Genomic DNA, 53,781 nt, shown 5'->3' with positions numbered 1-53,781 from the left:
GAGCTCGGAGAGCGTGGGCCGCCACATGAAGCGCGGTGCCATCGTGGTGTACGAATCGACCGTCTACCCCGGCGCCACCGAGGAGGTGTGCGTGCCCATCCTGGAGCGGCTGTCGGGCCTGAAGTGGAAGACCGACTTCTTCGTCGGCTACAGCCCCGAGCGCATCAACCCCGGCGACAAGGAGCGCACGCTCACCAAGATCACCAAGGTGGTGTCGGGCGACACGCCCGAGACGCTGGCCACCGTGAGCCAGGTGTACGGCAGCATCATCACCGCCGGCGTGTACGAGGCCAGCAGCATCAAGGTGGCCGAGGCGGCGAAGGTGATCGAGAACACCCAGCGCGACCTGAACATCGCGCTGATGAACGAGCTGTCGATCATCTTCCACATGATCGGCATCGACACCCTGGAGGTGCTCAAGGCCGCCGGCACCAAGTGGAACTTCCTGCCCTTCCGCCCCGGGCTGGTGGGCGGGCACTGCATCGGCGTCGACCCGTACTACCTGACCCACAAGGCCGAGATGCTGGGCTACCGGCCGGAGGTGATCCTGGCCGGGCGCCGCATCAATGACAGCATGGGCAAGTACATCGCCGAGCAGACGGTCAAGCAGATGATCGCGGCCGACCTGCCGGTCAAGGGCGCCGACGTCGTGGTGCTGGGCCTCACCTTCAAGGAAAACTGCCCCGACCTGCGCAACAGCAAGGTGATCGACGTCATCCGCGAGCTGCAGAGCTTCGGCGTGAAGGTGCATGTGCACGACCCCATCGCCTCGTCGGAGGAGGCGCAGCACGAATACGGCGTGACGCCGGTGCCCTGGAACCAGCTGCCGCCGGCGCATGCGGTGGTGGCGGCGGTGGCGCACCGGCAGTACCTGGACATGGATGCCAAGGCGCTGTGCGAGCGCCTGCATCCGGGCGGCCTGATGGTGGACGTCAAGGCCTGCTTCGACGAAGCGGCCCTGCGCGCCGAAGGCATGCGGGTGTGGCGCCTGTGAGCGCCTACCTTGCGCTGCAGGCCGAGCTGCAGGCCGCCCCGCGCACCTGGCTGGTGACCGGCGCGGCGGGCTTCATCGGCAGCCACCTGGTGGAGACGCTGCTGTCGCTGGACCAGACGGTGGTGGGCCTGGACAACTTCGCCACCGGCCACCGCCACAACCTGGTGGCCGCCACCGCAGGCCAGACGGCCGCGCGCCAGGCGCGTTTGCGCTTCATCGAAGGCGACATCCGCGATGCCGCCACCTGCCGCAGCGCCTGCGAGGGCGTGCAGCATGTGCTGCACCAGGCGGCGCTGGGTTCGGTGCCGCGATCGCTGGCCGACCCGATCACCACCAACGCGGCCAACATCGACGGCTTCCTGAACATGCTGGTGGCCGCGCGCGACGCCGGCGTGCAGCGCTTCGTCTATGCAGCCAGCAGCTCCACCTACGGCGACCACCCCGGCCTGCCCAAGGTGGAGGACCGCATCGGCAAGCCGCTGTCGCCCTATGCCGTCACCAAGTACGTGAACGAGCTGTATGCCGAGGTGTTCGGCCGCTGCTACGGCACGGCGTCCATCGGGCTGCGCTACTTCAACGTGTTCGGCCCGCGGCAGGACCCCAACGGCGCCTATGCCGCGGTGATTCCGAAGTGGGCGGCGCAGATGCTGCGCGGCGAGGCCATCCGCATCAACGGCGACGGCGAGACCAGCCGCGACTTCTGCTACATCGCCAACACCGTCCAGGCCAACCTGCTGGCCGCCACGGTGCAGGCGCCCGAGGCGCTGAACCAGGTCTACAACGTGGCGGTGGGCGACCAGACCTCGCTCAACCAGCTGTATGCCGAGCTGGCCTCCGCGCTGGCGGCGCAACGCCCCGGCCTGCAGGTGGCGCCGGCGGTGTACGGCGACTTCCGCGCCGGCGACGTGCGCCACTCGCGCGCCGACATCGGCAGGGCCGCCACGCTGCTGGGCTACGCGCCCACGCACCGCTTTGGCGAAGGGCTGCAGGAAGCGGCCCACTGGTACGCGGCGCAGACGCCGGCCTGACGGTCAGCGCGCCGCCAGGCGCTGCTGCAGGAAGTCGCCCAGCGCGCGCACCCGGGCGCTGAGGTGGCTGCCACTGGCCAGTGCCAGCACCAGCGGATACGGCGCCGACCGCAGCTGCGGCAGCACCTGCACCAGCCGGCCGGCGGCCAGGTCGTCGGCCACGTCCAGCAGCGACTTCATCGCGATGCCCTGCCCGGCCAGCGCCCATTCCCGGGTGACCAGCCCGCTGTCTGCCGTGCGCCGCACCCGCGGCCGCAGGCTCACCGGCCGGCCGCCGTCCAGCATCGCCCACACATGCCCCGGCCGGTTGGCCAGCCGCAGCGAGATGCCGTCGTGCTGGGCGATGTCCTCGGCCATGTGCGGCGTGCCGGCGCGCGCCAGGTAGTCGGGCGAGGCCACCAGCACCCGATGGTTGTCGGCCAGCCGGCGCACGATCAGGCCGGGCTGCTGCGGCTCGCCGTAGCGCAAGGCGGCGTCCACCGGCTCGCGCGACAGGTCGCTCACCCGGTCGCCCACCTGCAGGTCGAGCTGCAGCGCGGGATGCAGCGCCAGGAAATCGTCGAGCAGCGGGCGCAGCACCCGCGTGCCCAGGTCGGAGGGCATGCCCAGCCGCAGCAGGCCGCGCACCTGGGCCAGCGGCTCGCGCAGCTGCGCCACGCCGTCGCCCAGCAGGGCCAGCGCCTCCTGCGCACGCTGCAGGAAGGCGGCGCCTTCGGGCGTGGGCCGCAGCGCCCGGCTGTTGCGGGTGAACAGGGCGGCGCCCAGCTGCGCCTCCAGCCGGCGGATGGCCGCGGTGGCGGTGGCCGGCAGCCAGTCGCGCTCACGCGCGGCGGCCGCCACGCTGCCCAGCTCCGCGGCGCGCAAGGCCAGTTGCAGGGCGGGCAGCTCCAGGCTGTCCGCAGTGACGGTGACCATTGGATCGACAAACCTCGTTTGTGGCTGCCGCAGTGTGGCACGGCTGGTTTGCCGTCGCCCGGCGCGGCACAGTCACGCCATCGTGTCCAAGGAGTACCGCATGAAAGCCGTTGCCTACCGCCAGAGCCTGCCCATCGCCGATGCGCAGTCGTTGATCGACATCGACCTGCCCGAACCCGAGCTGCGTGCCAACGACCTGCTGGTGGAAGTGAAGGCCGTGTCGGTGAACCCGGTGGACACCAAGGTGCGCCGCAACGTGGCGCCGCCCGAGGGCCAGGCCAAGGTGCTGGGCTGGGACGCCGCCGGCATCGTGAAGGCGGTGGGCAGCGCGGTGTCGCGCTTCCGGGTGGGCGACCGTGTCTGGTATGCCGGCGCCATCGACCGTGCCGGCAGCAACAGCGCGCTGCAGGCGGTGGACGAGCGCATCGTCGGGCCGATGCCGGCCACGCTCGGCTTTGCCGAGGCCGCCGCGCTGCCGCTGACCAGCATCACCGCCTGGGAACTGCTTTTCGACCGCCTGGGCGTTGCGCGCGAGGGCGGCGAGGGCCAGTCGCTGCTGATCGTCGGCGGCGCGGGCGGTGTGGGCTCGGTGCTGACGCAGATCGCCCGCCGGCTGACCAAGTTGACGGTGATCGCCACCGCCTCGCGCCCCGAGACGCAGGCCTGGGCCGCGGACATGGGCGCGCACCATGTGATCGACCACCGCCAGCCGCTGGCCGACGAACTGCGCCGCATCGGCCACGCGCAGGTGGACCTGGTGGCCAGCCTGACGGCCACCGAGCAGCACTACGCGGCGCTGGTGGAAGCGCTGGTGCCGCAAGGCAAGCTGGCGTTGATCGACGACCCGGCCTCGCCGCTGGACATCACGGCGCTCAAGCGCAAGAGCCTGTCGCTGCACTGGGAGCTGATGTTCACCCGCTCCCTGTTCCAGACGCCCGACATGGCCGAGCAGCACAAGCTGCTGGGCGAGGTGGCGCGCCTGGTGGACGCCGGCGTGCTGCGCAGCACCCTGACCAAACGCTTCGGCCCGCTGAACGCGGACAACCTGCGCCGCGCCCACGCCTGGGTGGAGAGCGGCCGCGCCATCGGCAAGGGCGTGCTGGAAGGCTTCTGAGCGCCCGGCTCAGTCCTTCCAGAAGCGGGGCGTGGCGGCCAGCTGCTGCAGCGCCTTGCGGCAGCGCCGCGCGGTGATCGGCTCGCGGCCCTGCAGCCAGCCCACCGCGAACCACGCGGTGGCCTCGCCGGCTTCGGCCGCCTCGCGGTACAGCGCGAGCGCCACCGCGTTGTCGTTATGCTCGCCCAGCGCGTCCTGGGCCGGCTCCAGTTGGCGCAGGTAGCGCTTGACGGCCTTGGCGTCGAAGGCCGGTGCCGCGAACTCCGCCAGGTAGCGCAGCCGCTTCAGCCGCTTGCGGGTGCGGTGCTGGTCCTCGGTGGCCAGGGCCTCGAAACCGTCGGCATCACGCGCCACCTGGCGGTGCAGCCGCTGCAGCCGGTGGCGGGCCAGCGCACGGGCCTTGCCCGCCTCGGCCGCCTGCAGGCCATCGGCACGCAGGCCCTGCACCGTGAGTTCCAGCAGCGCCAGCTGCAAGGCGCTGTCGCGCGCCACGGCCTGTGGCGTGAGCACGCCCTGCGGCCGCGTGTCGATGCGGATGGCGGGCGCGCCGGCCGCCTGCAGCGCGGCGCCGGTGGCCGAGACCACGGTGTCGCGGTCGCGCCAGCGCCCCAGTTCGGAGAATGCCTCCCGCAGCGCCGCCGGCGCCTCCATGCCCGCCAGCTCGCGCAGCACCGTGCGCAGCCGGCGCAGGCCCACGCGCAGCTGGTGCACATGCTCGGCCGCGCCTTCGCCCTGCGCCACGGCATCCGCGTTCGGGACGATCTGCGAGAGGCAACCGACCACGCTGTCGTGCAGCCAGTCGGTGGCCTGCTCGGGCACCGCGATGCGGTGTGCCGCGGCCTTGACCACCGGCCACAGCGGCTCGCCGCGCGCCAGGCGCTCGCCGCGCTCGGCCTTGGTGGCATGGCTGAGCCACAGGCCATGCGTCGGCAGCCATTCGCTGGCCAGCACCCGCAGCGCGGAGGCGTCGCCCTCCAGCAGTTCCAGCTCCAGCTCGCACACCGGCAGGCGCCGCTCGCCGGCCAGGATGTGGCCTTCGTCCAGCGCGGCCTCGATGCGCCCGCCGGCCACGTTGAGCTGCAGGCTGCGGCGCCACAGGTCGGTGCCGTACACCGGCTGCAGGCTGGCGGCGGGCGCTCCCGCGGCCTGCAGCACCTCCTGCAGCGCGTCGCCGGCGGGCGTGCCGTCGTGGCGCGACAGGTCCAGTGGCGGCACGGCGGCGCCGTCGGCCGGCTCGGGCGCCAGCACGGTGGCGTTGTGCTCCAGCCGGTGGGCCACCATGCGGCCCTGCGCCTTCAGCGTCTGCACCCAGCGGTCGCCCTCGCGGCGCAGCCGCAGCGCGATGCGGTGCTGCGCCAGCAAGCGCGCAGGCGTGTCGAAGTAGTGGGCCTGCAGGTGCTCGCGCCGGCTGCCTTCGCCGGTGAAGCGTGCGGCCAGCGCGGGCAGGGCTTCGGGGTCGAAGCCGAACTTCAGTTCGATCTCATGGCTGCTCATGCGGGCACTCTAGCCGCCGCAGCCCGACCTGGGCGCGCTCAGTAGATCTCGGGCACGATCATTTCCGCCGGCACCGGCTGGCGGATGTAGTCGGCATGGCGCACCCGGGCGGGCAGCTGCACCGGTTCGTGCGGCACCTCGTGGTAGTCGAACTGCGACAGCAGGTGCGCGATGCAGTTGAGCCGGGCGCGCTTCTTGTCCACCGCCTGCACCACCCACCAAGGCGCCTCGGGGATGTGGGTGCGCTCGATCATCGCTTCCTTGGCGCGGGTGTAGTCCTCCCACCGGCGGCGCGATTCCAGGTCCATCGGGCTCAGCTTCCACTGCTTGAGCGGGTCATGGATGCGGGTGAGGAAGCGGGCGTGCTGCTCGTCGTCGGTGATCGAGAACCAGTACTTGATCAACCGGATGCCGGAGCGCGCCAGCATCTTCTCGAACTCGGGCACGGTGCGGAAGAACTCCTCCACCTCGTCGTCGGTGCAAAAGCCCATCACCCGCTCGACGCCGGCGCGGTTGTACCAGCTGCGGTCGAACAGCACGATCTCGCCGGCCGCCGGCAGGTGGCTCACGTAGCGCTGGAAGTACCACTGCGTGCGCTCGCGGTCGTTGGGCGCCGGCAGCGCGGCCACGCGGGCCACCCGCGGGTTCAGCCGCTGGGTGATGCGCTTGATGACGCCGCCCTTGCCGGCCGCGTCCCGGCCCTCGAACAGGATCACCACCTTCTGGCGGGTGCCCACCACCCAGTCCTGCAGCTTCACCAGCTCGCCCTGCAGCCGGAACAGCTCGCGGAAGTACTGCCGGCGGCGGGCGCGGGCCGCCTCGTCCGGTGCATCGTCGCCGTCGTCGATGGCCATTTCCAGCTCTTCGTCGTAGCTGTCGATCAGGTCCAGGTGCATGCGCTGCAGCTGCTGCAGCGAGGTGTCGTCAGTACGTTCGTTCATGGCGGCGGGGTTGGCGGGCGGAACCCGGCACGCTGCCCGTCGGTCGTGACAGGACGATGACGGCGCACGCCCGGGCCATGGGCGAATCGCGCTGGAACGGAATCCCACGAAGCAGCGGCACACCAGCACAAACCGCACGCAATGCGGTGATGAGGTGAATCTTGACAGCGTCCGGCGTCACCCTGCGCCGGAGCACACGCGCGGGGCAACCGCCCGGGCGCACCAGAGCGTTGCAAAATCGCACCATCCGGACGCCGGCTCCCCAAGGGTATCGATGCTGCGCAGCAACAACCTCGCTAGATTCGGCGTGATTTCGTTCACATGCCCGAGGCCCGTTTGCCGTTTTCGCCTACCCGTTTGCTGCGCCGCCTGAGTGCGCTGGCCGCTTTGCTGGTGGCCACCGCCGCCCATGCCCAGGCTTCCCTGCCCTGGACGCCCGACCCCTTCGAGCGCCATGCCCTGCAGCGCCTGGTCGACGAAGCCGGCCTGTCGCTGACCACCAGCCACTGGCCGCTGCCGCGGGCCGCGGTGCAGCAGGCGCTGGCCGCCCTGCCGGCCGCGCTGCCACCGGCGCTGGACCAGGCCCGCGCCAGCGTGCAGGCCGGGCTGTCCCGGGCCACGCGGGCGCAGGCCTCGCTCACCGTGCGCAGCCACGATGAAGCCCTGCCCGGCTTCGGCGACGACGGCGCGCCCGGCAGCCAGGCCACGCTGCGCTCGCCTGCCTACGAAGGCACGCACTTCGCGGCGCAGTTCGGCGTGCGTGCGGGCCGCGCCACCGCGCCCTGGAACCACGGCACCGACGTGCGGCTGGACGAGACCGCCGTGGTGGCCCAGGCGCTGGGCTGGCAGCTGCAGGCCTGGTCCCGCCAGGCCTGGTGGGGCCCGGGCTGGCAGGACAGCCTGGTGCTGGGCCACAACGCGCCGCCGATGCTGGGCCTGGGCTTCCAGCGGGCATCGGCCTCGCGCTCGGAATCGCCCTGGCTCGCCTGGGCCGGGCCGTGGAACTTCGAGTTCTTCATCGCGCAGACGGACGACACGCGCCAGCCGAAGAACCCGTTCCTGATCGGCCACCGGCTGACGCTGCGGCCGCTGCCTTCGCTGGAGATCGGGCTCACCCGCACCGCGCAGTGGGGCGGCGAAGGGCGCGACCAGTCGCTGCGCAGCTTCCTGCGCATGCTGGGCGGCCGCGGCACCAATGCGGGCGACGAGGACTACACCGGCGCCGACCCCGGCAACGGCATGGCCGGCATCGACCTGCGCGCCGGCTGCCCGGCCGGCTGGCGCTGCGCCGGCTATGTGCAGCTGATCGGCGAGGACGAGGCCAACTACATGCCCTCCAAGTTCCTGGGCGTGTACGGCCTGGAGCACTGGTCGGCCGACGGACGCCACCGCTGGTTTGCGGAGGTGGCCGAGACCGGCTGCCGCATGCCGGTGGGCCAGGACGCCGACAAGGGCTGCGCCTACCGCAACTACGCCTATGGCGACGGCTACACCCACGGCGGCCGCTGGATCGGTGCCGGCGCGGGCCCCGACAGCCGCCTGCTCACGCTGGGCTGGCTGGACGCCGAGCGCCGCACCGCGCTGCGGCTGCATGCCGGCCGGGTGGGCGCGCGCATCGGCGTGCTGGGCCGCACCGACGACCCCCGCCATTCGGGCCATCTGTTTGGCCTGACCGGCAGCGCGCAGTGGCGCTGGGGCGCGGCCACCATCGCGCCCGAGCTGGGCTGGCTGCGCGTGGCGGCCGACGACGGCACCCGCCACCAGGCGCGCATCGGCGCCACGATCACGCTGCCGCTGGACAGCCTGCTGCGGCCCTGAGCCGCGCACTGAGGGCGGCTAACCCCCGAACAGGCGCTTCAGCCAGGCCCAGAATCCGCCCTTCTTCACCGGCGCGGCGGCGGCGGCCGGCTCGGCCACGGCCGCCGCGGGTTCCGGCGCCGGCGCATAGCGCTCGGCCAGCTTGGCGTTGAAGGTCTCGAAGAACTCGGTCGCCATCTTCTGCGCGGCCATGTCCACCAGCCGCGAGCCGATCTGCGCGATCTTGCCGCCCACGGTGGCATTGGCGGTGTAGTGCAGCACCGTGCTGTGCGGGCCCGCCGGCTCCAGCCGCACCGCGGCCGTGCCCTTGGCGTGGCCGGCGGCGCCACCCTGGCCTTCGAACTGGATGTTGTAGGCATTGGGCGGGTCCAGGTCGGCCAGCTTGAGCTTGCCCTTGAACTTGGCCTTCACCGGACCGATGGCCGCGGTGACCAGCACCTCGTACTGGTTCTCGCCGGTGGGCGTGATGCTCTCGCAGCCGGGCATCGCGGCCTGCAGCAGGCTGATGTCGTTCAGCGCCTCCCAGGCCTGCACCTGGCTGACGGGCAGCGTCTGCTGGTTGGTGAGTTGCATGCTCGTGTACTCCCGTTCGTTGTTGTCAGTGGGGCCGTGCCGGCGTGTCGCTCGCCAGCAGGCGGGTGAGTTGTTCCAGGCTCTCGAGGTTGTGCGCGGGCACGAAGCGGTCCACGTGCGGAAGCATCGTGCGGATGCCCGCCGCCTTCGGCTCGAAGCCCTGCCAGCGCAGCAGCGGATTGAGCCACACCAGCCGGCGGCAGCTCTTGTGCAGCCGTTCCATCTCGAAGCGCAGCGCCTCGGTGTGGCCGTGCTCCAGCCCGTCGGTGACCAGCAGCACGGTGGCGCGGCCGCCCAGCGTGCGCCGCGCCCACCGCTGGTTGAACTCGTGCAGGCAGGCGCTGATGCGGGTGCCGCCCGACCAGTCCTGCACCGCGCGCACCACCTGGGCCACGGCAAAGTCGGGGTCGCGCTGGCGCAGCAGGTGGGTGGTGCGCGTGAGCCGGGTGCCGAAGACGAAGCTCTCCACCCGCACGTCGGCCCGGCCCAGCGTGTGGGTGAAGTGCAGCAGCATGCGCGAGTAGCGGCTCATCGAGCCCGAGATGTCGGCCAGCACCACCAGCGGTGCCGGGCGCTGCCGCGGGGCGCGCCACTGCGGTTTGAGCAGCTCGCCGCCATGGCGCGCCATGTCGCGCATGGTGGCGCGCCAGTCGGCGCGGCCGGGATGCGCGGCGGGCTTGGTGCGGCGGGTGGTGATGGGCTCGAACAGCGGCTTGAGCCGGCGCAGCGCGTGCTTGGCCTGCAGCCATTCGTCCGCGCTCATGGTGTCGAAATCGGCCCGCTGCAGCAGCTCGCGCTCGCTGAAGGTGAGCGTGGCCTCGATCTCGATGCGCTCCGGCGGCGGCGGGGCTTGCGGCCGCGGTGGCGCGCCGACCGAGAAGGCCTCGCCCAGCCTGCGGTTCTCGGGCGGGGGCGGCGGGGCGTTGGCGTCGTTGGCCTGCACCTGCGGCAGCAGCATCTGCATCATGCGGCCGGCCAGGTCGGGGTCGCGCCAGTACAGGTCGAAAGCCTGGTCGAACATCGCGCGGTGTTCGTGGCGGTCGAGCAGGCAGGCAGCCAGCGTGGCACGAAAGTCGGCGCGCGACTGCAGCCCCGCCACCTGCAGCGCCTGCAGCGCGAGCTGGATGCGGTCGGTGCCCACCGGCACGCCGGCGGTGCGCAGCACGCGCCCGAAGTGCATCACGTTCTCGGCCAGGCGGTGCATCGGGGAGGCGGGGCGTCAGCCGTGCGCAGCGTTGTCGCGCAACTGCTGCAGCAGGCGCGCCACCTCGCCGCCCTGCACCTTGGCGATGTCGTCCTGGTACTTGAGCAGCACGCCCAGCGTGGTGTTGACGGTCTGCGGGTCCAGCACCACCGCGTCGAGCGCCATCAGCGCGCGCGTCCACTCGATGGTCTCGGCAATGCCGGGCAGCTTGTAGAGCTCGACCGCGCGCAGTTGCTGCACGAAGGCCACGATCTCGGCGGCCAGCTTCTCCGGCGCGCCCGGCACGCGCTGGGCCAGGATCTGCGCCTCGCGCGCGGCATCGGGGAAGTCGACCCAGTGGTACAGGCAGCGGCGCTTGACCGCATCGTGGATCTCGCGCGTCCGGTTGCTGGTGAGCACCACGATCGGCGGATGCGCGGCCTGCACCACGCCCAGTTCGGGAATCGTAATCTGGAAGTCGGACAGCACCTCCAGCAGGAAGGCCTCGAACGGCTCGTCGGCCCGGTCCAGCTCGTCGATCAGCAGCACCGGCGGCACCGGCTGGTCGGGTGAGATGGCCTGCAGCAGCGCACGGCGGATCAGGAAGCGCTCGCTGAACAGGTCGCGGCCCAGCGCCTCGCGGGTGGCCTGCCCCGGCGCGGCCTGCTCGGCCAGGCGGATCTCCATCATCTGCCGCGGGTAGTTCCACTCGTAGGCGGCGCCGGCCAGGTCCAGGCCTTCGTAGCACTGCAGGCGGATCAGCGGGCGGCCCAGCATGCGGGCCAGCGTCTTGGCGATTTCCGTCTTGCCGGTGCCGGGCTCGCCCTCCAGGAACAAGGGCCGCTCCAGCTTGAGCGCCAGGAACACCGTGGTGGCCAGCGTGCGCTCGGCCACGTAGTCGTGCTGCAGCAGTTGGGTCAGCGTGTCGTCGATGCTGGCGGGCAGGGAGGTGGAGGTCAAAGCGGAAGGCCTGGTTCAAAAATGCGGAACGCCGCAACAGTGTGCGGCGTTGGGCGAGGTGCTGCGGCGGCCGCCGCTCAACTCCCTGCGACGGCGCGGCCGGCCAGCACCGGAATCAGCGCCGCGCGGTAGGCGGCCGAGCCGTGCAGGTCGGTGTTCAGGCCATCGGCGCTGACCTTCACGCCCTCGCAGGCGGCGGCGGTGAAGTTGGCGGCCAGCGCGTCTTCCAGCGCCTTGACGCGGAACACGCAGGCGCCCGCGCCGGTGACGGCCACCCGGGTGCCGGCCGGACCGCGGCTGACGAACACGCCCACCAGCGAAAAGCGCGATGCCGGATTGCGCATCTTTTCCCAGCCGGCTTGTTGCGGCACGGGGAAGCTGACGGCGGTGATGACCTCGCCTTCGGCCAGCGCGGTCTCGTACAGGCCCTTGAAGAAGCTGTCGGCCGGGATCTGGCGCTGGTTGGTGTGGATGGTGGCGCCCAGGCCCAGTACCGCGGCCGGGTAACAGGCGGCCGGATCGTTGTTGGCCAGGCTGCCGCCGATGGTGCCGCGGTTGCGCACTTGGCGGTCGCCGATCAGCCCGGCCAGCTTGGCCAGCGCCGGGATGGCCTGCTGCACCTCGGCCGAGGCGGCCACCGCGGCATGGGTGGTCATCGCGCCGATGGTCACCTGGCCATTGGCCACGGTGATGCCCGTCAGCTCGCCGATGCTGCTCAGGTCGACCAGCGCGGAAGGTGCGGCCAGGCCCAGCTTCATCGACGCCAGCAGCGACTGGCCGCCGGCCAGCAGCTTGGCGTCGCCGCCACCGGCCGCTCGGATCGCATCGGCCACCGATGCGGGCTTGGAGTATTCGAAGGCTTGCATGTGTTGTGCTTCCTGGTTCAGGCGTTCATCGCCTTCCACACCGTGAACGACGTGGCCGGCATCGGCATGTCGCGCACGCCGACGGCATTGCAGATGGCGTTGATGATCGCAGGCGGCGAACCGATGGCGCCGGCCTCGCCGCAGCCCTTCACGCCCAGCGGGTTGTGGGTGCAGGGCGTGCCCTGCACCGTCTCCACCTGGAAGTGCGGGAAGTTGTCGGCACGCGGCATCGCATAGTCCATGTAGCTGCCGGACAAGAGCTGGCCGCTGTCGTCGTCGTACACGCCGTGCTCCAGCAGCGCCTGGCCGATGCCCTGCGCCAGCCCGCCGTGCACCTGGCCTTCCACGATCATCGGGTTGATGACGTTGCCGAAGTCGTCGCAGGCGGTGAAGCGGTCGACCCGCGTCTCGCCGGTCTTGGGGTCCACCTCCACCTCGCAGATGTAGGTGCCGGCCGGGTAGGTGAAGTTGCTGGGGTCGTAGAACGCGTTTTCGTTCAGGCCGGGCTCCAGCTTGTCGTGCGGGAAGTTGTGCGGCACGTAGGCCGTGAGCGCCACCTGCGCGAAGGGCACGCTCTTGTCGGTGCCGGCCACCTTGAACACGCCGTCCTCGAACTCGACGTCGGTGTCGGCCGCCTCCATCAGGTGGGCCGCGATCTTTTTGCCCTTGGCCACCACCTTGTCGATGGCCTTGACGATGGCGGTGCCGCCCACCGCCAGCGAGCGGCTGCCGTAGGTGCCCATGCCGAACAGCACCTTGCCGGTGTCGCCGTGCTCGATGCTCACGTCGTCCAGCGGGATGCCGAGCTTGTCGGCCACCACCTGCGCGAAGGTGGTCTCGTGGCCCTGGCCGTGGCTGTGGCTGCCGGTGAAGATGGTGACCTTGCCGGTGGGGTGCACCCGCACCTCGCCGGCCTCGAACAGGCCGGCGCGTGCGCCCAGCGCGCCCGCCACGCTGGACGGCGCGATGCCGCAAGCCTCGATGTAGGCCGAGTAGCCGATGCCGCGCTTCAGGCCCTTGGCCTCGCTCTCGGCCTTGCGGGCGGCAAAGCCCGCCACGTCGGCCAGCTCGATGGCGCGGGCCATCGTGGCTTCGTAGTCGCCGGTGTCGTAGGTCAGGCCCACCGGCGTGGCATACGGAAACTCGCGCACGAAGTTGCGGCGGCGGATCTCGGCGGGGTCGATGCCCAGGTCGTGCGCGGCGGTCTCGACGATGCGCTCCACCACGTAGGTGGCCTCGGGCCGGCCGGCGCCACGGTAGGCGTCCACCGGCGCGGTGTTGGTGAACATCGCCTGCACTTCGCAGTGGATCTTGGGCGTGGCGTACTGGCCGGCCAGCAGCGTGGCGTACAGGATGGTGGGCACCGCAGACGAGAAGGTGCTCAGGTAGGCACCCAGGTTGGCCTGCGTCCTGACCCGCAGCGCGAGGAACTTGCCCTGCTGGTCGGTGGCCAGCTCCACCGTGGTGAGGTGGTCGCGGCCGTGCGCATCGGACAGGAAGGCCTCGCTGCGGTCGGCCGTCCACTTGATCGGCCGGCCCAGCTGCTTGCTGGCCCACACCAGCGCCGTCTCCTCTCCGTACAGGAAGATCTTGGAGCCGAAGCCGCCGCCCACGTCGGGCGCCACCACGCGCATCTTGTGCTCGGGGATGCCCAGCACGAAGGCGCACATCAGCAGCCGCTCCACGTGCGGGTTCTGGTTGGCGACGTACAGCGTGTAGTTGTCGTCCGAGGGGTTGTAGCTGGCATTGGCCGCGCGCGGCTCGATCGCGTTGGGCACCAGCCGGTTGTTGCGGAAGGTGAGCTTGCTGATGTGCGGTGCCGAGGCCATGGCCGCGTCGGTGCCGGCCTGGTCGCCGATGGCCCACAGGTAACACTGGTTGTCCGGTGATTCGGCATGCAGCGCACCGCCGGCCGCAGCCACCTGCGCGGCCTTGGCCACGTCCACCACCGCGGGCAGTTCCTCGTAGTCCACCTCCACCAGCGCGGCCGCTTCCTTGGCCTGCTGCAGCGTCTCGGCCACCACCAGGGCCACGCGGTCGCCCACGTAGCGCACCTTGTCCAGCGCCAGGATCGGGTGCTTGGGCTCCTTCATCGGCGTGGTGTCGGTGCTGTTGATCAGCCAGCCGCAGGGCAGGCCGCCCACGTCCTTGAAGTGCTCGCCGGTGTACACGCCCAGCACCCCGGGCGCGGCCTGGGCGGCTGCCGTGTCCACCCGCGTGAGCTTCGCGTGCGCATACGGCGAGCGCACGAAGATGCCGTAGGTCTGGCGCGGCAGCGTGATGTCGTCGGTGTACTGGCCGCGGCCGGTGAGAAAGCGCGCGTCCTCGCGGCGCGGCACCGATTGGCCGATGAAACCTTGCCTGGCGTTCATGTGCGTCGCTCCTGCCTCAGGCGCCCATGCCGGCAGCACCCTGCTGCACGGCCTTGACGATGTTCTGGTAGCCCGTGCAGCGGCACAGGTTGCCTTCGAGGTGATGGCGGATCTCCGCCTCGGTGCCGTGTGCGTGGTGCTGCACCAGGTCGATGGCGCTCATCACCATGCCGGGGGTGCAGAAGCCGCACTGCAGCCCGTGACAGGCCTTGAAGGCGGCCTGCATGGGATGCAGCTCGCCGTTCGCGGGCGCGATGCCCTCGATGGTGGTGAGCTCCGCGCCTTCGGCCTGCACCGCGAGCATCGAGCAGCTCTTGATCGCACGGCCGTTCAGGTGCACGGTGCAGGCGCCGCACTGCGCGGTGTCGCAGCCCACGTGGGTGCCGGTCAGCCGCAAATCCTCGCGGATGAATTCGACCAGCAGCGTGCTGGGTTCGACTTCCTTCGTCACGGCCGCGCCGTTGACCTGCAGCGTGATCTTGGTACCCATCGGTTGTCTCCTAGGAATGCCTGAACGCCGCGATCCAAAGCCCAAACCACGGCCGCCGCCGCATGCTAGGGCAGGCCATCCGGCCTTGCACCGACGGGAAAACCCGCGGCCTTGCCCGTGCAAGGCCACCGCCTTGGCGCTATCGTCAGTGCATGGACAACGTCGATCTCAACATCCTGCGGCAATTGGCCATCTGGCAGTCCGAAGGCCGCCGCGTGGTGCTGGGCACCATCACCCGCACCTGGGGCTCGGCGCCGCGTCCGGTGGGCTCGGTGGTCGCGGTGCGCGACGACGGCCAGATCGCCGGCAGCGTGAGCGGCGGCTGCATCGAGGACGACCTGATCGCCCGCGTTCGTGACGGTGCGTTGACGCTCGCCGCACCCGAGGTGGTGCGCTACGGCGTGGGCGCCGAGGAGGCCACGCGCTTCGGCCTGCCCTGCGGCGGCACGCTGGAACTGGTGCTGGAGCCGGTGGGCCCGCATTCGCGCATCGACGAACTGCTGGCGGTGCTGCAGCACGGCGACCGCATCCGCCGCGTGCTGACGCTGGCCGACGGCCATGTGGAGCTGCTGCCGCCGGCCGAAGGCGACGTGCTGCAGCTCACCGACACCACGCTCACCACCACGCACGGCCCGAGCTGGCGGCTGCTGCTGATCGGCGCCGGCCAGATGACGCACTACCTGGCCACGATGGCGCAGGCGCTGGACTACCAGGTGCTGATCTGCGACCCGCGCGAGGAATACGCCACCGGCTGGGACGTGCCTGGCGCGCGCCTGCTGCGCGGCATGCCCGACGACGTGGTGGCCGAGCTGAGGCCTGACGGCCACACCGCCATCGTCGCGCTGACGCACGACCCCAAGCTGGACGACCTGGCGCTGATGGAAGCACTGGCCAGCCCGGCCTTCTATGTGGGCGCCATCGGCTCCCGCGTGAATCAGGCCAAGCGCAAGGCGCGGCTGAAGGAGCACTTCGGCCTGACCGACGCGCAGCTCGACCGGCTGCACGGGCCGGTGGGCATCAAGAACGGCGCGCGCACGCCGCCGGAGATCGCCGTGGCCATCCTGGCGGAGCTGACCGCCTCGCGCTACGGCTACGTGATCCCGCCCCCGCTGTCGGCCGGCGACGGCGGCGTCGCGCCCGAGGCCGGCTGCGTCGTCTGACGCTCAGCGGCCCTGCGCGATGCAGTTGGTGGGAATGCGGCCGTCCACCGCCCAGGTGATGTCGCGGCCCTTGCCGCGCAGCTCGTTCGGGCCGCTGGCGTAGCGCATGCCGGAGCCGGCGGGCTGCTGCGCCAGCTGCAGCTGCTGGCCGTCGGGCAGCGTCACCTGCGCCGATCCATCGGCATAGCGCACCGTCAGCCGCAGGCCGTCCTCGCAGTCGTACACCACCGGCGGCCCGGCGGGGCGCTGCTGCAGGAAGGCGGGCACGGCGCAGCCGGCCAGTGAAAGGGCGCACAAGCCCTGCAGCCCGCAACGGGCGGCGTGCAGAAGTCTTCTCGTCATTCAAGCTCCGTGTTGCTGGAGGGGCACTGTACGTGCCGTGCCGGCAGGGGCAGGCCACGTGCCAGGGCCTCAAGCCGGGCGCCCGCCCGGCCGAAGAACAGGCGTCGGCCGCGCCCACGGCGCGCCGCTGCAGTACCTCCAGACCCGCCGAGGTGCTCGTGAAGATCCACACCCTGCTGACCCCAGCCCGCGCGCTGGCCTGCTGCCTGTTCGTCCTGGCCGTGCTGCTGCTGCAGTTGCGCGGCACCGGCGGCACCGAGGCACCTGCCGGCCAGGGCGCTACCCCGCCCTCCAAGCGGGTGACCCTGCTGTCGTCCTTCTCCTTGCAGGACAGCGCCCGCTACCAGGAAGCCTTCGCGGCGATGGAGCGCAGCACCGGCATCGAGGTGGTGATCCGCGCGGCCGGCGGCGATTTCGCCGACCACGTGTTCGTGGCCACGCCCGGCTTCGAGGCACCGGACATCGCGGTGTTCGCCCAGCCCGGCCTGTTCCGCGAGATGGTGGCCGGCGGCTTCATCCACCCGCTGCCGCCCGACCTGGCGCAGACGGTGGTGCGCGACTTCCCGCCCTTCCTGGACCCGCTGCTGCGCCGTGGCGACCAGCACTACGGCCTGTGGGCCCGCGTGGCCATCAAGAGCCTGGTGTGGTACCGCCGCGCGCTCTTCGAGCAGCATGGCCTGGCGGTGCCGCGCAGCGACGCGGAGCTGGCCGCGCTGGAGCAGCAGATGATCCGCAAGGGCCTGGTGCCCTGGTGCATCGGCGTGGCCGCCCGTGGCGCCACCGGCTGGGTGGGCACCGACTGGGTGGAGGAATTCATGCTGCGCGACGCCGGCCCGGCCGCCTACGACCGCTGGGTGGCGCAGGAGCTGCCCTTCACTGCCGGCCCGGTGCGCCGGGCCTTCGCGCGATGGGATCGCATGGTGCGCACGCCGGGCATGACGCTGGGCGGCCCGGAAGGCGTGCTGCACACCTTCGTGGAGGAGGCGGCCCGCAAGTTCGCCGGCCAGCCGGCGCCCTGCATGATGATGCGCAACTCCGAATGGGTGACCTCCGAGTTCCCCGACTCGGTGCACATCGGCCCTGGCGAGCAGATCGACTTCTTCATCCTGCCCGGCCGCAGCGAATCGCATGTGGAACTGCTGGTGGCCGGCGACGTGGCCGCGCCGCTGAATGCGCGGCCGGAGACGATGGAGGTGCTGCGCTACATGGCCTCGGCCGACTTCGGCCGCCGCCGCGCGGCCGCCGGCGCCTACCTCTCCGGCCACAAGGACGTGGAGCCCGCCAGCTACGTGGAACCGCTGGCCGCGCGGCTGTCGGCCGTGTGGCACGAAGCCACGGTCATGCGCATGGACGCCTCGGACCTGATGCCCGCGGTGCTGGGCACCGCCGCCTTCTGGACGGGCATGGTCGACCACCTGAAGGGCGCCTCGGTCAACGACGTCACCGCCGGCATCGACCGCACCTGGCGCCAGTGGCGGGCCCAGCAGGCCGCGCCCGCGGCGGCCGCGCCGGCCAGCGCCGCGGCCTCGCGCTGATTCCGGAGACCTGCCCATGCGATCCAGCCGCGACGCCGCCTTCCTCCATCCGCCGCACGGCTCGGTCATCGGCCGCTTGTGGCGCGGCCTGCGCTCCGGCGAGCTGCTGCTGCGCGACCGGCTGGCCATCTTCTCGGTGCTGGCCGGTGCCATCGTGCTGTCGCTGCTGGCGGTCATCGTCACCGAGCAGGCGCGCAGCCTGGCCCTGCACGACCGCTCGGTGCAGGGCCTGCACTTCGGCCGGCATGCGGACCGGCTGCTGTTCGCGCTGGCGCGCGAGCGCGAGCTGGCGCAGGCTGCCGCTGCGGGCGAGGCCAACCTGGAGCGCCGGCAGGCCAGCACCCGGCGCGAGGTGGACCTGGCGGTGCAGGGCCTGCAGGCCTTCGTGCAGCAATCCGAAGCGGTGCGCCAGGCCATCGGCGACGACCCCGCGATGACCCACTTGCCGGACTACCTGCGACGGCTGCGCGCGCGGGTGGACCAGGCGGTGATGAAGGAGGAAACCGCCGGCCACCTCTACACCCAGCCGGTGCGGCAGCTGTTCCGCCTGGCCGCCTTCGTGGAAGAGCGCTGCATCGCGCCGGCGCTGGGCTCGCGCACCAACAGCCTGCTGTCGGTGGCGATGCTGCTGGAGGAGTTCTCGCGCCAGGCCTCGGCGCTGCGGCGCATCGAGCGCGCCAGCCAGGGCGGCGCGCTGACGCAGGACCGCGGCATCGTCGCGCCGCTGCTGGATTCCTCGCACCGCAGCGACCACATGCTGTCGGTGCTGATGGCGCACAGCGATGCCGACATCGCCGGCCATGCGCGCAGCCTGGCCAACAGCCGCGCCCATCGCTCCATCCGCGAGTTCACCGACAAGCTGGCGCTGGGCGCGTGGTCGGCCAGCTTCAAGCCCCGCTGGGGCGCGCTGATGGAGGACGCCGACAAGATGGTGGACATCACCCAGGAATCGCGCCAGCAGGCGGCCATGTCCTTCGTGCAGATCGCCGAACGGCAGGCCGCGGACACGCGGCGCCGGCTCACCGTCGTTTCGGCGCTGGGCGCGCTGCTGGTGGGCTTCATGTCGGCGGCGATGTGGCTGCTGTACCGCTCCATTGCCGGGCCGCTGCGGCTGATCGCCGGTGCCGCGCAGGCCACGGTGGACGGCAACCTGAGCACCAGCGTGGCCTACCACCGGCGCGACGAGGTGGGCCACATGGCGCATGGCCTGCAGGTGCTGATCGACACCATCGCCCTGTTCAACAGCGAGATGCTGCGCACCCGCGAGAGCGTGGCCCGCGGCGAACTGGCGGTGCGTGCCGACGGCTCGCGCTTCCGCGGGGAGTGGCGTTCGCTGATCGAGCGCTTCAACGACACGCTGGGCGAATTCGCCGCGATGCACAAGCTGTTCCAGCACCAGGCCTTCCACCACCCCGACAGCGGCCTGCTCAACCGCATGGGCCTGGCCCACCGGGTGGAGGCGCAGGCGCCGGCCGCCACGCCGTGCAACGTGTTCCTGCTGCTGCTGGTGCGGCTGGAGGACCTGACCATCACGCTGGGTGCGGACTTCAGCGCGGGCCTGCTGCGCACGTTGGCTGGCCGGCTGGTGGCGCGCTTCGGCGAGCGCTACGTCATCGCGCAGGTGAGCATGCGCGAATTCGCGCTGGTGAGCTTCGAGGCCTGCTCCGCCGAGGCGCTGGAGGTGCAGGCCGGCGAGATCGCGCGGGCGGTGGAAGAGCCCCTGCCCTATGGCGACGCCATGCTGTCCACGCCCGGCCGCGTGGGCGTGGCCATCGGCACCACCGGCGAGCTGCGTGCGCTGCTCACCAATGCCACCATCGCCTCGCGCCGGGCCTGCCTGCACGTGCGGCCGGGCTACGTGGTGCACGACGAGGCCTACCGCCGCCAGCGGGAAAAGGCCCGCCGCATCGAGCTGGCGCTGCCGCAGGCCATCGAGCGGCGCGAGCCCTACATGGTCTACCAGCCGGTGGCCGACGGCCACAGCGGCGAGGTGCTGGCCTTCGAGGCGCTGATGCGCTGGCGCACCGCGGGCGGCGAATTCATCTCGCCGGCCGACTTCATCGCCATCGCCGAGGAGACCGGCCACATCCTGGCGCTGGGCGAGATGGCGCTGCGCGCGGCCTGCAGCACCTTCGTGCGCAGCGACGTGGCCAAGGCCTTCCCGCAGGCGCAGGTGTCGGTCAACCTCTCGCCACGCCAGCTGATGGAAAGCGACCTGGTGAGCACGGTGCGGCAGGTGCTGGCCACCACCGGCCTGCCGGCGCAGCGGCTGGCGCTGGAGATCACCGAGTCCGCCTTCATGGAAGACCCCGACGTGTGCATCGAGCGCATCACCGCGCTGCGGGCGATGGGCGTGGCGATCTACCTGGACGACTTCGGCACCGGCTATTCGTCGCTGAGCTACCTCACCCGCATTCCCATCGACGTGCTGAAGATCGACCAGAGCTTCGTGCGCGGGCGCACCGAGCACACCGTCAACAAGCGCATCGTCAGCGCGATGGTGCAGCTCACGCGCAGCATGGGCATCACGCCGCTGGCCGAAGGCGTGGAGACCGACCGCGAGCGCCAGTGGCTGCTGGAGATGGGCTGCGTGCGCCACCAGGGCTACCTGTACGCACGCCCCGCGCCCATCGAGGACCACCTGGCCGCCCACCAGGCACGGCGGGCGACCGACAGCGGCGCGCGGCTCGTCTAGGCCAGCTTGAAGGGCAGCTCGCGCAGCCGCTGGCCGGTGAGCGCGGCCACCGCATTGGCCAGGGCCGGCGCCAGCGCCGGGAAGCCGGGCTCGCCCATGCCGGTGGGCGCCTCGGTGCTGGGCACGATGTGCACCTCCACCTGCGGCATCTGGTTCATGCGCGCCACGGTGTAGTCGCCGAAGTTGCTCTGCTCCACCACGCCGTCCTTCAGCGTGATGGCCGCGCCGGGCAGCGTGGTGCCCAGCGCCATGAGCACCGCGCCCTGCACCTGCGCCTCCACCGTCAGCGGATTGACCGCGAAGTTGCAATGCACGCCGGCCACGGCCCGGTGCAGCACCGGCTGGCCATCGGCCACCGACGCCTCCACCACATAGGCCACCACCGACGAGAAGGACTCGTGCACCGCCACGCCCCAGGCACGGCCGGCGGGCAGCTTGCGCTGGCCGTAGCCGGAGCGCGCCACCGCCAGGTCGAGCGCGGCACGGATGCGCGGATGGCGGTCGCCCAGCAGCGTGCGGCGGTAGGCCACCGGGTCCTGGCCTGCGGCCGCGGCCAGTTCGTCCACCAGCGTTTCCATCACGTAGGCGGTGTGGGTGTGGCCCACCGAGCGCCACCACAGCACCGGCACGTTCACCTTGGGATGGTGCACGTCCAGCGCGATGGGGAAGCCATAGGGCGTGTCCACCACGCCTTCGGTGGACACCGCGTCGATGCCGTTCTTCACCATGAAGGACTCGAACGGCGTGCCGGTGAGGATGGACTGGCCGACGATGGTGTGCTGCCAGGCCAGCACCTTGCCCTGCGCGTCCAGCCCGATCTCGGCGCGGTGCACATGCATCGGCCGGTAGTAGCCGCCGCGGATGTCGTCCTCGCGGCTCCACATCAGCTGCAGCGGGCCCTGCCCGCCGGCGGCGCGCCAGGCCTTGGCCACCTGCGCGGCTTCCACCACGTATTCCGACGAAGGCACCGCGCGCCGGCCGAAGCCGCCACCGGCCATCGCGGTGTTCAGCGTCACCTTGTCGGGCGGCAGGCCCAGGGTGGCGGCCACGGCGGCGTGATCCAGCGTCTGGAACTGGGAGCCCACGGTCACGGTGCAGGCATCGCCGCGGAAGTCGATCACGCAGTTGAGCGGCTCCATCGGCGCATGCGCCAGGTACGGGAAGCGGTACTCGGCGCTGATGCGGCGCGGCGCGCCGGCCAGGGCCGAGGTGTCGGCCACGCGGGCCTTCAGGCCGGGCTGCCTGGCCATCTCGCTGTAGCGCTGCAGCAGCGCGTCGGTGCTCACCTTCTCCACGCCGTCGGTGTTCCAGCTCAAGCCGAGCGCGTCGCGGCCCATCTTGGCCGGCCAGTAGCCGTCGGCCACCACCGCCACGCCGGTGGCGCCGCGGTCCAGCGGAATGCGCAGCACCTTGGACACGCCCTTGACGGCCAGCGCCTTGGCATCGTCCACCGAGGCCAGCTTCGCGCCGAACACCGGCGGCCGCGCGATCAGCACCACCCGGGCCTGCGCCGGCCGCAGGTCGATGCCGAACGACTGCCGGCCACTGGACTTGGCCGGTGCATCGAGCCGGCGCGTCGGCTGGCCCAGCAGCTTGAAGTCGGCCGGCTGCTTGAGCGTGACGCTGGCCGGCACCGGCTGCTTCATGGCCGCCTCGGCCAGCTCGCCGAAGGTGGCGCGGCGGCTGCCGGCGCTCACCACGCCGTCGGCCACGCGCACCTGCGAGGCCGGCACGTTCCAGCGCTGGGCCGCGGCGTTGACGAACATCGCACGGGCCCGGGCGCCCAGCTCCCGGTACTGCAGCCACGAGCTCTTGATGGAGTTGGAGCCGCCGACCATCTGGATGCCGAAACCGGCGTCCTTGTAGGCCTCGGCGGCCGGCGCCAGCTCGGCCCGCACCAGTCGCCAGTCGGCATCCATCTCCTCGGCCACCAGCATGGGCAGCGCGGTGTGCACGCCCTGGCCGAAGTCCAGGCGGTTGACCATCACGGTCACCGCGCCGTCTGCGGCCACTCGCACGAAGGCGCCGGGCTGCTGGCTGGGCTTGAGTTCGCCGGCCATCGCGGCGGCCACCGCGGCACCTTGCGGCGTGGCGGGCGGCGTGCCCTGGGCGGCGCCCGCCAGCGGATACAGGCCAAGCGCGAAGCCGCTGCCGGCGGCCATCTTCAGGAAACTGCGACGCGGCAGCGCGGCGGGCAGGCGATCCGTGGTGTGTGCGGTCATGGTCGCTCCTTCAGGCCAGCGTCTTGGCGGCATCGTGGATGGCGGCGCGGATGCGCGCATAGGTGCCGCAGCGGCACACGTTGCCGGACATGGCGGCATCGATGTCGGCGTCGGTCGGCTTCCTGTTCTGCTTGAGCAGCGCGGTGGCGCTCATGATCTGGCCGCTCTGGCAATAGCCGCACTGGGCCACGTCGTGCTTCACCCAGGCGGCCTGCACGGCACGGCCCACCGGGTCGGTGCCCACCGCCTCGATGGTGGTGATGCGCTGACCGGAGGCCACCGCGCTGATCGGCGTGACGCAGGAGCGCACCGCCTGGCCATCGATGTGCACCGTGCAGGCGCCGCACAGGGCCGCGCCGCAGCCGAACTTGGTGCCGGTGAGCTGCAGGTTGTCGCGCAGCGCCCAGAGGATGGGCGTCGAGGGATCGGCCTCCACCGCCTGGCTGCGGCCATTGATGTTCAGGGTGGTCATGGACGGGCCTCCGGAATGAAGCGAAGGAGTGTGCCCAGCCCGACTCGAAAGGCATACACAATAAAAGTGCATGGCCTTTTAAGCAGTACTTGGCAATGAACCCCGACATCCTGGCCGCCATGACGGCCTTCGCCCGCACCGCGGAGCTGCGCAGCATCACTGGCGCAGCCCACCTGCTGGGCGTGACGCCAGCCGCGGTGTCTCAGACCATCCGCAAGCTGGAGGCCCGCCTGGGCGTGCGGCTGTTCGAGCGCACCACCCGCAGCGTGAACCTCACCGAAGCCGGCCGCGCCTACTGGGAGCGCGTGTCGCCGCTGCTCACCGGCATGGCGCAGGCCACCGAGGACCTGCAGATGCAGGCCAGCGTGCCCGGCGGCCTGCTGCGCATCACGCTGCCGATGGTGGCCGGCCAGCTGCTGATCGAGCCGCTGCTGGGCGACTTCGCGCGGCTGCATCCGCACATCACGCTGGAGCTGGCCTACCAGGATGCGCTGGTGGACATCGTCAAGGAAGGCTTCGACGCCGGCATCCGCCTCGGCGAATCGCTGCAGCGCGACATGATCGCGGTGCCGCTCACGCGCGAATTCCGGCTGCGTACCTACGCCTCACCCGACTACCTGGCCCGCCGCGGCACGCCGCAGGTGCCGGCCGACCTGCTGCAGCACAACTGCATCAACTACCGGCTGGCTTCCACCGGTGCGCCCTACCGCTGGGAGTTCCTGGAGCGCCGGCGCATCGTCGCGCTGTCGGTCAGCGGCAGCCTGATCGTCAATCACTGGATGACGATGCTGGAGGCCGCGGCGCAGGGCGTGGGCGTGTGCCATGTGCTGCCCGAGGCAGCCGCGCGCTGGGTGGCCGAGGGCCGGCTGGTCGAGGTGCTGCAGAAGTTCAGCCCATCGTTCGACGGCCTGTACATCTACCACCCGCGGCGGGAGCAGCTGCCGGTGAAGACCCGGCTGTTCATCGACTTCCTGAAGGCGCGGCTGGCGGCCTAACGCGCGCCGATCGCCAGGTCGATGCCGCACAGCGCGGCGGCCATGCCCAGGCCGATGGCCACGCCCCAGGCGCGCAGTGCCTGCCGGCGCACCGGCCCGGCCGGCAGGGGCCGCCGGTGCAGCTGCAGGCACAGTGCCGAGGCGGTGCCCGATGCCACCAGCAGCAGCGCCATCAGCAGGCCGGCAACGCCGCCGATGCCCACCTGCAGCATCAAGCCGGCCACCGCGCCCAGCCCGGCGCCGATGGCGAAGGGCGTGGCCGCAGGATGCTTGGCGAGGTGCAGGGCAAGGCGGTTCATGGCGACGGCGGGCGGAAGCGGTGGCTGCGCGATTGTTCCAGCGCCGTGCGCGGGCCCAACAGCTCAACAGCGCCGTAAACACCGGCTAACCTTGCGCCCCGCCCGGGCCCCGGGCGCCGGAGCCATCACGATGATCCATCTGCACTACTACCCCGGCAATGCCAGCATGGCGCCGCACATCCTGCTGGAAGAACTGGGCGTGCCCTTCGAACTGGTGCGCGTGGACCGCGAGCACGCGGCGCACAAGTCGCCCGAGTACCTGAAGCTCAACCCCAACGGCCTGATCCCGGTGCTGCAGGACGGCGACCTGGTGCTGTACGAGACCGCCGCCATCCTGCTGCACCTGGCCGACACGCACCCCGATGCGGTTCTGGCGCCCGGCGTCGGCACGCCGGAGCGGGCCGAGTTCTACAAGTGGCTGGTGTGGATGACCAACACGCTGCAGGCCATGCTGATCCACTACTTCTACCCCGACCGCATGGCCGACGATGCAGCCGGCGCCGCGGCGGTGAAGGCCCATGCGGAGGCCGCCATCGGCCGCATGCTGGACCAGCTGGACACGCACCTCGGCTCGCACGAGGGCCCATGGCTGCTGGGCACGGACTACAGCGCCGCCGATGCACTGGCCTTCGTGCTGTGCCGCTGGACGCGCGGCTTCGGCCGCCCCGCGCGCAGCCTGCCGCACATCGGACCCTACCTGCAGCGCATGCTGGCCCGGCCGGCGGTGCAGAAGGTGTTCGCCACCGAGCAGCCGGCCATGCCACACGTCTAGACGAGCTACAGCGACCTGGTGCGCGCCAGCCGCTCGATGCGCACCTTGATCAGCAGCTCGCGCTCGCCGATGCGACGCCTGAGCGTGGCGGCTTCCGCGCTGTCGGCCGGCAGGCGGGCCAGCTCGTCGCGCCAGGCCTGCAGCTCCTGCATCAGGCCCACCTCCGCGGGCACGTGGCCGGCGTTCTTCAGCAGCTTGAAGGCCATGCGCAGCTCCTGCGGCACGTGGGCGCCACCGTCGTCGGGCAGCGGCTTGCCCCAGGCGGGGCTGGCGCGCATCTCGTCCTGGCCGGCACGCAGCTGTTCGCCGATGCGGTCGTCCAGGCTGCGCAGCTCGGCCTCGCGCTCGGCCTGCGTGGGCGGCGGCGCCCGCCGTTTCACGCCAGCCTCCGTGCGGCCCGTTCCGACAGGCCCAGGCGCGAGGCCCAGTGCCGCGTCATCGGCGTGGCCGGCTTGGCCAGCAGCCGCTCATGCAGCACCGCGCGGCCGATGGCGCGGGCCTCGCTGCTCTCGCCGCCGGGTGCATCGGCGGCCGCGGCGAGCAGGCTCAGGTCCACCAGGTCGCGCTGCGCATGGCTGCCGCCGAAACGTGCCGCCACCTCACGCACACCGTACAGCGACACCGCCGCGCCGGCCGCATCGCCGCGCACATGGGCCAGCAGCGCCCGCATCAGCGGCAGGCCCACCTCGCGTGCCATGCCGTGGTTGCTGCGGCGTGCGTCCTCCGCGGCCAGCGCCCGTTCGGCGCAGCGCGCCAGCCAGGCCTCCGCGCGGCCGATCTCGCCAGCGCCCAGCAGCACCATCACCGCATGCACGTCGTTGAAGGCATAGTGGCCGGCGGCCTGCTCGGCCATCGGCCAGCCGTCGGCCAGAGCACGCCAGCGCGGCCCCACGTCGGCGCCCAGCAGCTGCAGCCGCCACAGCAGCGAAGCCGCGTCCAGCCGCTGCAGCGTGATCTGCAGCGCATCGCCCGACAGGTGCGCATCCACCAGCCGCAGCGCGCCGGCCAGGTCCAGCGCCTCCAGCCTGAAGAGCGCCGCATGCCACCACAGGTGGCCGGCAAAGCCGTTGCCCTCCGCCCATTGCGGCTGGTGCTGGCGCAGCCAGGCGGCGCCGTCGTCCAGCCGGCCCTGCATCTCCATCACGTGCGCCACCGCATGCACGGCCCACGGCGTTCGAGGGTCCAGCGCGAGGGCGCGGCGGCCGGCCTCCTCGGCCTGCGGGTACAGGTGGCACTCCTCCAGGCCGAAGGCATGCAGCGCCAGCACCTGCGGGTACAGCGTGTCGGCCTCGTCCCATTCGGGCAGCGCGCGGGCCACGCGCTGGCGAAGGTTCAGGGCGTCGCCGCGGTAGAAGTCCCAGAGGTGGGCCCACTGCAGCGCCAGCGCGTCGCGCGGATGGGCCACCAGCAGTTCGTCCCAGGCCTTGCAGGCAGCCTGCCAGCGGCCTTCCAGCGTCATGCGCACGGCAGCGGCATGGGCCCGCTCGCGCGGCGGTGCATCGGCCTCGAGCGGCGCGGCGTCGTCCAGCACCTGGGCGGCCTCGGCCACCATCGCCGGCTCGGTCAGGCTCAACAGGTAGCCCGCCTTCATCAGCCGCGGCAGCAGCCACTGCGGGTCGTGCGCGATGGCGGTGTCCAGGTCGGCCACCGGCGCGTCGTAGAAGCTCATCATGCGCCACAGCGCCTGCTGCGCCGCGGCCAGTGCCGGCTGCGACGACGTACCGGTCAACAGCCCTCGATCGTCGTGCAGCGCCATGGTCAAGGCCCCGGTGGATGCGGCCAGGGCCGCTGTTCGCCGCGCAACTGCTCATACAGGCGCGCGGCGCGCAGCACGCCCAGGTCGTCGTGGCGGCGGCCGGCGATCTGCAGGCCGATGGGCAGCCCGCCGGCGGTGTAGCCGCAATTGATGGACACCGCCGGCTGCTCGCTCATGTTGTAGGGCAGCGTGAAGGCGATGTGCTCGAAGGGCCGCGCCGAGTCGTCCAGCGGGCTGGCCTGCCGGGCCGGAAAGGCGGGCATCGGGCTCACCGGCGACAGCACGAAGTCGTACGGCTGGCAGGCGGCCACGGCCGCATCGCGCAGCGCGCCCATCTGGCTGTAGCCGTTGAAGACCTCGGCGCCGCTCAGGCCGGCGCCGCCTTCCACCCAGGCGCGGATGTAGGGCAGCACCTTCTGCTGGCGCGCGGGCGGCAGCGCGCTGTAGTCCAGCCAGGAGCGCATGCGCCAGAAGCGGTCGAGCCCGTCGACCATCGCGCGGGTGGAGATCGGGCCGATCGGCTCGACGATGGCGCCGGCCCGCTCGAAGGCCTGCGCCGCGGCCACCACCGCTGCGGCCACCTCGGGCTGCACCGCATCGCCCCAGCCGGCGTCCATCAACAGGCCGATGCGCTTGCCTTGTATAGACAAGTCGAGCGCATGCCAGTCGATGGCCTGGGCAGGCAGGCTCATCGCGTCGCGCCAGTCGGGGCGGGCCAGCGCGGCCATCATCAGCGCGGCGTCTTCCACCGTGCGGGTCATCGGGCCGGCCACCCGGCCGGCATACGGCGGATTGATCGGCACCCGGCCCAGGCTGGGCTTGAAGCCCACCACGCCGCACCAGCCGGCTGGCAGCCGGATGGAGCCGCCGATGTCGGTGCCGATGTGCAGCGGCCCATAACCCGCCGCGGCGGCCGCGCCGGCGCCGGCCGACGAACCGCCCGGGTTCTTCGACAGGTCCCATGGGTTGCGCGTCAACGGATGGAAGCTGGACAGCCCCGAGGACAACATGCCCCAGTCGGGCATGGTCGTCTTGCCCAGGAACACGCAGCCGGCTTCGCGCAGCCGCGCGGCCGGCGGTGCGTCGTCGGCCGCGGGCTTCAGCTCGGTGGCGGCGCTGCCCATCGGCTGCGGCACGCCACGGGTGGCGATGTTTTCCTTGATGGTGCAGGGCACGCCGTCCAGGGGTGACAGCGGCTGGCCGGCCTGCCAGCGCCGTTCGCTTTCACGCGCCATCTGCAGCGCCACCTCGGGGTCGTGGGCGTACAGCGCCTTGAGCTGCGGCTCCCATCGCGCGACGTGGTCCAGCACCGCCTGCGTCGCTTCCACCGGCGAAGCCTGGCCGCTGCGGTACAGCGCCGCCAGCGCGGCGGCGGACAGTTCATGCAGCGCCGTCATTGCCACCGCCAGGTCGACAGGTCGTTGGCGAAGATGGGCGAGTGGGGCCACACGCCCTTCAGCGCCTTCTTGGAGATGGCCACGTTCTGCGGATTGAAGATGTACGCGTTCACCGCATCGGTGGCGAGCTGGCGCTGCAGGTCGCCGAACAGTTTCTGCCGCTCCTTCGCGTTGGTGGTGGACGCATGCTTGCTGGCCAGGTCGCGGAAGGCGGCGCTGTCGTAGCCCCAGTAGTACTGCGGATTGGTGTACTGCAGGTAGTCCAGCGGCTCGACGTGGTTGATGATGCTCAGGTCGAAGTTGCCCTTGAAGGTGCCGCCCAGCCACTGGGCCCACTCCACGTTCTCGATCCTGGCCACCACGCCCACCTTGGCCAGCATCGCGGCCACCACCTCGCCGCCCTTGCGTGCGTAGGGCGGCGGCGGCAGCGTCAAGGTCACGTTCAGCGGCGTGGCCACGCCGGCTTCCTTCAGCAGCGCCTTGGCCTTCTCGGGGTCGAACGGGTACTGGCCGGTCAGGTCGACGTAACCCGCATCGGTGGGCGCGAAGTGGCTGCCGATGGGCACGCCGTAGCCTTCCAGCACGCCGTCGATGAAGGCCTTGCGGTCGATGGCATGCATCAGCGCGCGGCGCACGCGCACGTCGTCGAAGGGCTTCTTGCGGTTGTTGATCGCGAGGATGCCCTTGCCCGCAGTGCTGCCCAGCACCACCGCGAAGCGCGGGTCGGCCTGCATCTGCTTGACGGCCTGGTTGCCGATGCCGCGCGGGAAGGTATCCACGTCGCCCGCCAGCAGCGCGGCCACCTGCGCGGCCGGGTCGCTGATGATGCGGAAGGTGGCGCGCTTGATCGGCGCGGCCTTGGCGTCGCGGTAGCCCTCCCAGCGCGACAGGATGATGGCGCTGCCCTTGCGCCAGTCGTCGAACCGGTAGGGCCCGGTGCCGATGGGCTTGGTGGCGGTGCCGGCCGCGCTCTTGGGGTCGAGGATCACCGCGGTGTTCTCGCCCATGCGGAACGGGAAGTTGCCGTCGGGCTTGGCCAGCGTGAGGATGACGGTGGCCGCATCCGGCGTGCTGATCGAGCTGATGTTGTCGAAGACCGTCTTCTTGGCCTTGTTGGTGGAGCCCTCGGCCTTGGCGCGCTCGAAGCTGAACTTCACGTCGCTGCTGTCGAAGGCCTCGCCGTCATGGAACTTCACGCCCTGCCTGAGCTTGAAGGTGTAGCTCTTGCCGTCCGGGTCCATGCTCCACGACTCGGCCAGCAGCGGCGTCACCGTGCCGTCGGCGTTGATCTTGGTCAGGCCTTCCAGCACGTTGTAGTGCACCACCTCGCCGATGGCGGCGGCCGCGGCCGTGGTGGGGTCCAGGCCGGGCGCGGGCTCCAGCACCAGGCCGATGGTGACCGCGGCCTTGCCCGCCTGCGCCATCGACACCTGGGGCGCGGCCAGCATGGTGGCGGCCGCGGCCAGTGCCAGTACATGGCGCCGGTGTACTCCTGTCATGTCGCTGTTCCTTCCGGGGATCGAAACACGCCGGCGGTGGCCGGCCACACGGGCCCCATGCTGCCACAGCGCCGCGAACCGCGACTTCCTGGGCACTTGGCGCAGGTGCGCGCTCAGGCCACGGAGGCCAGCAGCTGCTGCGTGTACGGATGGCTGGGCCGCGTGAACAGCAGGTCGGGCGGGCCCTGCTCCACGATGCGGCCCTGCTGCAGCACGATGACCTCGTCGCACACCAGGTCCACCACCGCCAGGTCGTGGCTGATGAACAGGTAGGCCATGCCGTACTGCTGCTGCAGGTCCTGCATCAGGTTGAGCACCTGGGCCTGCACCGAGACGTCCAGCGCACTCACCGGCTCGTCGGCCACGATCAGCCGCGGCCGCGTGACCAGCGCCCGCGCGATGGCGATGCGCTGCCGCTGGCCGCCGCTGAACTCGTGCGGGTACTTGTGCAGGTCGGCCGCGCGCAGGCCCACCGCGTCGAGCACCTCGGTGCTGCGCTGCAGGCGTTCGGCGCGAGTCACCTCGGGCATGGCTTCCAGCGGCTCGCCCACGATGCGGGCGATGGTGTGGCGTGGGTCGAGCGAACCGTAGGGGTCCTGGAAGACCATCTGGAAGTGGCGTCGTTGCCGCTGCAGTTCGGCCGGCGGCAGGGCATGCAGATCCTGCCCTTCCAGCAGGACCTGGCCGCTGCTGGGCACATCCAGCGCCATCACCAGCCGGGCCAGCGTGCTCTTGCCGCAACCGCTCTCGCCCACGATGCCCAGCGTGCGGCCGGCTTCCAGCGTGAAGCTCACGTCGCTCAAGGCCTGCAGCACCGGCGGCGGCTGCAGCAGCCGCTCACGCGGCAGCCGGTACTGGCGCGACAGGTGGCGCACGTCCAGCAGCGTCATGCGTTCACCTCGTGCAGCCGGATGCAGCGCGCGTCATGGCCGGGCGCCACCGCCAACCGCGGCGGCAGCGCCTGCCGGCAGTCGTCGATGGCCCAGGCGCAGCGGTCGTTGAAGGGGCAGCCCGGCGGCAGCAGGTGCAGCTCGGGCACGCGGCCCGGCAGCGCCGGCAGGCGCAGCGTGCGGCGCTCGGCGCCGTTGCGCAGGCCCAGCCGCGGCCGCGCCTCGAACAGGCCGCGGGTGTAGGGGTGCGCGCGGTGAAGGAACAGCGCCTCGGCCGGGCCCTGCTCCACCACCGTGCCGCCGTACATCACCATCAGGCGCTGCACGCTGGCGGCCATCACGCCGAGGTCGTGGCTGATGAGCAGCAGGCCCATGCCATCCTCGGCCACCAGGCCGGCGATCAGCGACAGCACCTCGCGCTGGATGGTGGCGTCGAGCGCGGTGGTGGGTTCATCGGCGATCAGCAGCTGCGGCCCGCAGGCCAGCGCGATGGCGATGACCACCCGCTGCCGCTGCCCGCCCGAGAGCTGGTGCGGATAGGCATCCAGCCGGCGCGCCGCCTGCGGCAGCTGCACCCGCTCCATCAGCCGCAGCGCCTCGGCCCGCGCGGCGGCCGCGCCCAGGCCCTTGTGCAGCCGCAGCGGCTCCGCGATCTGGCGGCCGATGGTGTGCAGCGGGTTCAGCGCCGTCATCGGCTCCTGGAACACCATGCCGATGCGCGCACCGCGCACGCGGCACAGCGCGGCGTCGTCCAGCGTGGCCAGGTCCTGCCCTTCCAGCAGCACCTGGCCCTGCACGCGGGCACGCTCGGGCAGCAGGCCCATCAAGGCCAGCGCGGTGATGGACTTGCCGCTGCCCGATTCCCCGATCAGCCCCAGCGTTTCACCGCGCGCCAGCGTGAAGCTCACGTCACGCACCGCATCCACCGGCCCATGCGCCGTGGCCAGCGTGATGCGCAGGTCGCGCACGTCCAGCAGCGGCGGCGGCGTGGATGCGGTCATGCGCCCAGCAGGTCCACGTAGGCACCGCTCAGCCACTGCTGCGGGCCGATGCCCAGCTGCTGCAGCAGGCGCTGGGCGATGGCCTCGCCCTCGGCCTCGGTCTGCTCGTCGCGCAGCACCACCTCCAGCTCCAGGAAGTGGCCCAGGCCTTCCACCACGTCGAGGTGGATGCGGGTGGCGCCGGCCATCAGCAGCAGGCGCTGCTTCCTCACGCGGCCGGCGGTACCCCAGGCGCGGGCCAGCGCATCGCGCAGCAGCGCGGGCTGGTCGGTGGGCACCACCAGGTAGTCCGACAGCTTGGGGCCCTCGGCATCCGGCCGGTGGTAGTGGATCAATTCGCCCCGCTGCTCATCGAACTGCCGCAGCTTCAGGCGGCCGTGGGTGCAGGTGAAGAAGGTGTCGTCCTGCCGGATGACCACCGGCTCGGGCGCGTCCGCCAGTGCGGCGGCCACCGGCAGCAGCGCCTGCACGCTGTCGATGCGGGCCTTGATCTCGATGTTGCGTGCCATGTCGTCGGTGACGGTTCAGCGGCTGCGCGCCAGCCGCGGATCGAGCAGATCGCGCAGGCCGTCGCCCAGCAGGTTCAGGCCCAGCACCGCGAGCGCGATGGCCGCGCCGGGGTACACGGCCAGCATCGGCGCCTGGAACATCTGCGTCTGCGCCTCGTTGAGCATGCGGCCCCAGCTGGGCTGCGGCGGCTGGGTGCCCAGGCCCAGGTAGCTCAGCGCCGCCTCGGCCAGGATGGCGATGGCGAACTGCACCGTGGCCTGCACGATCAGCACGCTGGCGATGTTGGGCAGCACATGGTGCAGCGTGATGCGCCAGCGGCCCTTGCCGGCCGCCCGCGCGGCCAGCACGTAGTCGCGGGTCCACACGCTGCGCGCAGCGCCGCGGGTGATGCGCGCGAACACCGGGATGTTGAACAGGCCGATGGCCACGATGCTGGTGAGCAGCCCCGGCCCGTAGATGGCCGTGAGCATGATGGCCGACAGCAGCGCCGGGAAGGCAAAGCTGAAGTCGGCGAAGCGCATCACCGCTTCATCGATCCACCCCGGGCGGGCGGCAGCCAGCGCCCCCAGCAGCGTGCCCACCAGCAGGCCGATGCCCACCGCCACCACGCCCACCACGATGCTGTTCTGCGAGCCCACCCACAGCTGCGAGGCGATGTCGCGCCCCAGGCTGTCGGTGCCCAGCCAGTGCGCGGCGCTGGGCGGCGCCAGCTTGTTGGGGATGTCGATGTCGGCCGGTGGATACGGCGACCACCACAGCGAGCCGACGGCGCACAGCACCAGCAGCAGCGCCAGCACGCCGCCGGCCAGGAAGCTGGGGTGGCGCAGTGCGCGGGATGCAAAGCCGCCGCTCATGCCGGCGCCCTCAGCCGCGGATCGACCAGCGCATACAGCAGGTCGACCACGAAGTTGACCAGCACCACCGCCGCGGCCAGCAGCATCACCACGTCGCGCACCAGCGGCAGGTCGCGGTTGGCGATGGCCTGGAACACCAGCCGGCCGATGCCGGGCAGCACGAACACGTTCTCCACCACGATGGTGCCGGTGAGCAGGTTGGCGAACTGCAGGCCCATCACGGTCAGCACTGGGATCATCGCGTTGCGCAGCACGTGGCGCCACAGCACGGCGCGCCGGCTCAGGCCCTTGGCGCGCGCGGTGCGCACGTAGTCCTCACCCAGCGCTTCCAGCACCGCCGAGCGGGTGACGCGCGCCAGGATCGCGGCCTGCACCGCGGCCAGCGCGATGGCCGGCAGCAGCAGCGCGGCCAGGCCGGGACCCAGGCCGCCGCCGTCTTCCTCACGCCAGCCGGGGAAGCCGCCCGCGCCGACCCACTGCAGCTTCACCGCGAAAAGCAGGATCAGCAGGATCGCGAGCCAGAAATTGGGAATCGACAGCCCGAGCTGGCTGACGGCCATCACGCCGACGTCGCCCAGCCGGCGGTGGCGGGAGGCGGCATACACGCCCACGCCCAGCGCCACCACGGTGGTGATGGCCATCGCGATGACGGCCAGCGGCAGGCTCACGGCCAGCCGTTCGGCGATGAGTTCGGACGAGGGGGTGTCGTAGAAGTGGCTGATGCCGGTGCGGCCCTGCAGCAGGCCGAGCGCCCAGTGCGCATAGCGGGTGGCGGCGGGCTGGTTGAGCCCGAGGCGGCTTTCCAGCGCGGCCAGCGCCTCCGGCGTGGCGGTGGCGCCCAGCATGAGCTGCGCGGCATTGCCCGGCAACAGCTCCAGTACCGCAAAGACGGCCATCGACGCCAGCAGCAGCGTCAAGGCCAGCACCGCTAGGCAGCGGGCCAGGAACAGCGTCATGCATGCCCCCTTGCGGTGGGCCTGCGGATGCTATCGATCGAAGCGGTGCGGTACGGCAGGTGCAATCAGGAACCGGGCATCTCGGGTGATGGACCCGATGATGCCCGAAGCCCGATCAGTTGCCGGTGTGGCGGTCGGCAGCGGCGAACAGGTCGGCCGCAAAGCCCGGATCGTGGCGCGCGACGCCACGGGCGTAGCGGCGCACTTCCTCGGCTTCCACCGACTTGGTGGCGGCCAGCTTGGCGGCGCGGCGACGGTCGGCGATGTTGGTGAACGTGCTGACGATCAGGCCCACCAGCTTGGCGCCACGCGGCGTGGCTTGGTAGCGGGGGATGAAGACATTGCTGGTCGTGCTCATGGTGTTTCCTTCAAGTCGCGCTGCCGGATGGGCAGCGGCGGGTGGAATAAGGGGTGATCGGCGGCTCAGCCGGCGCGCTTGTTCTTGCGCGCGAACGAGGCGAGCTCGGGGAACTGGCTGGCGTGAAGTGCGGCAAACTGGGCCAGCTCGGCTTCGGCGCGGCGCTGGCCAGCGCCTTCAAGCGCCTTCCAGACACCCGCACCGGCCTTGCGCAGCCATGCACCGACGGGTGCCTTGGCCGGGGCGGCGGGCTTCAGGGGCAGGGTGGCAGTGGTGTGGGACATAGCGGCTCCTTTAGGGCTCATGTCTGTGGGATGTACGTAGTATCGGGTTTACCCTAGCCTTTCTAAAGCGAATTCGCTGCACATGAGATATTCATGGCGTTCATGACATGCCGGCCAGCGTCAACTTCCGCCACCTCGACCTGAACCTGCTGCGGGTGTTCGACGCCGTGATGCACGAGCGCAACCTCACCCGTGCGGCGGAGAACCTGTCGTTGTCGCAATCGGCGGTGAGCCATGCGCTGAAGCGGCTGCGCACGATGCTGGGCGACGAGCTGCTCACACGCACCGCCTTCGGGGTGGTGCCCACGCCCAAGGCAGAGGCGCTGTGGCCCAGCGTGCGCACCGCGCTGGCCCAGCTGGAGCAGGCCATCGCACCGGCCGGCTTCGACCCGCGGACCGACACCGCCAACTTCCTGATGGTGATGGCCGACGCCACCGCGGTGATCCTGCTGCCGCCGATGGTGGCCCGGCTGGAGGCGCTGGGCGCGCTGGCCAACCTGCAGGTGCTGCCGCTCACCACGCGCGATCCGCGCAAGTTGCTTGAGAACAACGAAGTGGACGTGGCGATCGGCTACTTCCCCGCCGCCGTGATGGCCATCCTGCGCCAGGGGCTGGACTCACCGCTGCGCCGCGAGCGGCTCTACGAGAGCGAATACCAGTGCGTGATGCGCGTGGGCCATCCGCTGGCGGAGGGCGAATTGACGCTCGACGGCTTCTGCGCCGCGCAGCACCTGTCGGTGAGCCTGTCGGGCCGGGCCCATGGTCCGATCGATGCCGCCCTGGCCGCGCTGGGCCGCCAGCGGCGGGTGATGCTGGCGGTGAACCAGTTCTTCACCGCGGGTCAGGTGGTAGCGGATTCCGACCTGCTGACGGTGCTGCCCACCTCATTCATGCGCGCCACCGGCCACACCGAGCGCCTGGTGACACGCCCGCTGCCGGCCGAGCTGCAGATGAGTGGCCTGCAGGTGGAGCTGCTGTGGCATTCACGCCATGACGACCAGCCGGCGCACAAATGGCTGCGCCAGCTGGTGCTGGAAGCCTGCGGCCGCCACCCCGCGGGTGGCGGCTGACCAGGCTCGTCAGGCCAGCACGGCCGCCATGGCGCTGGCCACGGCTTCCACGTTGCGCGTCGACAGGCCGGCCACGCACATGCGGCCCGAGCGCACCAGGTACACGGCATGGTCTTCCCGCAGGCGGTCCACCTGCTCGGGCGTCAGGCCGGTGTAGCTGAACATGCCGCGCTGGCTGAGGAAGTAGTCGAAGTTGCGGCCCGGCAGCTTGGCCGAGAGCACCGCATGCAGGCTCTTGCGCATGGCCAGGATGCGCTCGCGCATCGCCGCCACGTCGGCTTCCCACGAGGCGCGCAGCGCCGGGTCGTTCAGCACGCGGGCCACCACGGCGCCCGGGTGCAGCGGCGGGCTGGAATAGTTGCGGCGCACCGTGGCGCGGAGCTGGCCCAGCACCAGCTCGGCCTCGGCCGCGTCCTGGCACACCACGCTCAGCGCGCCGGCACGCTCACCGTACAGGCTCATGCTCTTGCTGAACGAGTTGGCGATGAAGAACGACAGGCCCGCGCTGGCCAGTGCACGCACGGCGAAGGCGTCTTCCTCGATGCCGTCGCCATAACCCTGGTAGGCCAGGTCCAGGTAGGGCAGAAGGCCGCCGGCCTTCAGCACCGGCACCAGCTGCTCCCATTGCGCCGGGCTCAGGTCCACGCCGGTCGGGTTGTGGCAGCAGGCATGCAGCAGCACGATGCTGCCGCGCGGCAGCTTCTGGATGGCTTCCAGCATGGCGCCGAACTTCACGCCGCCGGTGGCGGGGTCGTAGTACGGGTAGGTGTTCACCGTCAGGCCGCAGCCTTCGAACATCGCGCGGTGGTTGTCCCAGGTGGGGTCGCTGACGTACACCTGCGCGTCGGGCAGCCAGCGCTTGATGAAGTCGCCGCCCACCTTCAGGCCGCCGCTGGAGCCCACGGTCTGCAGCGTGGCGATGCGGCCGCTGGTCACGGCCTCGTGGCCGGCGCCGAACAGCAGCTCCTGCACCGCCTTGCGGCAGGCCGCCATGCCTTCCATCGGCAGGTAGGACTTGGCGCCGCCTTCGTCCACCAGCTGCTGCTCGGCCTGGCGCACGCAGTCCAGCACCGGGATGCGGCCGGCGTCGTCGAAGTAGATGCCGATCGACAGGTTGGCCTTGTTCGGGCGCGGGTCCTTCTGGAAGGCGTCGTTCAGGCCCAGGATGGGGTCGCCGGCATAGGATTCGATGTGCTGGAACATGGGTTTCTCCGCAAGAAAAACGATTATCCGAGGGCGGCCTCGATGTCGGCCGCCAGGGCTTCGGGCTTGTCGGTGGGCGCATAGCGGCGGATCACCTGGCCGTCGCGCCCCACCAGGAACTTGGTGAAGTTCCACTTGATCGACTTGGTGCCTAGCAGCCCCGGCGCCTCGGCCGTGAGCCAGCGCCACAGCGGGTGGGCTTCGGCGCCGTTGACCTTGACCTTGGCCATCATCGGAAAGCTCACGCCGTAGTTCAGACTGCAGAAGGAGGCGATCTGCTCGTTGCTGCCCGGGTCCTGGCCGCCGAACTCGTTGCTGGGAAAGCCCAGCACCACCAGGCCACGCGGCCCGTAGGTGGTCCACAGCTGTTCCAGCCCCGCAAACTGGGGCGTGAAGCCGCATTGGCTGGCGGTGTTGACGATCAGCAGCACCTGGCCGCGGTGATCGGCCAGCCGCACCGGGCGGCCGTCGATCGCGGTGGCCTCGAACTCGTGGATGCCGGAAGAATGCATGGGGGCGGTCCTGGGCGTCGGCAGCAGCCGGCGGGGCAGGCATCCTAATCGCCGTAACGAACTTGGGGGGCGGCGAAGGCTGTCGTTGACAGCGCCCGCAACCCGCATGGAACATGGGTTGCCGCACGCGGCGCCCTATGCACCGACGGTCTTGTCCGCCGAGCGCTTCCGCCGGCCTATCCCTGGAGGTTTTCATGGGCGCCAACGCGCCACCGCAAGGCCAGCACACCGTGGCCCTGAAAGGCTTTAGCCGCTTCGAACGCAGTGCGATCGAATCCAGTTTCCGGCTGTCCACGTTGCCGCTTGCACGTTATTGCTGCGTGGAGGCGCTGGACGGCGCACGCTTCGTGATCGCCGACGCCGACCATCCCGGCGTGGTGGACGACATCGTGGCCGCGGAGCGCCAGGGCGACACCGTGTTTGTCGGCGCCCAGGCCCCGGAAGGCGCGATGGCGTGGACGATGCGCCCGATCGACCCGCTGCATCTCTTGCGGCAATTGGATGCCGCCGTGGCCCTGCGCGACACGCTGGGCACCGACGTGCCGCTGCAGCCGCCGCATGCCCGCCATGTGCAGGCCACGCGGCCGCAGGGCCTGGCCGGCGAGCCGGTGCCCGCGCGCCGCGCCACGGACCAGCCCGCTGCCCCGGACGAGCCGCCGGCCGGCGGCTGAGCCGCTTCAGTGCCCGGCCGCGCCGGGCTGCCACACCGACAGCAGCGCCGCGGCCACGATCAGGCTGCCGCCTAGCAGCAGCCGCGCGTCCAGCGTGCCGGCCCCCAGCGCCGCGGCCGATACGGCGGCGAACACGATCTCCGTCAGCATCACCACCGCCGTGACATTGGCACGCAGCCGGGCCGCGCCGTACTGCAGCCCCAGGTTCGCGCCAATGAAAGCGGTGGACAGCGCCAGCAGCGCCAGCGCGGTGCCCGCGGAAGGCAGCGGCGGTACGGCCACCGCGCCGTGCCAGGTGAGCGACCCCGCCACCACCGCCGACACCAGCGTGCCGCCGAGGAACATGGCGGTCGCGCGCTCGGCGTCGCTGCGGTGGGCCTCGCGCCGCAGCCACACGTTGTTCAGCGCGAAGGTCAAGCCGCCCAGCACGCCCAGCGCCTCGGGCAGGTTGCGCGGCCAGGGCCAGCCACCGCCGGCCGGCCACAGCACCACGGCGGCACCGGCCAGCGCCAGCACCATGCGCAGCGCCGCCATCGGCGTCAGGCGCTCGCCCAGGATCAGCCGCGCCAGCAGCAGCGCCCACAGCGGCATCAGGTAGAACAGCAGCACCACCCGCACCACGTCGCCGACGGTCACGCCCCAGTTGAAGGCCGCGTTGGTGGTGCCCGACGCCAGCACCAGCAGCCACAGGCTGGGCGTGCGCGCCAGGCCGGCCCATACGCCGCGCTGCCAGGCGGTGAGGGCCGCCAGCACCAGCGCATAGACGGCCGCGGTGGTCCACAGCGGGTGCATGCCCAGCGCCTGGAACTGGCGGAACGGCCACCACGACACGCCCCAGATGAAGGCGTTGACGGTGAGGGCCAGCACCGGCAGCGCGGTGCCGGTGCGGACTGCGGCCTGCATGTCAGTGGTCGCTTCGCGCGATGGCCAACAGGCGCTGCACTTCGTCCTTGTGTTGCACCAGGTTGCGGTTGTGCCAGCGGCGGATCAGCTCCATCGTCGTCATCACCACCAGGCCGAACACCGCGATGGCGCCGAAGGCCGACATGCCGAACTTGGTCATGCCGGTGTAGAAGGCGCCCAGGCCCAGGATGCAGGCCTGCTCGTTGAAGTTCTGCACCGCGATGGACCGGCCGGCACCCATCAGGTTGTGGCCGCGGTGCTGCAGCAATGCATTCATCGGCACCACCAGGTAGCCGCCCAGCGCCCCCAGCAGGATGAGGAAGGGCACCGCCACCCACACGCTGGTGAGCAGGTTCAGACCGATGATGAGCACGCCCATGGCGATGCCCAGCGGGATCACGCTGGTGGCCTTGTCCAGCCGCATGTACAGCGAGGCCACCACCGCGCCCACCGCCGTGCCGATGGCCACCACGCCGCCCAGCGTGGACGCCTGGGTGGTGGTGTAGCCCAGCGCCGCGGCGGCCCAGGCGAACACGATCACCCGCAGGTTGCCGCCCACGCCCCAGAACATGGTGGTGGTGGCGAGGGAGATCTGGCCCAGCTTGTCCGACCACAGCCGTGCGTTGCACTGCGAGAAGTCGCGCACCAGGCCCACCGCGCCATGCAGCATGGGCTGCAGCGGCGCATCGGTGCGCGGGATGAACAGGTTGAAGATCGCCGCGATGGCGTACAGCAGGATCATCGAGGCGATGGCCGCCTCGGGCGCGGTGTCGATGCCGGTGTCGATGGCCGGCAGGTCGAAGCCGAGCAGCATCGGCGCCACCCGTGGCCCCACCAGTTGCCCGCCCAGCACGATGCCGAGGATCACCGATGCGATGGTCAGCCCCTCGATCCAGCCATTGGCCTTGACCAGCTGCGAAGGCGGCAGCAGCTCCGTGAGGATGCCGTACTTGGCCGGAGAGTAAGCAGCCGCTCCCAGCCCCACGATGGCATAGGCCAGCAGCGGATGGCCGCCGAAGAGCATGAACAGGCAGCCCATGACCTTGATGGCGTTCGAGAAGAACATCACCTTGCCCTTTGGCACGGCATCCGCGAACGCCCCCACGAACGGTGCCAGCACCACGTAGAACAGCGCGAACATCGGCGTGAGTGCCGGAACCTGCCACGCGGGCGCCCCGGTCGACTTCAACAGCTCGATCGCAGCCACCAGCAAGGCGTTGTCTGCCAGCGAGCTGAAGAACTGCGCTGACATGATGGTGTAGAAGCCTTTTTTCATTCGCGACGGTGAGGCCGCCCGATTCGTTGACAGGCTTCCAAAGAGGTCTCCACGCAAGGCGCCGGGTTTATAGCACGCGGCTTTTGCAACATCACCGGGGCAAAATCCCCACATGCCCCGTCCGATCCAGGCCCTGATCCATACCGAAGCGCTTGCCCACAACCTGCGGCGGGCCCGGGAGGCCGCGCCGGACGCCCGGGTGTGGGCGATTGTGAAGGCCAATGCCTATGGTCATGGCATCGGCAATGCCTATGAAGGATTGCGCGGTGCAGACGGGTTCGCCCTGCTAGACCTCGCCGAGGCGGAAAAAGTTCGATCGCTCGGCTGGCGCGGCCCGGTGCTGCTGCTGGAAGGCGTGTTCGAGCCGCGCGACCTGGAGCTGTGTTCGCGGCTCGACCTGTGGCACGTGGTGCACTGCGCCGAGCAGATCGACTGGCTGGCCGCGCACAAGACGCAGAAGCCGCACCGCGTGTTCCTGAAGATGAACAGCGGCATGAACCGGCTGGGCTTTCGCGCCGGGGCGTTCCGCTCGGCCTGGACACGGCTGAACGCGCTGCCGCAGGTGGACGAGATCTCGCTGATGACCCACTTCGCCAATGCCGACGGGCCGCAGGGCGTGGCGCAGCAGCTGGCCGCCTTCGCCGACGCCACGCACGACCTGGACGGCGAACGCAGCCTGGCCAACAGCGCGGCCGTGCTGCGCTTCGGCGGCGATGCCGCGGTGCGAGCCGACTGGGTGCGTCCCGGCATCCTGGCCTATGGCAGCAGCCCCGACTTCCCCGCGCACGACATCGCGCACTGGGGCTTGAAGCCGGCGATGACGCTGCGCTCCCGGCTCATCGGCGTGCAGCAGCTGGCAGCCGGTGAATCCGTCGGCTACGGCAGCCGCTTCACCGCCACCGAACCGCTGCGCGTGGGGGTGGTGGCCTGCGGCTATGCCGACGGCTACCCACGGGTGTGCGACACCGGCACGCCGGTGCTGGTGGACGGCGTGCGCACCCGCACGCTGGGCCGGGTGTCGATGGACATGCTGGCGGTGGACCTGACGCCGGTGCCGCAGGCCGGCCCGGGCACCGAGGTCACCCTGTGGGGCCAGGCCGCCAACGGCACGGTGCTTGCGATCGACGAGGTGGCGCAGGCCGCTGGCACGCTGGGCTATGAACTGATGTGCGCGCGGGCGCCACGGGTGCCGGTGGACGTTGCGGCCTGACAACCTGCGGACAATGCAGGCCCACCTCTGCGCTTGAAGGACACGACATGGACCTGCCGGCCCACCAGCTCACGATGACGGTGCTGATGACACCCGACACCGCCAACTTCGCCGGCAACGTGCATGGCGGCAGCATCCTGAAGCTGCTGGACCAGGTGGCCTACGCCTGCGCCAGCCGCTATGCCACGCGCTACGTCGTCACGCTTAGCGTCGACCAGGTCAACTTCCGCCAGCCGATCCACGTCGGTGAGCTGGTCACCTTCCTGGCCAGCGTGAACTACACCGGCACCTCGTCGATGGAGGTGGGCATCAAGGTGATCGCGGAGGACATCCGCTCGCAGGTGGTGCGCCACGTCAACAGCTGCTTCTTCACGATGGTGGCGGTAGACGACGAGCGCAAGCCGGTGTCCGTGCCGCCGCTGCGCCCCTTCTCGCCCGAAGAGAAGCGGCGCCATGCCGCCGCCCAGGTGCGCCGCCAGCTGCGCAAGGAAATGGAGCAGCGCCAGGGCGAGCTGCTGGCCAGCCACGGCTCGGTGCAGCCCTGATGCAGGCGGCATGACCAGGCCGCCGATCGTCGATCCGCACGAGGTCACCTGGACGGCGATACGGGCCCAGGGCGCCGGTGGCCAGAACGTCAACAAGGTGTCCAACGCCATCCACCTGCGCTACGACGTGCGCGCCTCCTCGCTGCCCGACGAGGTGAAGCAGCGGCTGCTGGCCCTGCACGACAGCCGGTTGACGCAGGAAGGCGTGGTGGTCATCAAGGCCCAGGCCCACCGCAGCCTGGAGATGAACCGTGCCGAGGCCATCGAGCGGCTGCAGGCCCTGGTGGACAGCGTGGCCACGGTGCCGCGCACGCGCCGGCCCACCAAGCCCACGCGGGGTTCTCAGCTGCGCCGGCTGGAAGGCAAGAAGCGCGATTCGGCGGTCAAGGCCGGCCGCCGCGGTGGCGGCTTCGACTGAACCTCACCCCACGCGCTTGAAGGTGGCCAGCACCGCCGCCGCGGCCATGAACAGCCCGCCGAAGCTGCGGTTCATCCAGCCCACCTGACGCGGCGAGCGCAGCAGGCCCAGCACCCGCGCGGCCAGCGTCATGTAGCCGGTCATCACCACCATCTCGGTGAAGCACAGCGTGGCCGTGATCACCAGGTATTGCAGCGCCAGCGGCTGGCCGAGGTCGAGGAACTGCGGCACCACCGCCAGCATGAACACCGTGCCCTTGGGATTGAGCGCGTTGATCATCCAGCCGCGCAGCAGCAGGCCACGCTGTTCGTCGGGTGCGTCGGCGGTGGCCTGCCCCATCGGCACGGCCGGCGCACGCCACTGCTGCAGCCCCAGCCACGCCAGGTAGGCCACGCCCAGCCACTTCACCACCGTGAACGCGGTGGCTGACGCGACGATCAACGCACCCAGCCCCAGGGCCACCACCGCCATCTGCGTGCTGATGCCCAGCGCCAGGCCCGGCATGAGCCGCCAGCCGCCACGCAGGCCATGCCGCGAGCCGGTGCTCATCGCCGCGATGGCCGCGGTGCCGGGCGACAGGCTGATGGCGAAGGCGGCGACGAGGAAGGTGAGCCAGACGGAGAGCGCCATGACGGGCATCCAGGAAACGTGAGGGCCGGCGAGTGTGCCCGAGCCCGACAATCGACGCCATGGCCAAGGACAAGTCGATCTTCACCTGCCGCGAATGCGGCGGCACCAGCCCCAAGTGGCTGGGCAAGTGCCCGCACTGCGGCGCCTGGAACACGCTGGAGGAAACCGCGGCCGAGCCCGCGGCCGGCGCCGGCAAGAACCGCTTCCAGTCGCTGGCGCGCAGCCAGCCGGTGGCCACGCTGGCCGACATCGACGCGGCCGACGTGGCGCGCACGCCCACCGGCCAGGAAGAGCTGGACCGCGTGCTGGGCGGCGGCATCGTGGCCGGCGGCGTGGTGCTGATCGGCGGCGACCCCGGCATCGGCAAGAGCACGCTGCTGCTGCAGGCGGTGGATGCGCTGTCGACGCAGATGAAGGTGCTGTACGTCACCGGCGAGGAAAGCGGCGCACAGATCGCGCTGCGGGCGCGCCGGCTGGGGCTGGAAGGCAAGCAGGTGCGGGTGGTGGCCGAGATCCAGCTCGAGCGCATCCTGGCCACCATCGACGCCGAGCAGCCGGCCTTCTGCGTGATCGACTCGATCCAGACGCTGTACTCCGACCAGCTCACCTCCGCGCCCGGTTCGGTGGCGCAGGTGCGCGAGTGCGCGGCGCAGCTCACCCGCACCGCCAAGACCGGCGGCTGCACCATCGTGCTGGTGGGCCACGTCACCAAGGAAGGCGCGCTGGCCGGCCCGCGGGTGCTGGAGCACATCGTGGACACGGTGCTGTACTTCGAGGGCGACACGCACAGCAGCTTCCGGCTGGTGCGCGCCATCAAGAACCGCTTCGGCGCGGTGAACGAGATCGGCGTGTTCGCGATGACCGAGCGTGGCCTGAAGGGCGTGACCAACCCCAGCGCCATCTTTTTGTCGACCCACGGCGACCCGGTGCCCGGCGCCTGCGTGCTGGTGACGCTGGAAGGCACGCGGCCGATGCTGGTGGAGATCCAGGCGCTGGTGGACAGCGGCGGGCCCAGCCCGCGGCGGCTGTCGGTCGGCCTGGACCGCGACCGGCTGGCGATGCTGCTGGCCGTGCTGCACCGGCATGCCGGCGTGGCCTGCGCCGACCAGGACGTGTTCGTCAATGCGGTGGGCGGCGTGCGCATCAGCGAGCCGGCGGCCGACCTGGCGGTGCTGCTGGCCATCCAGAGCAGCCTGCGCGGCAAGCCGCTGCCGCGCGGCTTCATCGCTTTCGGCGAAGTGGGCCTGGCCGGCGAGGTGCGCCCGGCGCCGCGCGGCCAGGAGCGGCTGAAGGAAGCGGCCAAGCTGGGCTTCAGCGTGGCCGTGGTGCCCAAGGCCAATGCGCCGAAGAAGCCGGTCGAGGGCCTGACCATCCATGCGGTCGAGCGCATCGAGGAAGCGATCGACGTGGTGCGCGGCCTGACCTGATCCATCGCCCGGAGTACCCGCCATGCGCATCGCCCTCGTGTCCGACATCCACGGCAACCTGCCCGCGCTGGAAGCGGTGATCGGCGAGATCGCCGAGGCCGGCGTGCAGCAGGTGGTGAACCTGGGCGACATCGTCTCCGGGCCGCTGTGGCCGCGGGAGACGGCGCGACGCCTGATGACGCTGGGCTGGCCCACCATCGCCGGCAATCATGAGCGGCAGCTGCTGACGCAGGCGCCAGCCCGCATGGGCGCCAGCGATGCCTTCGCCGCCGCGGCGCTGGGCGACGCCGAGCGGGCCTGGCTGGCCGCGCTGCCGCCCTCGTTGACGCTGCCGCTGCCGCAAGGCGGCCCGCTGTGCTGCACGCATGGCGCGCCGGGCAACGACCTGCAGTACCTGCTCGAAACCACCACGCCCGGACTGGGCGAGCAGGGTCATGGCGGCATCCGTGCCGCCACGCCGGACGAGATCGCCGCCCGCCTGGGCATGCTGCAGGCGCCGCTGCTGGCCTGCGGCCACAGCCACGTGCAGCGGGTGGTCTCCCACGGCGACAGCCTGCTGGTCAACCCGGGCAGCGTGGGCCTCCAGGCCTACGACGACCTGCACCCGCCCGGCAGCGGGCGCGACTCGCACTGGGTCGAGAATGGCAGCCCGCATGCACGATGGGCGCTGCTGGCGCACGGCACCGCGGGCTGGCGGGTCGAGTTGCACCACACGCCCTACGACCACGAAGCGGCGGCCCGGCGCGCTGAAGCCGGCGGCCGTCCGGACTGGGCCGATGCCTTGCGCAGCGGCCGCGTCGGCCGCACGGAAGCAAGCCTCGCCCGAACCGACAACTGAAGCAGGAAGACGACGACGATGGACCCGAGAATCGGATGGCCGCTGGCCGCGGTGGCGATCGCCCTGGGCTGGTGGCTGTGGGGCTGGCAGGGCCTGGCCCTGGGCGGCACGATGGTGTCGTTCTGGCTGGTGATGCAGTTCACCCGCGCCATGAAGGTGATGCGCGTGGCCGGCCAGTCGCCCATGGGCCACATCAAGAGCGCCCTGATGCTCAGCACCAAGCTGCAGGCCGGCATGCGCATGCTGGACGTGGTGGTGATGACCAAAAGCCTGGGCGAGCGGATCAGCGACACGCCCGAGGTCTGGCGCTGGGCCGACAGCGGCGGCGACGCCATCGACCTGCAGTTCGACGCCAAGGGCCGCCTGGAGCGCTGGACGCTGCAGCGCGGCCCCTCGGAGATTGCGGCCGACGCGAACACGGCCGCGCTCTAAAATCCCGCGCTTTGCGGCCGCCGGCGTGCCGCGTCTTCGTATAAAGGTGTCCCATGTCCTCCATGCACGACCGCGACGGCAAGATCTGGATCGACGGTGAACTCGTCGATTGGCGCGACGCCAAGATCCACGTGCTCACGCACACGCTGCACTACGGCTGCGGCGCCTTCGAGGGCGTGCGGGCCTACAACGCGCAGGGCGGCACCGCCATCTTCCGGCTGCGGGAGCACACCGAGCGGCTGTTCAACAGCGCCAAGATCCTGCGCATGAAAATCCCCTTCACCTTCGAGCAGGTGTGCGAGGCGCAGCTCGAGGTGGTGCGCGTGAACAAGCTGGAGAGCTGCTACCTGCGGCCGCTGACCTGGATCGGCTCGGAGAAGCTGGGCGTCAGCCCCAAGGGCAACACCATCCACCTGATGGTGGCGGCCTGGCCGTGGGGCGCCTACCTGGGCGAAGAGGGCCTAAAGCGCGGCATCCGCGTCAAGACCAGCAGCTACACCCGCCACCACGTCAACATCACGATGACGCAGGCCAAGGCGGTGAGCAACTACAGCAACTCGATCCTGGCCAACATGGAAGCCACCGAGGACGGCTACGACGAGGCGCTGCTGCTCGACGCTTCCGGCTTCGTCTCCGAAGGCGCGGGCGAGAACATCTTCGTCATCAAGAACGGCGTGGTCTACACGCCCGACCTGTCGGCCGGCGCGCTTAACGGCATCACCCGCAACACCATCTTCTCGATCTGCCAGGACCTGGGCCTGAAGCTTGTGGAAAAGCGCATCACGCGCGACGAGGTGTACATCGCCGACGAGGCCTTCTTCACCGGCACCGCCGCGGAAGTGACGCCCATCCGCGAGCTGGACCGCATCGAGATTGGCATCGGCAGCCGCGGCCCCATCACCGAGAAGATCCAGTCGGCCTTCTTCGACATCGTCAACGGCCGCAACCCGAAGTACGCCGAGTGGCTGACCAAGGTCTGACCACCCACCCGCCCCGTCAGGAGAATCCCGTGAGCCAAAGCGCTGCCGCTTCCGCCCCCGCTGCCGTCGAAGTCACCGCCCACGATGTGCAGGGCCCCGGCGTGGTGTTCTGCCCCAACCCGAAGATGAAGCTGTGGAGCGGCCATCCCCGCGTGTTCATCGACGTGGCCACCACCGGCGAAGGCAAGTGCCCGTACTGCGGCACCGTCTACAAGCTGGCCCCGGGTACCGTGCTGCACGGGCACTGAGCCGGCTCCACCACCTGTCTAGACAAGGCCCGCATCACGCGGGCCTTTTTCATGGGCGCTGGCTACAGCTGCAGCCGGCCCGCGTACAGCACCGGCCCCGTGGGCGCGCCGGTCGGTGAGCCGCCCGGCGGCTCCAGGCTCACGGCCAGCGCCGAGGTGCCGCCCTTGAGCAGCGTGTCGGGCAGCCGGCCGCGCGGCACCACCGTGGCGCCGTCCGCGCGGATCAGGCCCAGCGAGCGGGGTGCGCCCTCCGGCGGCACCGACCACAGCTCCAGCGCCCGGTCGGCCTGCAGGTCCACCGGCAACAGTGCCCGGGTGACCAGCGAACGCCCGTCACCGCTGACGCTGGCCACGAAGGTGTTGACGCCTTGCGCCGGGCCGCCGGTGCCCTGCAGCACCACGATCACCGGCGGCGGCGTGGCTGCCGGCAGCACCAGCAGCACGGCCAGCGCCACCGTGGCCACGGCGCCGGCGGCGCTCAATGCCCGCCAGGGTGCAAGGCGGCGCCACCAGGGCTGCGGCGCCTGGGCGGCATCCGCCGGGAACAGGCGGCGCTCGATGGCCTGCCACACCGAATCGGGCGGCTGCTGCGGCTCCACCACCGCGGTCAGCGGCATCAGCCGGTCGCTCCAGGCCTTCACGGCCTCGCGCAGCGCCGGATGGCCGGGCAGCAGCGCCTCGAAACGGCGGCGCGCCGCGCCGCGCAGGGTGCCGGCCACGTATTGGGCGCCGAGGGCGTCGGCGCGTTCGGGTTTGCCGTAGTCCATGGCCTTCAGGCCCTTTCCGCGCCGGCGTCACGCCGTACGGCGCGTTCCAGGCAGCTCTTCAAGGAGGCCAGCGCCCGCCGCACCCATGACTTCACGGTGCCCAGCGGCTGCGCCAGGTGTTCGGCCACTTCGGCATGGCTCATGCCGTCGAAGAAAGCCAGCGCCACGCTCTGCCGCTGCGAGGGACTCAGGTGTTCCATGCAGGCCGAGAGCTGTCGCGCCTCGCTGGCGCGACCCAGCAGTTCGGCCGGGCCGGGCGCCTCGTCCGGCAGTGCGTCGGCAGGGTCGTTGGGGTCGTCGTCGTCATCGGACGGCGTGCGCGGCCGGGCCACCACCACCTGTGCCTGCGCGCGGCGCAGGCTGTCGATGGCACGGTGGCGGGCCACGCTGGTCAGCCAGGTGAGCGGCTGGCTCTGCGCGGCATCGAAACCCGCGGCCGCGCGCCACACGTTGACGTACACCTCCTGCAGCAGTTCCTCCGCCAGCGCGCGGTCGCGCTGGATGCGCAGGATGACGCCGAACAGATGCGCGCTGCTCAGCTGGTACAGCCGGGCAAACGCCTGCCGGTCACCCAGGCCGGTGCGCGACAGCAAATGCGACAGCTCCCGGCTGCGCTCGCTCCAGTCCTGCTGGGCAGTTTTCGACACACGCGACTCCTACAATCTGCGACACCATGCCGCGCCAAGATCAGTTTGTCCTCACCCTTTCCTGCCGCGACACCAAGGGCATTGTCCATGCGGTGTCCGGCCTGCTCTACCAGGCGGGCTGCAACATCATCGACTCGCAGCAGTTCGGCGACCTGGCTGGCGAGGACGCCACCGGCCTGTTCTTCATGCGGGTGCACTTCGAGGCGCCGCCGCACCTGGCCGACGTGGCCACGCTCGACAGGCTCCTGCAGTATGTACGCGGCCAGTTCCAGATGGATGCACGGCTGCATGCGCTGGGCCAGCGCTCCCGCGTGCTGCTGATGGTGAGCAAGCAGGGCCACTGCCTGAACGACCTGATGTTCCGCTGGAAGAGCGGCCAGCTCGACGTCGACATCACGGCCATCGTCTCCAACCACCCCGACTTTGCGGAGCTGGCCGCCAGCTACGGCGTGCCCTTCCACCACCTGCCGCTGCCACCGGGCAGCGATGCCGCCGCCAAGCGCGCGCAGGAGCAGCAGATCGAGGCGTTGATCGACAAGGAGCGCGTGGACCTGGTGGTGCTGGCGCGCTACATGCAGATCCTCAGCCCCGAGTTCTGCGGCGTGCTGGCCGGCCGCGCCATCAACATCCACCACAGCTTCCTGCCCAGCTTCAAGGGCGCCAAGCCGTACTTCCAGGCGCATGCGCGCGGCGTGAAGCTGATCGGCGCGACCGCCCACTACGTCACGGCCGACCTGGACGAAGGCCCGATCATCGAGCAGGACGTGGAGCGGGTGGACCATTCGCTGTCCGCCGAGGACCTCACCGCCGTCGGCCGCGACGTGGAATGCGTGGTGCTGGCGCGCGCGGTGCGCTGGCACATCGAGCACCGGGTGATGCCCAACGGTCACAAGACCGTGGTGTTCCGCTGAAGCCCACGACGCGATGGTCAAGCCCAAGGCACCCGCCGCCGTGCTGCTGGCATCGGCCGACGATACCGAGGCCCAGTTCTACGAAGCGCTGCAGCAGGGCGACATCGAGCGGCTGATGGCGCTGTGGAGCGACGACGACGAGATCGTCTGCGTGCATCCCGGCGGCCTGCGCGTGATGGGCGCGGCCGCGATCCGCGCTTCGTTCGAAGCCATCTTCGCCAACGGCACGCTGCCGGTGCAGCCGGCCCGCGTGCGCCGGCTGGAAGGGCCGGGCTGCGCGGTGCACAGCGTCCTGGAACGCATCGACGCCACCACTGCCGAGGGCACGCAGACGGCCTGGGTGATGGCCACCAACGTGTACCTGAAGACCGCGCTGGGCTGGCGGCTGGCGGCCCACCATGCCAGCGCCGGCCTGCCGCACGACACGCCCGAGCAGCACGACAACCCGACCACGCTGCACTGAAACCGCCCGCCTGCCGGGCGCCGACGACGACACGATGCACGACTACCGCGCCCCCCGCTGGCTGGTTGGCGGCAATGCGCAGACGATCCTGCCCGCCCTGGTGGGCAAGCGCTTCGAAGGGCCGGCGCCGCACTACACCCGCGAGCGCTGGACCACACCCGACGGCGACTTCATCGACGTCGATTTCCAGCCGGCGCCGCAGCCCGGCGCGGGCTGGCTGGTGCTGTTCCATGGGCTGGAAGGAACCTCCCGCAGCCACTATGCGGAGGCCTTTGCACATGTGGCGCGGCGGGCCGGGCTGTCCTTCGCGGTGCCGCATTTCCGCGGCTGCTCGGGTGAGATCAACCTGGCGCCGCGTGCCTACCACTCGGGCGATTACGAGGAAGTGGGCTGGATCCTGCAGCGCCTGCGCGAGCGGGCCGGCGCGCCGCTGCTGGCGGCCGGCGTGTCGCTGGGCGGCAATGCCTTGCTGCGCTGGGCGGAGGAAGCCGGCGCCAGCGCGGCGGCCACCGTGCGCGCCGTTGCCGCCGTGTCGGCACCGCTGGACCTGGCGGCCGGCGGCCATGCCATCGGCCGCGGCTTCAACCGGCTGGTCTACACCCGCATGTTCCTGCAGACGATGAAGCCCAAGGCGCTGGCCAAGCTGGCACAGCACCCCGGCCTGTTCGACCGCGAGCGCTTGCTGGCGGCCACCGACCTGTACGGCTTCGACGACGTGTTCACCGCGCCGCTGCATGGCTTCCGGGGCGTGCAGGACTACTGGACGCGTGCCTCCGCCAAGCCGCACCTGGCGCGGATCCAGGTGCCGGCGCTGGTGGTCAATGCGCTGAACGATCCCTTCGTGCCCGCCGCCAGCCTGCCGCGGCCGCACCAGGTAGGCCGCCACGTGACGCTGTGGCAGCCGGCGCATGGCGGGCATGTGGGCTTTCCGGGTGGCGGGCTCCTGCGCGGCCATGTGATGACCCTGCCGCAAGCGGTGCTGGGCTGGCTGCGCCAGCACGTCTAGGGCAGCATGCGGCGATGGATGACATCGTCAAGCAAGCACTGAAGAAGTGGCCCAACGTGCCTAACTGCCATGGCTGGCTGGGCCTGGATGCCCGCGGCCACTGGTACCTGCGGGATGACGCGACACAGGCGGCCGGCCCGTTCCCGCAGGCCAAGGGCAGCCTGCTGGAACACGAGAAGCTGCTGGCCTTCATCGGCCGCAACTACGAGCACGACGCGGAGGGCTGCTGGTTCTTCCAGAACGGTCCGCAGCGGGTGTATGTGGAGCTGGAAGCCGCGCCGTGGACCTGGCGCCTGCAGCCCGACGGCACGCTGCTGAGCCACACCGGCCGACCGGCGCGCTTCGCCAGCGCCTGGCTGGACGACGGCGGCCGGCTGTTCGCCGACACCGACCTGGGCTTCGGCCTGCTGCACAGCCTGGACGTGGAGGCCGCTTCCGGCCTGGTGGAAAGCGGCGCGTGGGCGGTCAGCGAACTTCCATGGGCGGAGATGCCGCCGCGCTTCGGCTTCGTGCCCAGCCCGCAGGCCGCACAGACGAAAAAGCCCGGCGCGGGCTGAACCCGGCCGGGCTGGTCGCGCAGCGCGCGGGGGCCGTCAGGCGGCCAGGCGCTCTTCCAGGCGGCGCTTGGTGTCGGTCAGCTCGCCGGGCAGGTGGTAGGCCAGCTTGTCGAACAGCTCGGCATGCAGGGCCAGTTCCTGCTGCCAGGCATGGGTGTCGATGCCGATCACGCTCTGGTACTGCGCGGGCGTGAAAGCCAGGCCGTTCCAGCTCAGGTCCTCGTACCGCGGGCTGATGCCGAACACATGCTCCTCGCCCTGCGCCTGGCCGTCCACGCGCTCGAGGATCCACTTCAGCACGCGCATGTTTTCGCCGTAGCCCGGCCACACGAACTTGCCGTCCGCGCCCTTGCGGAACCAGTTGACGCAGAAGATGCCCGGCAGCTTGGCGCCCGAGCCCTGCAGCTTGGCGCCCAGGTCCAGCCAGTGCTGGAAGTAGTCGCTCATGTTGTAGCCCATGAACGGCAGCATCGCGAACGGGTCCCGGCGCACGACGCCCTGCTGGCCGGCGGCCGCTGCGGTGGTTTCCGAGCCCATGGTGGCGGCCATGTACACGCCGTCGACCCAGCTGCGGGCTTCGGTCACCAGCGGCACGGTGGTGGAGCGGCGGCCGCCGAAGATGAAGGCGTCGATGGCCACGCCGGCGGGGTTGTCCCATTCCGAGTCGAGCACGGGGTTGTTGGTGGCGGCCACGGTGAAGCGGGCATTCGGGTGCGCGGCGGGGCGCAGCTTGCCGTCGGCCTGCTTGGCTGCTTCCGGCGTCCAGTCCTTGCCCTGCCAGTCGATCAGGTGCGCCGGCGGCGTGTCGGTCATGCCCTCCCACCACACGTCGCCGTCGTCGGTCAGCGCCACGTTGGTGAAGATGACGTCGCGCTTGAGCGAGGCCATGCAGTTCGGGTTGGTCAGGTCGTTGGTGCCCGGGGCCACGCCGAAATAGCCGGCTTCCGGGTTGATGGCGTACAGGCGGCCGTCGGCCCCCGGCTTGATCCAGGCGATGTCGTCGCCGATGGTGGTGACCTTCCAGCCCTCGAAGCCGGCCGGCGGGATCAGCATCGCGAAGTTGGTCTTGCCGCAGGCACTGGGGAAGGCGGCGGCCACGTGGCGCTTGACGCCTTGCGGGTTGGTCACGCCCAGCACCAGCATGTGCTCGGCCAGCCAGCCTTCGTCGCGGCCCATCTTGGAGGCGATGCGCAGCGCGAAGCACTTCTTGCCGAGCAGCGCGTTGCCGCCGTAGCCCGAGCCGTAGCTCCAGATCTCGCGCGTCTCGGGGTAATGGACGATGTACTTGGTGGGGTTGCAGGGCCAGGCCACGTCCTTCTGGCCGGCTTCCAGCGGCGCGCCCACGGTGTGCACGCAGGGCACGTATTCGCCGTCGGTGCCCAGCACGTCCAGCACCGCGCGGCCCATGCGGGTCATCAGGCGCATGTTGACGGCCACGTAGGGGCTGTCGCTCAGTTCCACGCCGATGTGGGCGATGGGCGAGCCCAGCGGGCCCATCGAGAACGGCACCACGTACAGCGTGCGGCCCTTCATCGCGCCCTTGAACAACGCCTGGTCGCCGGTCTGCAGCAGCGTGCGCATCTCGGTCGGGTCGGTCCAGTTGTTGGTGGGGCCGGCGTCTTCCTTGTTCTGGCTGCAGATGTAGGTGCGGTCTTCCACGCGGGCCACGTCGCCCGGGTCGCTCCAGGCGAGGTAGCTGTTGGGGCGCAGCTCCGGGTTGAGCTTGCGGAAGGTGCCCGCGGCCACGAGCTGGGCGCACAGGCGGTTGTACTCTTCTTCCGAGCCGTCGCACCAGTAGATGTCGGCGGCCTGCGTCAGCGCGGCGATGTCGGCCACCCAGGCAACGAGCCGGTCATGCTTGACCCAGGCGGGCACATTGAGGCGCAGGCCTCCCAGGGCGGGACTGTTCATTGGCTACTCCAATCGTCGGATTACAAATACGGGATAGGGCCAGCCCCGAACAGCAGGTGGTGCATGTTCGAGGCTCGCCGCATACCGCGACGCAGAGGGATGCCAGATGAGCGAAAGGCGCGCTTGGGCCGGGTGTTCATCGGGGTGGGCGGATCACGCCGTACCCTGTCGAGGCATTTCAATTTGAGTGTAATCGCGCCGTAACCACCCGTCCGGGGGAGGGTATGCGCAACAGGTATAGCCATATGCAAGCGACTGGAACCGTGGAATTCGTCAATGTCGGCCGGGCGCAGCCGCTGCAGGTTTCGGGCCGCACCGTGCTCAGCGGCTTTCGCAAGCAGCCGGTGGACGGCGAGGTCCAGGTGGGCCCCACCGGCCTGATCGGCGATGAACAGGCCGACCTGACGGTGC

The 53,781-nt window shown here is 70.9% G+C and carries 56 protein-coding genes (2 of these 56 only partly in view); 24 read left to right on the top strand and 32 right to left on the bottom strand.

The window, feature by feature from the left end:
• Together VO99_RS12140 and VO99_RS12135 are read left to right on the top strand one after the other, a co-directional pair.
• Nucleotides 1–994, top strand: the 3' portion of a protein-coding gene (locus VO99_RS12140) for a nucleotide sugar dehydrogenase (RefSeq protein ID WP_046113107.1). It extends 302 nt beyond the left edge of the window; the window shows 994 of its 1,296 coding nt (coding positions 303–1,296); its start codon lies beyond the left edge, outside the window; its stop codon occupies nt 992–994.
• On the top strand, nt 991–2,022 hold the full coding sequence (locus VO99_RS12135) for an SDR family oxidoreductase (RefSeq protein ID WP_046113186.1): 1,032 nt from the start codon (nt 991–993) through the stop codon (nt 2,020–2,022). The genes VO99_RS12140 and VO99_RS12135 overlap by 4 nt, the downstream gene beginning before the upstream one ends.
• A gap of 3 nt (nt 2,023–2,025) precedes the next feature.
• Here VO99_RS12135 and VO99_RS12130 read toward each other — a convergent pair whose 3' ends face one another.
• The gene (locus VO99_RS12130; protein ID WP_046113106.1) at nt 2,026–2,937 is read right to left on the bottom strand and encodes a LysR family transcriptional regulator; all 912 of its coding nucleotides are present in this window, start codon (nt 2,935–2,937) and stop codon (nt 2,026–2,028) included.
• 100 nt (nt 2,938–3,037) lie between these two features.
• Here VO99_RS12130 and VO99_RS12125 point away from each other — a divergent pair, with 100 nt between their 5' ends.
• Complete coding sequence (locus VO99_RS12125; RefSeq protein ID WP_046113105.1) at nt 3,038–4,051, top strand: zinc-binding alcohol dehydrogenase family protein; 1,014 nt, start codon at nt 3,038–3,040, stop codon at nt 4,049–4,051.
• A gap of 9 nt (nt 4,052–4,060) precedes the next feature.
• Here the strand turns inward: VO99_RS12125 and VO99_RS12120 are convergent, their stop codons facing one another.
• Nucleotides 4,061–5,545, bottom strand: a complete 1,485-nt coding sequence (locus VO99_RS12120) for a CYTH and CHAD domain-containing protein (RefSeq protein WP_052736290.1) — start codon at nt 5,543–5,545, stop codon at nt 4,061–4,063.
• Nucleotides 5,546–5,583: 38 nt separating this feature from the next.
• Nucleotides 5,584–6,486 (bottom strand): polyphosphate kinase 2, encoded by a 903-nt coding sequence (gene ppk2 / locus VO99_RS12115; protein ID WP_046113104.1) that lies wholly within the window; start codon nt 6,484–6,486, stop codon nt 5,584–5,586.
• A 321-nt stretch (nt 6,487–6,807) separates the two neighbouring features.
• Between ppk2 and VO99_RS28800 the strand changes: the two genes are divergently transcribed.
• Nucleotides 6,808–8,304 (top strand): capsule assembly Wzi family protein, encoded by a 1,497-nt coding sequence (locus tag VO99_RS28800; RefSeq protein WP_083440538.1) that lies wholly within the window; start codon nt 6,808–6,810, stop codon nt 8,302–8,304.
• Between the two features lie 18 nt (nt 8,305–8,322).
• On the opposite strand, the gene VO99_RS12105 is transcribed toward VO99_RS28800, so the two are convergent.
• From VO99_RS12105 to VO99_RS12080, 6 genes are all read right to left on the bottom strand, one after another.
• The gene (locus VO99_RS12105; RefSeq protein ID WP_046113103.1) at nt 8,323–8,877 is read right to left on the bottom strand and encodes an SRPBCC family protein; all 555 of its coding nucleotides are present in this window, start codon (nt 8,875–8,877) and stop codon (nt 8,323–8,325) included.
• Nucleotides 8,878–8,902: 25 nt separating this feature from the next.
• Nucleotides 8,903–10,081 (bottom strand): vWA domain-containing protein, encoded by a 1,179-nt coding sequence (locus VO99_RS12100; RefSeq protein WP_046113102.1) that lies wholly within the window; start codon nt 10,079–10,081, stop codon nt 8,903–8,905.
• A 15-nt stretch (nt 10,082–10,096) separates the two neighbouring features.
• Nucleotides 10,097–11,020: an AAA family ATPase gene (locus tag VO99_RS12095; protein ID WP_046113101.1), complete on the bottom strand. Its 924-nt coding sequence runs from the start codon at nt 11,018–11,020 to the stop codon at nt 10,097–10,099.
• A gap of 77 nt (nt 11,021–11,097) precedes the next feature.
• A complete protein-coding gene (locus VO99_RS12090; RefSeq protein WP_046113100.1) occupies nt 11,098–11,886 on the bottom strand; it encodes an FAD binding domain-containing protein in 789 nt (262 codons plus the stop codon).
• Nucleotides 11,887–11,903: 17 nt separating this feature from the next.
• Nucleotides 11,904–14,258 (bottom strand): xanthine dehydrogenase family protein molybdopterin-binding subunit, encoded by a 2,355-nt coding sequence (locus tag VO99_RS12085; RefSeq protein ID WP_046113099.1) that lies wholly within the window; start codon nt 14,256–14,258, stop codon nt 11,904–11,906.
• Nucleotides 14,259–14,274: 16 nt separating this feature from the next.
• On the bottom strand, nt 14,275–14,748 hold the full coding sequence (locus tag VO99_RS12080) for a (2Fe-2S)-binding protein (RefSeq protein WP_046113098.1): 474 nt from the start codon (nt 14,746–14,748) through the stop codon (nt 14,275–14,277).
• Nucleotides 14,749–14,900: 152 nt separating this feature from the next.
• Here VO99_RS12080 and VO99_RS12075 point away from each other — a divergent pair, with 152 nt between their 5' ends.
• Nucleotides 14,901–15,908, top strand: coding sequence for an XdhC family protein (locus tag VO99_RS12075; protein WP_046113097.1), 1,008 nt, complete (start codon nt 14,901–14,903; stop codon nt 15,906–15,908).
• A gap of 3 nt (nt 15,909–15,911) precedes the next feature.
• On the opposite strand, the gene VO99_RS12070 is transcribed toward VO99_RS12075, so the two are convergent.
• Nucleotides 15,912–16,250 (bottom strand): MliC family protein, encoded by a 339-nt coding sequence (locus VO99_RS12070; protein ID WP_083440537.1) that lies wholly within the window; start codon nt 16,248–16,250, stop codon nt 15,912–15,914.
• Nucleotides 16,251–16,408: 158 nt separating this feature from the next.
• Between VO99_RS12070 and VO99_RS12065 the strand changes: the two genes are divergently transcribed.
• Both VO99_RS12065 and VO99_RS28795 read left to right on the top strand, forming a co-directional pair.
• Nucleotides 16,409–17,785 (top strand): ABC transporter substrate-binding protein, encoded by a 1,377-nt coding sequence (locus VO99_RS12065; RefSeq protein ID WP_157039543.1) that lies wholly within the window; start codon nt 16,409–16,411, stop codon nt 17,783–17,785.
• A gap of 16 nt (nt 17,786–17,801) precedes the next feature.
• Complete coding sequence (locus VO99_RS28795; RefSeq protein ID WP_052736287.1) at nt 17,802–20,480, top strand: putative bifunctional diguanylate cyclase/phosphodiesterase; 2,679 nt, start codon at nt 17,802–17,804, stop codon at nt 20,478–20,480.
• Here VO99_RS28795 and VO99_RS12055 read toward each other — a convergent pair.
• Both VO99_RS12055 and VO99_RS12050 read right to left on the bottom strand, forming a co-directional pair.
• Nucleotides 20,477–22,702: a xanthine dehydrogenase family protein molybdopterin-binding subunit gene (locus tag VO99_RS12055; protein WP_046113095.1), complete on the bottom strand. Its 2,226-nt coding sequence runs from the start codon at nt 22,700–22,702 to the stop codon at nt 20,477–20,479. The genes VO99_RS28795 and VO99_RS12055 overlap by 4 nt on opposite strands.
• 10 nt (nt 22,703–22,712) lie before the next feature.
• Nucleotides 22,713–23,174: a (2Fe-2S)-binding protein gene (locus VO99_RS12050; protein WP_046113094.1), complete on the bottom strand. Its 462-nt coding sequence runs from the start codon at nt 23,172–23,174 to the stop codon at nt 22,713–22,715.
• 95 nt (nt 23,175–23,269) lie between these two features.
• Here VO99_RS12050 and VO99_RS12045 point away from each other — a divergent pair, with 95 nt between their 5' ends.
• Nucleotides 23,270–24,169, top strand: a complete 900-nt coding sequence (locus VO99_RS12045; protein WP_046113093.1) for a LysR family transcriptional regulator — start codon at nt 23,270–23,272, stop codon at nt 24,167–24,169.
• Here VO99_RS12045 and VO99_RS12040 read toward each other — a convergent pair.
• Complete coding sequence (locus tag VO99_RS12040; RefSeq protein WP_046113092.1) at nt 24,166–24,468, bottom strand: hypothetical protein; 303 nt, start codon at nt 24,466–24,468, stop codon at nt 24,166–24,168. The genes VO99_RS12045 and VO99_RS12040 overlap by 4 nt on opposite strands.
• A gap of 130 nt (nt 24,469–24,598) precedes the next feature.
• Between VO99_RS12040 and VO99_RS12035 the strand changes: the two genes are divergently transcribed.
• Nucleotides 24,599–25,240, top strand: a complete 642-nt coding sequence (locus VO99_RS12035) for a glutathione S-transferase family protein (RefSeq protein ID WP_046113091.1) — start codon at nt 24,599–24,601, stop codon at nt 25,238–25,240.
• 5 nt (nt 25,241–25,245) lie between these two features.
• On the opposite strand, the gene VO99_RS12030 is transcribed toward VO99_RS12035, so the two are convergent.
• The 11 genes from VO99_RS12030 to VO99_RS11980 form a co-directional block, all read right to left on the bottom strand.
• Nucleotides 25,246–25,620 carry a DnaJ family domain-containing protein gene (locus tag VO99_RS12030; RefSeq protein ID WP_052736286.1) on the bottom strand — a complete coding sequence of 125 codons (375 nt, stop codon included), beginning with the start codon at nt 25,618–25,620 and terminating at the stop codon, nt 25,246–25,248.
• Nucleotides 25,617–26,996: a tetratricopeptide repeat protein gene (locus VO99_RS12025; protein WP_046113090.1), complete on the bottom strand. Its 1,380-nt coding sequence runs from the start codon at nt 26,994–26,996 to the stop codon at nt 25,617–25,619. The genes VO99_RS12030 and VO99_RS12025 overlap by 4 nt, the downstream gene beginning before the upstream one ends.
• Nucleotides 26,997–26,998: 2 nt before the next feature.
• Nucleotides 26,999–28,393: an amidase gene (locus VO99_RS12020; protein ID WP_046113089.1), complete on the bottom strand. Its 1,395-nt coding sequence runs from the start codon at nt 28,391–28,393 to the stop codon at nt 26,999–27,001.
• Nucleotides 28,390–29,892, bottom strand: a complete 1,503-nt coding sequence (locus tag VO99_RS12015; protein WP_046113088.1) for an ABC transporter substrate-binding protein — start codon at nt 29,890–29,892, stop codon at nt 28,390–28,392. Before VO99_RS12015 ends, VO99_RS12020 begins: the two co-directional genes overlap by 4 nt.
• Nucleotides 29,893–30,005: 113 nt before the next feature.
• Nucleotides 30,006–30,782 carry an ATP-binding cassette domain-containing protein gene (locus VO99_RS12010; protein ID WP_046113087.1) on the bottom strand — a complete coding sequence of 259 codons (777 nt, stop codon included), beginning with the start codon at nt 30,780–30,782 and terminating at the stop codon, nt 30,006–30,008.
• Complete coding sequence (locus VO99_RS12005; RefSeq protein ID WP_046113086.1) at nt 30,779–31,783, bottom strand: ABC transporter ATP-binding protein; 1,005 nt, start codon at nt 31,781–31,783, stop codon at nt 30,779–30,781. Before VO99_RS12005 ends, VO99_RS12010 begins: the two co-directional genes overlap by 4 nt.
• The gene (locus VO99_RS12000) at nt 31,780–32,292 is read right to left on the bottom strand and encodes a class IV adenylate cyclase (RefSeq protein WP_046113085.1); all 513 of its coding nucleotides are present in this window, start codon (nt 32,290–32,292) and stop codon (nt 31,780–31,782) included. The genes VO99_RS12005 and VO99_RS12000 overlap by 4 nt, the downstream gene beginning before the upstream one ends.
• A gap of 15 nt (nt 32,293–32,307) precedes the next feature.
• A complete protein-coding gene (locus VO99_RS11995) occupies nt 32,308–33,147 on the bottom strand; it encodes an ABC transporter permease (protein ID WP_046113084.1) in 840 nt (279 codons plus the stop codon).
• Entirely contained in the window at nt 33,144–34,103 is a 960-nt protein-coding gene (locus VO99_RS11990) for an ABC transporter permease (RefSeq protein WP_046113083.1), read from the bottom strand. The genes VO99_RS11995 and VO99_RS11990 overlap by 4 nt, the downstream gene beginning before the upstream one ends.
• A 115-nt stretch (nt 34,104–34,218) precedes the next feature.
• The gene (locus VO99_RS11985) at nt 34,219–34,461 is read right to left on the bottom strand and encodes a hypothetical protein (RefSeq protein WP_046113082.1); all 243 of its coding nucleotides are present in this window, start codon (nt 34,459–34,461) and stop codon (nt 34,219–34,221) included.
• Between the two features lie 65 nt (nt 34,462–34,526).
• Complete coding sequence (locus VO99_RS11980) at nt 34,527–34,745, bottom strand: hypothetical protein (RefSeq protein ID WP_046113081.1); 219 nt, start codon at nt 34,743–34,745, stop codon at nt 34,527–34,529.
• Between the two features lie 107 nt (nt 34,746–34,852).
• Here VO99_RS11980 and VO99_RS11975 point away from each other — a divergent pair, with 107 nt between their 5' ends.
• Nucleotides 34,853–35,815 (top strand): LysR family transcriptional regulator, encoded by a 963-nt coding sequence (locus VO99_RS11975; RefSeq protein ID WP_046113080.1) that lies wholly within the window; start codon nt 34,853–34,855, stop codon nt 35,813–35,815.
• 9 nt (nt 35,816–35,824) lie between these two features.
• Here the strand turns inward: VO99_RS11975 and VO99_RS11970 are convergent, their stop codons facing one another.
• Nucleotides 35,825–37,018, bottom strand: a complete 1,194-nt coding sequence (locus VO99_RS11970; protein ID WP_046113079.1) for an amino acid aminotransferase — start codon at nt 37,016–37,018, stop codon at nt 35,825–35,827.
• 23 nt (nt 37,019–37,041) lie between these two features.
• Entirely contained in the window at nt 37,042–37,530 is a 489-nt protein-coding gene (locus VO99_RS11965; protein ID WP_046113078.1) for a glutathione peroxidase, read from the bottom strand.
• Between the two features lie 194 nt (nt 37,531–37,724).
• Here VO99_RS11965 and VO99_RS11960 point away from each other — a divergent pair, with 194 nt between their 5' ends.
• Nucleotides 37,725–38,201: a hypothetical protein gene (locus VO99_RS11960; protein WP_052736285.1), complete on the top strand. Its 477-nt coding sequence runs from the start codon at nt 37,725–37,727 to the stop codon at nt 38,199–38,201.
• A gap of 6 nt (nt 38,202–38,207) precedes the next feature.
• Here VO99_RS11960 and VO99_RS11955 read toward each other — a convergent pair whose 3' ends face one another.
• Nucleotides 38,208–39,104 (bottom strand): DMT family transporter, encoded by an 897-nt coding sequence (locus VO99_RS11955; RefSeq protein WP_046113077.1) that lies wholly within the window; start codon nt 39,102–39,104, stop codon nt 38,208–38,210.
• A gap of 1 nt (nt 39,105) precedes the next feature.
• On the bottom strand, nt 39,106–40,380 hold the full coding sequence (gene lplT, locus VO99_RS11950; protein ID WP_046113076.1) for a lysophospholipid transporter LplT: 1,275 nt from the start codon (nt 40,378–40,380) through the stop codon (nt 39,106–39,108).
• Between the two features lie 112 nt (nt 40,381–40,492).
• Here lplT and alr point away from each other — a divergent pair, with 112 nt between their 5' ends.
• From alr to arfB, 3 genes are read left to right on the top strand one after another with little or no spacing between them, the layout of a single operon-like run.
• The gene (alr, locus tag VO99_RS11945) at nt 40,493–41,590 is read left to right on the top strand and encodes an alanine racemase (RefSeq protein ID WP_046113075.1); all 1,098 of its coding nucleotides are present in this window, start codon (nt 40,493–40,495) and stop codon (nt 41,588–41,590) included.
• 47 nt (nt 41,591–41,637) lie between these two features.
• Nucleotides 41,638–42,135: an acyl-CoA thioesterase gene (locus VO99_RS11940; protein ID WP_046113074.1), complete on the top strand. Its 498-nt coding sequence runs from the start codon at nt 41,638–41,640 to the stop codon at nt 42,133–42,135.
• Between the two features lie 10 nt (nt 42,136–42,145).
• Nucleotides 42,146–42,553 (top strand): alternative ribosome rescue aminoacyl-tRNA hydrolase ArfB, encoded by a 408-nt coding sequence (gene arfB, locus VO99_RS11935; RefSeq protein WP_046113073.1) that lies wholly within the window; start codon nt 42,146–42,148, stop codon nt 42,551–42,553.
• 3 nt (nt 42,554–42,556) lie between these two features.
• Here the strand turns inward: arfB and VO99_RS11930 are convergent, their stop codons facing one another.
• Nucleotides 42,557–43,183 carry a LysE family transporter gene (locus VO99_RS11930; RefSeq protein WP_046113072.1) on the bottom strand — a complete coding sequence of 209 codons (627 nt, stop codon included), beginning with the start codon at nt 43,181–43,183 and terminating at the stop codon, nt 42,557–42,559.
• A gap of 59 nt (nt 43,184–43,242) precedes the next feature.
• Here VO99_RS11930 and radA point away from each other — a divergent pair, with 59 nt between their 5' ends.
• Genes radA through VO99_RS11905 form a run of 5 tightly spaced genes read left to right on the top strand, consistent with a single transcriptional unit; the run spans nt 43,243 to nt 47,108 of the window.
• Nucleotides 43,243–44,610, top strand: a complete 1,368-nt coding sequence (gene radA, locus VO99_RS11925) for a DNA repair protein RadA (protein WP_046113071.1) — start codon at nt 43,243–43,245, stop codon at nt 44,608–44,610.
• A gap of 22 nt (nt 44,611–44,632) precedes the next feature.
• Entirely contained in the window at nt 44,633–45,448 is an 816-nt protein-coding gene (locus VO99_RS11920; protein ID WP_046113070.1) for a metallophosphoesterase family protein, read from the top strand.
• A gap of 18 nt (nt 45,449–45,466) precedes the next feature.
• Nucleotides 45,467–45,880, top strand: a complete 414-nt coding sequence (locus VO99_RS11915) for a hypothetical protein (protein ID WP_046113069.1) — start codon at nt 45,467–45,469, stop codon at nt 45,878–45,880.
• A gap of 53 nt (nt 45,881–45,933) precedes the next feature.
• Complete coding sequence (locus VO99_RS11910; RefSeq protein ID WP_046113068.1) at nt 45,934–46,860, top strand: branched-chain amino acid transaminase; 927 nt, start codon at nt 45,934–45,936, stop codon at nt 46,858–46,860.
• Nucleotides 46,861–46,889: 29 nt separating this feature from the next.
• Nucleotides 46,890–47,108, top strand: coding sequence for a zinc-finger domain-containing protein (locus VO99_RS11905; RefSeq protein WP_046113067.1), 219 nt, complete (start codon nt 46,890–46,892; stop codon nt 47,106–47,108).
• A 62-nt stretch (nt 47,109–47,170) separates the two neighbouring features.
• On the opposite strand, the gene VO99_RS11900 is transcribed toward VO99_RS11905, so the two are convergent.
• Complete coding sequence (locus tag VO99_RS11900) at nt 47,171–47,875, bottom strand: anti-sigma factor (RefSeq protein ID WP_046113066.1); 705 nt, start codon at nt 47,873–47,875, stop codon at nt 47,171–47,173.
• A 5-nt stretch (nt 47,876–47,880) separates the two neighbouring features.
• Nucleotides 47,881–48,522 carry a sigma-70 family RNA polymerase sigma factor gene (locus tag VO99_RS11895; RefSeq protein WP_046113065.1) on the bottom strand — a complete coding sequence of 214 codons (642 nt, stop codon included), beginning with the start codon at nt 48,520–48,522 and terminating at the stop codon, nt 47,881–47,883.
• A 26-nt stretch (nt 48,523–48,548) separates the two neighbouring features.
• Here VO99_RS11895 and purU point away from each other — a divergent pair, with 26 nt between their 5' ends.
• From purU to VO99_RS11875, 4 genes are read left to right on the top strand one after another with little or no spacing between them, the layout of a single operon-like run.
• A complete protein-coding gene (gene purU, locus VO99_RS11890) occupies nt 48,549–49,433 on the top strand; it encodes a formyltetrahydrofolate deformylase (protein WP_046113064.1) in 885 nt (294 codons plus the stop codon).
• A gap of 13 nt (nt 49,434–49,446) precedes the next feature.
• Nucleotides 49,447–49,896, top strand: a complete 450-nt coding sequence (locus VO99_RS11885) for a YybH family protein (RefSeq protein WP_046113063.1) — start codon at nt 49,447–49,449, stop codon at nt 49,894–49,896.
• 34 nt (nt 49,897–49,930) lie between these two features.
• A complete protein-coding gene (locus tag VO99_RS11880; protein WP_046113062.1) occupies nt 49,931–50,902 on the top strand; it encodes a YheT family hydrolase in 972 nt (323 codons plus the stop codon).
• 14 nt (nt 50,903–50,916) lie between these two features.
• The gene (locus tag VO99_RS11875) at nt 50,917–51,459 is read left to right on the top strand and encodes a DUF2946 family protein (protein ID WP_046113061.1); all 543 of its coding nucleotides are present in this window, start codon (nt 50,917–50,919) and stop codon (nt 51,457–51,459) included.
• Nucleotides 51,460–51,495: 36 nt separating this feature from the next.
• Here VO99_RS11875 and VO99_RS11870 read toward each other — a convergent pair whose 3' ends face one another.
• A complete protein-coding gene (locus tag VO99_RS11870) occupies nt 51,496–53,370 on the bottom strand; it encodes a phosphoenolpyruvate carboxykinase (GTP) (RefSeq protein ID WP_046113060.1) in 1,875 nt (624 codons plus the stop codon).
• A 245-nt stretch (nt 53,371–53,615) separates the two neighbouring features.
• On the opposite strand from VO99_RS11870, the gene VO99_RS11865 reads away from it, so the two are divergent.
• Nucleotides 53,616–53,781, top strand: the 5' portion of a protein-coding gene (locus VO99_RS11865; RefSeq protein WP_046113059.1) for an MOSC domain-containing protein. It continues 419 nt past the right edge of the window; 166 of the gene's 585 nt are visible here — the first part of the coding sequence; the start codon lies at nt 53,616–53,618; the stop codon falls past the right edge of the window.

The organism is Aquincola tertiaricarbonis, from assembly GCF_000969605.1.
GTDB lineage: Bacteria > Pseudomonadota > Gammaproteobacteria > Burkholderiales > Burkholderiaceae_C > Aquincola > Aquincola tertiaricarbonis.
Note: the sequence above shows the minus strand (reverse complement) of the source record. Positions and strands in the feature narration are given on the sequence as shown.

What these genes read in the sequence shown, in the direction of transcription:
- VO99_RS12080 (WP_046113098.1), bottom strand. Translation starts at nt 14,748, where the DNA reads ATGGGTACCAAGATCACGCTGCAGGTCAACGGCGCGGCCGTGACGAAG.
- VO99_RS12125 (WP_046113105.1), top strand. Translation starts at nt 3,038, where the DNA reads ATGAAAGCCGTTGCCTACCGCCAGAGCCTGCCCATCGCCGATGCGCAG.
- VO99_RS12130 (WP_046113106.1), bottom strand. Translation starts at nt 2,937, where the DNA reads ATGGTCACCGTCACTGCGGACAGCCTGGAGCTGCCCGCCCTGCAACTG.
- VO99_RS11915 (WP_046113069.1), top strand. Translation starts at nt 45,467, where the DNA reads ATGGACCCGAGAATCGGATGGCCGCTGGCCGCGGTGGCGATCGCCCTG.
- VO99_RS12105 (WP_046113103.1), bottom strand. Translation starts at nt 8,877, where the DNA reads ATGCAACTCACCAACCAGCAGACGCTGCCCGTCAGCCAGGTGCAGGCC.
- VO99_RS11995 (WP_046113084.1), bottom strand. Translation starts at nt 33,147, where the DNA reads ATGAGCGGCGGCTTTGCATCCCGCGCACTGCGCCACCCCAGCTTCCTG.
- VO99_RS11910 (WP_046113068.1), top strand. Translation starts at nt 45,934, where the DNA reads ATGTCCTCCATGCACGACCGCGACGGCAAGATCTGGATCGACGGTGAA.
- VO99_RS11930 (WP_046113072.1), bottom strand. Translation starts at nt 43,183, where the DNA reads ATGGCGCTCTCCGTCTGGCTCACCTTCCTCGTCGCCGCCTTCGCCATC.
- VO99_RS12005 (WP_046113086.1), bottom strand. Translation starts at nt 31,783, where the DNA reads ATGACCGCATCCACGCCGCCGCCGCTGCTGGACGTGCGCGACCTGCGC.
- VO99_RS12075 (WP_046113097.1), top strand. Translation starts at nt 14,901, where the DNA reads ATGGACAACGTCGATCTCAACATCCTGCGGCAATTGGCCATCTGGCAG.
- VO99_RS12090 (WP_046113100.1), bottom strand. Translation starts at nt 11,886, where the DNA reads ATGCAAGCCTTCGAATACTCCAAGCCCGCATCGGTGGCCGATGCGATC.
- VO99_RS11900 (WP_046113066.1), bottom strand. Translation starts at nt 47,875, where the DNA reads ATGGACTACGGCAAACCCGAACGCGCCGACGCCCTCGGCGCCCAATAC.
- radA (WP_046113071.1), top strand. Translation starts at nt 43,243, where the DNA reads ATGGCCAAGGACAAGTCGATCTTCACCTGCCGCGAATGCGGCGGCACC.
- VO99_RS11985 (WP_046113082.1), bottom strand. Translation starts at nt 34,461, where the DNA reads ATGAGCACGACCAGCAATGTCTTCATCCCCCGCTACCAAGCCACGCCG.
- VO99_RS11885 (WP_046113063.1), top strand. Translation starts at nt 49,447, where the DNA reads ATGGTCAAGCCCAAGGCACCCGCCGCCGTGCTGCTGGCATCGGCCGAC.
- VO99_RS12050 (WP_046113094.1), bottom strand. Translation starts at nt 23,174, where the DNA reads ATGACCACCCTGAACATCAATGGCCGCAGCCAGGCGGTGGAGGCCGAT.
- VO99_RS12045 (WP_046113093.1), top strand. Translation starts at nt 23,270, where the DNA reads ATGAACCCCGACATCCTGGCCGCCATGACGGCCTTCGCCCGCACCGCG.
- purU (WP_046113064.1), top strand. Translation starts at nt 48,549, where the DNA reads ATGCCGCGCCAAGATCAGTTTGTCCTCACCCTTTCCTGCCGCGACACC.
- VO99_RS12055 (WP_046113095.1), bottom strand. Translation starts at nt 22,702, where the DNA reads ATGACCGCACACACCACGGATCGCCTGCCCGCCGCGCTGCCGCGTCGC.
- alr (WP_046113075.1), top strand. Translation starts at nt 40,493, where the DNA reads ATGCCCCGTCCGATCCAGGCCCTGATCCATACCGAAGCGCTTGCCCAC.
- VO99_RS11940 (WP_046113074.1), top strand. Translation starts at nt 41,638, where the DNA reads ATGGACCTGCCGGCCCACCAGCTCACGATGACGGTGCTGATGACACCC.
- VO99_RS12025 (WP_046113090.1), bottom strand. Translation starts at nt 26,996, where the DNA reads ATGGCGCTGCACGACGATCGAGGGCTGTTGACCGGTACGTCGTCGCAG.
- VO99_RS12015 (WP_046113088.1), bottom strand. Translation starts at nt 29,892, where the DNA reads ATGACAGGAGTACACCGGCGCCATGTACTGGCACTGGCCGCGGCCGCC.
- VO99_RS12100 (WP_046113102.1), bottom strand. Translation starts at nt 10,081, where the DNA reads ATGCACCGCCTGGCCGAGAACGTGATGCACTTCGGGCGCGTGCTGCGC.
- VO99_RS12010 (WP_046113087.1), bottom strand. Translation starts at nt 30,782, where the DNA reads ATGACGCTGCTGGACGTGCGCCACCTGTCGCGCCAGTACCGGCTGCCG.
- VO99_RS11965 (WP_046113078.1), bottom strand. Translation starts at nt 37,530, where the DNA reads ATGCATTCTTCCGGCATCCACGAGTTCGAGGCCACCGCGATCGACGGC.
- lplT (WP_046113076.1), bottom strand. Translation starts at nt 40,380, where the DNA reads ATGAAAAAAGGCTTCTACACCATCATGTCAGCGCAGTTCTTCAGCTCG.
- VO99_RS11960 (WP_052736285.1), top strand. Translation starts at nt 37,725, where the DNA reads ATGGGCGCCAACGCGCCACCGCAAGGCCAGCACACCGTGGCCCTGAAA.
- VO99_RS28795 (WP_052736287.1), top strand. Translation starts at nt 17,802, where the DNA reads ATGCGATCCAGCCGCGACGCCGCCTTCCTCCATCCGCCGCACGGCTCG.
- VO99_RS12035 (WP_046113091.1), top strand. Translation starts at nt 24,599, where the DNA reads ATGATCCATCTGCACTACTACCCCGGCAATGCCAGCATGGCGCCGCAC.
- VO99_RS11990 (WP_046113083.1), bottom strand. Translation starts at nt 34,103, where the DNA reads ATGACGCTGTTCCTGGCCCGCTGCCTAGCGGTGCTGGCCTTGACGCTG.
- VO99_RS28800 (WP_083440538.1), top strand. Translation starts at nt 6,808, where the DNA reads ATGCCCGAGGCCCGTTTGCCGTTTTCGCCTACCCGTTTGCTGCGCCGC.
- VO99_RS11880 (WP_046113062.1), top strand. Translation starts at nt 49,931, where the DNA reads ATGCACGACTACCGCGCCCCCCGCTGGCTGGTTGGCGGCAATGCGCAG.
- VO99_RS11955 (WP_046113077.1), bottom strand. Translation starts at nt 39,104, where the DNA reads ATGCAGGCCGCAGTCCGCACCGGCACCGCGCTGCCGGTGCTGGCCCTC.
- VO99_RS11875 (WP_046113061.1), top strand. Translation starts at nt 50,917, where the DNA reads ATGGATGACATCGTCAAGCAAGCACTGAAGAAGTGGCCCAACGTGCCT.
- VO99_RS12070 (WP_083440537.1), bottom strand. Translation starts at nt 16,250, where the DNA reads ATGACGAGAAGACTTCTGCACGCCGCCCGTTGCGGGCTGCAGGGCTTG.
- VO99_RS12000 (WP_046113085.1), bottom strand. Translation starts at nt 32,292, where the DNA reads ATGGCACGCAACATCGAGATCAAGGCCCGCATCGACAGCGTGCAGGCG.
- VO99_RS12020 (WP_046113089.1), bottom strand. Translation starts at nt 28,393, where the DNA reads ATGACGGCGCTGCATGAACTGTCCGCCGCCGCGCTGGCGGCGCTGTAC.
- arfB (WP_046113073.1), top strand. Translation starts at nt 42,146, where the DNA reads ATGACCAGGCCGCCGATCGTCGATCCGCACGAGGTCACCTGGACGGCG.
- VO99_RS12120 (WP_052736290.1), bottom strand. Translation starts at nt 5,545, where the DNA reads ATGAGCAGCCATGAGATCGAACTGAAGTTCGGCTTCGACCCCGAAGCC.
- VO99_RS11870 (WP_046113060.1), bottom strand. Translation starts at nt 53,370, where the DNA reads ATGAACAGTCCCGCCCTGGGAGGCCTGCGCCTCAATGTGCCCGCCTGG.
- VO99_RS11970 (WP_046113079.1), bottom strand. Translation starts at nt 37,018, where the DNA reads ATGTTCCAGCACATCGAATCCTATGCCGGCGACCCCATCCTGGGCCTG.
- VO99_RS11975 (WP_046113080.1), top strand. Translation starts at nt 34,853, where the DNA reads ATGCCGGCCAGCGTCAACTTCCGCCACCTCGACCTGAACCTGCTGCGG.
- ppk2 (WP_046113104.1), bottom strand. Translation starts at nt 6,486, where the DNA reads ATGAACGAACGTACTGACGACACCTCGCTGCAGCAGCTGCAGCGCATG.
- VO99_RS12085 (WP_046113099.1), bottom strand. Translation starts at nt 14,258, where the DNA reads ATGAACGCCAGGCAAGGTTTCATCGGCCAATCGGTGCCGCGCCGCGAG.
- VO99_RS11980 (WP_046113081.1), bottom strand. Translation starts at nt 34,745, where the DNA reads ATGTCCCACACCACTGCCACCCTGCCCCTGAAGCCCGCCGCCCCGGCC.
- VO99_RS11920 (WP_046113070.1), top strand. Translation starts at nt 44,633, where the DNA reads ATGCGCATCGCCCTCGTGTCCGACATCCACGGCAACCTGCCCGCGCTG.
- VO99_RS12040 (WP_046113092.1), bottom strand. Translation starts at nt 24,468, where the DNA reads ATGAACCGCCTTGCCCTGCACCTCGCCAAGCATCCTGCGGCCACGCCC.